We start from the raw sequence: 54,298 nt of genomic DNA on the forward strand, positions 1-54,298 counted from the left end.
GGAGCGCTCGTCGGCCTGCAGCTGGGACCCCTTGCCGGTGAACAGTTCGACGACCCGTCGACACGGGTGCTGGTGTCGATCGTCGTCATCTTCGGGCTCGCCGTCGTGGGGCAGGCGCTGTCCGGGTTCCTCGGATCCCGCGTGCGCAACGTCATCAGCAACCGCCACGCCCAGCGGGCCGACGACGTCGGTGGCGCCTTCGTGTCGATGGTCGCGGTGCTGCTCGTCATCTGGCTCGTGGCGGCGCCGCTGAGCCAGTCGTCGCTGCCGTGGCTGGCCCGTTCGGTCAGCAACTCGGCAATCATCGGCGCGGTCGACAAGGTCATGCCCGACAGCGCGCGTGCGCTTTCCGAGGCGCTGCGCGACACCGTGGACACCCGTGGCTTCCCGCGGGTCTTCGACGGGCTGGTCCCCACCCGCGAACGCGAGGTCGCCAGCCCCGATCCCGCCCTGGCCGGTTCGCCGCTGGTGCAGAAGAGCCGCGCCTCCGTGGTGAAGGTGCTCGGCAACGCGCAGTCCTGCCAGCGGCGCATCGAGGGCACCGGCTTCGTCTATGCCGGCGAACGCGTCATGACCAATGCGCATGTCGTCGCCGGCACCAAGTCCGTGCAGGTCGAGACGGCCAACGGGCGTAAGCCGGGGCGCGTGGTCGTGTACGACCCCGACCGGGACCTGGCCGTGATCTACGTGCAGGGGCTCAATGCGCCGCAGCTGAAGTTCGCGGACAAGGAGGCCAACAGCGGCGCCGACGCGGTCGTCCTCGGGTATCCGCTCGACGGGCCCTACGACGCGCAGGCCGCACGGGTGCGGGAGGTCCGGGAGATCACCGGTCCGGACATCTACGACTCCGGCCGGGTGACCCGCGAGGTTTACACCATCAAGGCGCTGGTCCGCAGCGGCAACTCCGGCGGGCCGCTCATGTCGACCGACGGCTCGGTGCTCGGGGTGATCTTCGCGGCGGCGGCCGACGATCCGCAGACGGGCTTCGCGGTCACGGCCAAGGCGGCGGCGGAGGTGGCCGAACTTGGCCGCACCCGGACGGACAGCGCCGGCACCGGCGAGTGCGCCTGATCCCTTGCCGCCCCGCCTCCGGGCCTCCCACTTCGGGGGCGGGGAGCGCGGGTCAGCGGGAGTGGCGGCCGCGTTGCAGGTACCGGCGCGCATAACCACGCCGGTGCAGCAGCAGGATCGCGACCGCCAGCACCAGCACGACGGCCAGCGTCGCGGTCGGCACCGACGACGAGCCGGACAGGAGTGTGCCCGCGGCGCCGTGTGCCGGGGCGCTCGACGATCCGGGCTTCGACGACGAGGGGTTCTTCTGGCCGGGTGCGGGCTGGTCGGCGGGTGTGCCGGCCTGGGCGGGGTTGCCGGCGTCGGGGTCGTTCGCCGGGGGCGCCGGGGCACCCGCCGAGCCGCCGCGGCTGGTCGCCGGCGACCCGGCCGGGCCGGTGAGCGGGTTGGCGCTGACCAGGGTCACCTCGGCCGTGAGTGCGGCCAGCGGGTCGATCTGCCCGAAGCCGTACCGGTCGTCGCGTCCGTCGGCACCGAGGTCCACGGCGGTGCTGATGAGCCGGTTGATGACGTTCGCGGCGCTGAGGTTGGGATAGCGGGAACGCACCAGCGCCGCCGCGGCCGCCACGAGCGGGGACGCGAAGCTGGTGCCCTGCACCTTCCAGTAACCGCCGGGGCGGGCACCGAGCAGGCTGGCGGCGGGTGCGCTCAACACGGTCTGCGGGCCGGTGAGCGAACCCTGCCAGAGGCGTTCGGGGCCGGGGTTGGTGCCGTTGGTCCAGTCCGCCCAGCCGGTGCCGCCGGTGACCGAGGGTGGTGCGCGCAGGCCGGTGACGGCCAGCACCCCGGGCTGCCGCGCCGGGTACCACACCTGCGGCGGACCGTTGGTCTGGGCGACGTTGCCGGTGCACGCCACGACGATGACGTCGCGGCTGGCCGCGTAGGCGACGGCGTTGGCCAGCACCTCGGACTCGGCGAGCCCACCGAGCGAGAGGTTGACCACGGATGCGCCGTGGTCGACGGCCCAGCGCAGGCCGTGCGCGACGACGGCGGCGTCCTCGTACCTGTTCTGCTCGTCGAGCACCCGCACGGGAAGGATCTTCGCGTCGGGCGCGATCCCGACGACGCCCGCATCGTCACGCTCGCCGGCGATGAGCGCGGCGACGGTGGTGCCGTGGCCGACCGGGTCGGTGCGCGCGTCGCCGCCCTCCTTGACCAGGTCGATACCGGGGAGCACCTGCCCGATGAGGTCGGGGTGGGTGGCGTCGACGCCGGAGTCGAGGACCGCCACGATCACGCCCGAACCGGTGGTGTGGCGCCACGCGGCCTCGGCGTTGAGCGCCCCGAGCTGCCACTGATCGTCGCGCACCCAGTCGGCCCGCGCGATCGTGGGCACGCCGAACGTGCACGAGACGATCACGGCAATCGCCAGGACAGCGCGCAGAGCGGTCCACAGGCGGGTCGGGAGATAGCGCACGGTGCGTCCATTCTGGCCGTTGGGCGCAAGACGGGCGAGAGGGTTCCTGGGTATTTCTGGCGTTTTCTTTCGGCCCGGACGGGCAGGATCTGGGCTACTCCCGGAATGCGAGCTGGATCAGGCGAACGCCCTCACGACGCGTGATCAATCGACCGCGCCCCGGCGGCAGTGGCTCCGGGCGGACGTTACCGATCAAGCTACCTTCATCGCGACTGCCCGAGAGCACCAACCCCGGCCCCGACAGCTCCCGCATGCGCTGGATCACCGGGTCGTAGAGCGCCCGGCCGGCGCCCCCGGTACGCCGGGTCAGCACCAGGTGGAACCCGATGTCCCGGCCCTGCGGCAGGTAGTCCATCAGCGAGTGCAGCGGATTGACCCCGCCCGAGGAGACCAGGTCGTAGTCGTCGACGAGGAGGAACACCTCCGGCGCGTCCCACCACGACCGCGTGCGCAGCTGCTCGGCGGTCACGTCCGGGCCGGGCAGCCGCAGCTGCAGGCGCCCCGCGACGGCGTCCATCAGGTCCTTGGCCTGCTGCGCGGCGCTCCCGTAGCCGATGAGATGTTCGCCGGCGATGCCGCCGAGCAGGCCGCGCCGGTAGTCGATCAGCAGGATGCGCGCCTGGTCGGGGGTGAAGCGGGCCATGATCGTGGCGGCCAGCGCCCGCAGGAACGACGTCTTCCCGCTCTCCGCGTCGCCGAACAGCAGCAGGTGCGGCTCGGTCGCGAAGTCCAGCAGCACCGGCCCGAGGTCGGACTCGTCGATGCCGATCGGCAGCGCCCACGGGCGTTCGTGGAGGGCGGCTGTCGCGATGTCGGCGTACGGCACCACCTCGGGCAGCAGCCGCACGCGTGGGGCCCGCGGACCCGGCCACGCGTCGGCGATCGCCTTGATCAGGTCGGCCGGCTCGCCGGTGCCCAGGCGGGGCACGCCGCCGAGGAAGTGGTGCTTGTCGACGGTGAGCCCGTGCCCCGGGCCGGCGGGCACCTGACGCGCCAGGCGCCGGTCGACCTCGGAGTCGCTGGGGTCGCCGAGGCGCAGCTCCAGCCGGGTGCCGAACTGGTCGCGGATGCTCGGCCGGAAATCGTTCCAGCGCATGGCGGCCGCCACGACGTGAATCCCGTACGCGAGCCCACGGGTGGCGAGGTCGGTGATGGTCAGCTCGAGCTCGTCGTAGTCGGTGCGCAGGGTGCTCCACCCGTCGATCACCAGGAACACGTCCCCGTAGGGATCGTCGCCCGGTGCGGTGGCGCGGCGGCGCCGGTACTCGGCCATCGATTCGATGCGCTGCTCGGCGAACCGGCGTTCGCGCGCGGCGAGCAGCGAAACGATCTCGGCCACGGTGCGGCGCACCGACGTGGTCTCCTGCCGGCCGGCCACCCCGCCGACGTGCGGCAGGTCGGCGAGCCCACCGAGCGCACCGCCGCCGAAGTCGAGGCAGTACACCTGGATCTCGCCGGGCGTGTGCGTGAGGGCGAGCGCGGTGACGAGGGTCCGCAGCAGCGTGGACTTGCCGCTGCGCGCCGAACCGACCACCGCGACGTGCCCGGCCGCGCCCTCGAGGGCGAGCCACATCGGGTCGTGTCGCTGCTCGAGCGGCTTGTCGATCATGCCCACCGGCACCCGGAGCGCGCCGTGCAGGCCGGAGTCGGCGACGGTCAGCCCGCGGGCCGCGTCGACGGCCGGCACACCGAGCAGCGCGTCGAACGCGGGCGCGTCGACCAGCGGCGGCAGCCACACCTGATGCGCCGGAACGCCCTGCCCGGCCAGCCGCCCGACCATGACGTCCAGCAGGGTCGGGCCCTGCTCCCGCTGCTCCCGCACCGGAGCGGGTGCGGGCGGGAGGGAGACGTCGTGCGTCGAGTAGTCGAGCACCGGCGACCGGCGCAGCGCGTCGGGGGCGGCGTGCGGCGGCCGGTAGGCGCCGGAGGCGTACGCCGCGCGGAAGCGCACCAGCGGCTCGGTGCCGAACTTCAGGTAGCCGTGCCCGGGCGAACGCGGCAGCTCGTAGGCGTCCGGCACACCCAGCACGGCGCGCGACTCCAACGCCGAGAACGTGCGCAGTCCGACCCGGTACGACAGGTGCGTGTCGAGCCCGCGCAGCCGCCCCTCCTCCAGCCGCTGCGAGGCGAGCAGCAGGTGCACGCCGAGCGAACGTCCCACCCGTCCGATCTGCACGAACAGGTCGATGAGGTCGGGCTTGGCGCTGAGCAGTTCGCTGAACTCGTCGCAGATGATCAGCAGCGTCGGCAGCGGCGCGAGCGGCGTGCCGGCCGCGCGTGCGGCGTCGTAGTCGCGGATCGACGCGTAGTTGCCCGCCGCGCGCAGCAGCTCCTGGCGGCGCACCAGCTCGCCGTTGATCGCCTCGGTCATGCGGTCGACCAGGTACAGCTCCTCGGCGAGGTTGGTGATCATGGCGGCCACGTGCGGCAGCCGCCCCAGCGGGGCGAACGTCGCACCGCCCTTGAAGTCGACGAGCACGAAGTTGAGCGCCCCGGACGCGTGCGTGGTCGCCAGGGCCAGCACCAGCGTGCGCAGCAGCTCGGACTTGCCCGAACCGGTGGCCCCGATGACCAGCCCGTGCGGCCCCATGCCGTCCTGCGCGGACTCCTTGAGGTCCAGCTCGACCGGCTGCCCGTCGGTGCCGACGCCGATCGGGACCCGCAGCCGCTGGCGCTGGGGCCGGGGCGCGGCGGCCCGCACCACGTCGAAGCCCGCGGGGTCGCGGATGTCGAGCAGCGCGGCGAGGCCGGCGTCGCGGCGCAGCGGCTCGTCGGCGCCGGACGCGGTACCCACCGGGCGTTTGGGCGCCAGCGCGCGGGCCAGCGCCTCGGCCTCCACGCGGCTGAACGCGTCCGGCCGGCCGGCCTCGCCCGACTCGTCGAGCGTGGCGGTGCGCAGGATCCCCGCGCCGGCCGAGAGCACCAGCATCGTGCGGTCGAGCAGCCGTGGCGGCGAACGGTCGAGGTCGATCAGGGTCACCCCGTCGAACGCCCGCTCGCCGGAGAGCTGCTCCGCCCCGGCCGGATCGCCCCCGTCGAGCACCACGACGACGTGCGGGGTGGCCGCGCTCGCCGTTCCCACATAACGGGGTCGGCCGGAGATGAGCGGCGACAGGCGCTCCTCCAGCACCGCGGCGCTGGTGGCGACCAGGCGCACGGGCCCGGCGCCGTCGACGGCGCTCGGGTGCATGGCGTGCGGCAGCCACTTGGTCCACTCCCACTCGGCGCGGCGGTCCGGCGCCGCGCACACGGCGATGACCAGGTCGTCCGGCGAGTGGAAGACGGCGAGCTGGCCGAGCATCGCCCGGGTGAGGTCGCGCGCCGCGTCGCCGCCGCGCACGAAGACCCGCGCGAACGAGCGCACCGACACCGCCACCGGCAGGTCCGGCACCACGGAGTAGGTGTCGAGGAACCGGCGCAGCGCCAGCGCGGTGACCGGCTCCAGATCCTCCAGCTCGGAGGAGACGGGCGGGACGAGCGGCGTCGCCAGGGTCTGCGGCCCGACGCCGACCCGCACCACCCCGAAGTCCCCGTCGGAAACCCGACGCTCCCAGATGCGGTGACTCTCCGCGGCGCACCACAGCTGTCCCGGCTCGGGGTGCCGGTAGTGCAGCGCCTCCCGCTGCCGGCGCGCGGTCTCCCGCACCCGACGCCGCAGAACGGCGAGTTGGCGCAGGTAGTCGCGCCGGGCGGCGATCATCTCGGCCTTCTTGGGCTGGCCGCCGCCGGAGCCCCACGTGGTGGCGAGCATCCCCAGCGTCGACAGGCCGAAGATCGCGCCCACGATCAGCGAGTAGCGGTCGCCGCTGCGGCCGGCGAAGAGCAGCGCGGTCGCGACGGTGCCGAGCAGCATCGGCAGGAACTGCACCAGCTGCCCCCACCGGGACCCGACCGGCTCCGGCACGGGTGGCGGCGCGGGCACCGGGACCTGGCCCTCGGGCAGCTCAGGGGCTGGTCGGCGGTCACCCCGACGCACGACGACAGTGCCCACCGCAGCCTCCCTCCCCATCGACGCGAGCCGGACCGGCGTCGACGCGGCGGCCGGCCGGGCTCCGCACGGCGCGACCGGCGACATCGACGCCGGCCTAAGGAGACTAGACGGCCGGTGTGACACTTCGGCACCCGATGATCACGCTGAGCGTCCATGATCGCGCCAGGCAAGCCGCATGATCACGGCGGGCGGTACACATGATCACGCTCCGCGTGGTACTCCTGGTCGATGCCCGCCGCATCGACCGGCCTCACTCGCGTCACCGTCGCCTCGCCGCAGCGCCGCGTCGACGTCGTGCTGCCGGACGCCGTCCCGCTGGCCGAGTTGCTGCCGGAGCTGCTGCGCCGTGCCGGCGACGGGCTCGCCGACGTCGGTCAGGCGCACGGCGGCTGGCTGCTGCACCGGGCCGATGGCACGCCGCTGGCCCCGACCGGTTCGCTCGCCGACGCGGCGGTCGACGACGGGACCGTGCTGCACCTCGTGCCGGCCCGCCAGCGGTGGCCGGAGCTGGAGTACGACGACGTCGTCGAGGAGATCGCCGCCGGGGCGCGCCGGCTCGGGCCCGTCTGGTCGCCCGACGCCACCCGCGCGGCGGCGCTCGCGATCGCGGGCGTTCTGGCCGTGGCCGCGCTGGTGGCGCCGCTGCGCGAGCCCGCCGCGGGTGACCCGACGGTGCTGCTCGGGGTGGCGGTGGCGATCCTGGGGGCGGCCGTCGTCGCCGCGCGCGCCTACGGGGAGGCCGTCGTCGGGACGGTGCTCGGTGCCTACGGGCTGCCGTTCGCGTTCGTCGGCGGGGTCGCGCTCGTGGGCGCCGGAAGCGGGGCGGCGCGGCTGCTCGGCGGTGCCGCCGGGCTGCTGCTGTGGTCCTGTGCCTCGGCCGTGCTGGTGGCCCGCGGGCTGCGGATCTTCGTGGCGGGTGCGACCGTCGGCGGCCTGTTCGGCGGCGCGGCGCTGCTCGCCCTGGCCGGCCTCGACGCCCGGGCCGCCGCCGTGCTCACCGTGCTCGCGGTCCTCGGCGTCACGATCGCCCCACCGGCAGCGGTCCGCCTCGGTCGCCTCCCGCTGCCGGTCGTCACCCTCCCCGACGACACGCTCGATTCGGTCGAACGCCATACGCGCACCGAAGCCGACCGTGCGCACCTGCGCGCGGCGGTCGCCCGTGGCGACGAGGTGCTGACGGGTCTGCTCACCGGCTGCGTGGTCGCCGCGGCCGGGGCGGCGTGGGCGCTGGTGCCCACCGGCACCGCGGGCCGAATCCTGACCACCGTCGCCGCGCTGGCGCTGCTGATGCGGGCGCGCCTGTTCGTGACGGTGCGCCAGCGCGTGCCGTTGCTCGCGGGCGGGGTGGCGCTGCTGCTGGCCGTGCCGGTGCTGGGCGGTTGGACGCCGGGGCGGGCGACGGCGCCGCTGCTGGCGTTCGGGGTGGTGCTCGTGGCGCTGGCCGGTGCGCGGTACCGCCGACGCACACCCTCGCCGTACCTGGGCCGGGTGGCGGACGTGGTGGACACGGTCTGCCTGGTGTCGGTGATCCCGCTCGCCGGCGCGGTGCTGGAGCTGTACACGTTCATGCGGGGCCTGTCCGGGTGACACCGCCCTGGGGCCACCCGGACGTTCCCACAGAGGATCTAGGGGTGGAGGTGGACGCCCGGCTCGTGGTAGGTGCCGTCGGCGATCCCCTTGCGGTACCGGTCGCGGGAGGCGTTGATCTCGCCCTCGGCCTCCGTGCGGCCGACCCAGGTGGCGCCCTCGACGCTCTTGCCGGGCTCGAGCTCCTTGTACACCTCGAAGAAGTGCTGGATCTCCAGCCGGTCGAACTCGAAGAGGTGGTGGATGTCCCGCAGGTGCTCACGTCGGGGGTCGTCGGCGGGCACGCACAGCACCTTGTCGTCGCCACCCTTCTCGTCGGTCATCCGGAACATGCCGATCGCGCGGCACTTGATGAGGCAGCCCGGGAAGGTCGGCTCCTGCACGAGCACGAGCGCGTCCAACGGGTCGCCGTCCTCACCGAGCGTGCCCTCGATGTAGCCGTAGTCGGCGGGGTACTGGGTCGCCGTGAACAACGTACGGTCGAGCCGGATCCGGCCGGTGGCGTGATCCACCTCGTACTTGTTCCGGTGGCCCTTGGGGATCTCCACCGTGACGTCGAAGTACTCCATATCAAACTGCTCCACTCATGTCAGAACCTCATCGTTACTGACGGCTAGTCTCCCTTACGGCGTGGGGACGAGGGGGAGGCACATGTCACAGGGGCGACAGACGCGCGCGCTCGTGGCGGGAGTGACGGCGTTCGCGCTGTGCTTCGGCGCGGCCGGCGCGATGCTGTGGCAGGGCGACTACCTGGCCGGACGCCTCGCCGGTGATCCGCCGACCGCGTGGCGCCCGGGCAGTGCGCCGGCGGCGCTGGCGGTCCTTCCGGCGGCGCAGGACGGCACATTGCCCGACCCCGCGAAGGTGGCGTCGGCGGTGACGCCCTTGGCCAGCGCGGCCGCCCTCGGCCCGAACGTCACCATGCACGTGATCGACGTCGTTACCGGCCAGGTGCTGGCGGGCAAGGGCTCGGACACGCCGACGACGCCGGCCTCCACCATCAAGATCACGACGGCCGTGGCGGCGCTGAAGACGTTCGGGCCGACGCATCGGTTCACGACGAAGGTGGTCGCCGGCAGCGCACCCGGGCAGGTCGTGCTCGTCGGCGCCGGCGACGCCACCATCGCCGGCGGCGCCACCGGCCGCTACCCGGGCGCGCCGAGCCTGACCGCGCTGGCCGGCCAGGTGAAGAACGCGCTCGGCGGGCAGGCCGTCACCTCGGTGGTGGTCGACGCGACGATCTTCGGCGAGCCGCGGGTCGGCCCGTGGGACAGCGACATCGCCACCAACGGCGTCGTCGCGCCGATCACCGGACTGATGGCCGACGGCGGGCGGGTCAACCCGAAGGACACCGCCGGCTCCACGCGCCGGTACACCGATCCCGATCTGGCCGCCGGTCAGATCTTCGCGAAGGCGCTCGGCGCCACCGGCACCGTCACCCGCGGCACCGCCCCGCAGGGCGCCGCGGAACTGGGCTCCGTGCAGTCCCAGCCGCTCGCGCACCAGGTCGAGTTCATGATCACCGACAGCGACAACGTCATCGCCGAGTCGCTGGCCCGGCACGTGGCGATCAAGCGCGGCCAGCCGGCGACGTTCGAGGGCGGCGGGGTGGCGATCCGCGACGCCGTCGGCGAGCTGGGCCTGCCGGCGGCCGAACTCACCCAGGTCGACGGCAGCGGCCTCGCCCGCGGCGACCGCGTCAGCCCGTCCCTGCTGGCCGAGATCGTGGCCATGGCCGCCAAGCCCGAACATCCGGAGCTGCGCGCCCTCATCACCGGCCTCGCCGTCGCCAAGTACACCGGCACCCTGGCCGAACGCTTCGCCAAGCCCACCATCGACGCCCCCGGCGCGGTGCGCGCCAAGACCGGCACGCTGCGCTCGGTCAGCGGCATCGCCGGAGTGGTCACCACGAAGGACGGGCGGCTGCTGGCGTTCGCGATCCTCGCCGACAACGTCCCGGTCGGTGGGACGGGCCCGGCACAGGACGCGCTCGACAAGATCGCCGTCGCCCTGGCGAACTGCGGCTGCTAAACCTCACAGCCAGCAACCGCGACGCCGGTCGCATGCGGCGACGGCCGGGTAACGTGGGGGCATGGTGCAGTTCGTCGATTGGGACGTCGCCGCGGCAACAGCCGGTGCGCTCGGCAAGTCCGGCCCCCGGGTCACCTACGAGGAGGCCGCCGCTGCCGTCACCGAGCTGCGCGACCTGACCGACGAGGCGGCCCGCCACGTCGCCGAGTACACCGGGCTCACCGCCCCGGCGGCCCCACCCGTGCGGATCGTCGACCGCCGCGACTGGGCCTCCGTCAACATCAACGGGCTGCGCGAGGTCGTCAACCCGCTCGCCGAACGCCTCGCCAACGGCAAGGTCGGCAACAACGTCGGCACCGCCATCGGTTCGCGGATGACCGGTGTGCAGGCCGGCACGGTGCTCGCCTACCTCTCCGGCCGGGTGCTCGGTCAGTACGAGGTGTTCTCCGGCGACCCGGGGCAGCTGCTCCTCGTCGCGCCCAACATCGTCGAGGCCGAACGGAAGCTCGGCGCCGACCCGCGCGACTTCCGGCTCTGGGTGTGCCTGCACGAGGTCACCCACCGGACGCAGTTCACCGCGGTGCCGTGGCTGCGCGCGCACTTCCTCGGCGAGGTCCAGGCGTTCGTGGACGCGTCGCAGCTGGACAAGGACCAGATGTTCGAGCGGGTGCGGCGCGGGGTGGCGACGGTCGCCGACGCCACGCGCAATCCGGACAGCCGCGCGTCCGTGCTGGACCTGGTGCAGACCCCCGCGCAGCGGGCCGTGCTGGACCGGCTGACCGCGCTGATGACGCTGCTCGAGGGGCACGCCGAGTTCGTCATGGACGGGGTGGGGCCGGAGGTCGTGCCGTCCGTCGCGGAGATCCGCGCCAAGTTCAACCGGCGGCGCAGCGAGGGCAACCCTGTGGAGAAGATGGTCCGGCGGCTGATCGGCATCGAGGTCAAGATGCGCCAGTACGCCGAGGGACGTCGGTTCGTGCACAAGGTCGTCGAGCGGGTCGGGATGTCCGCGTTCAACAAGATCTGGTCGTCGCCGCTGACCCTGCCCCGCCTTCCCGAGCTCTCCGACCCGGACCTCTGGGTCGCGCGGGTCGCCCCGGTCGCCGGCTGATCGGTGGCAGGGCTCGCCCCTCCCGTCGCCGCCGTCCGGGTCGCCGTTCGACGAGCACTTCTGGGGGAACGCCCGGAGCGGCGTGTCCTGATCGCGTGCTCCGGGGGAGCGGACTCGCTCGCGCTGGCGGCGGCGGCGGCGTTCGTGGCGCCCCGGTTGGGGCTCCACTGTGGACTGATCACGGTCGACCACCGGCTGCAGGAGGGCTCCGGCGCGCGGGCCGAGAGCGTCGCCGCGTGGGGCCGGGAGGCCGGCCTGGCGCCGTCGATCGGCGTCGCCGTCGACGTGACCGGCCGGCCGGGCGGCCCCGAGGCGGCCGCGCGTGCGGCCCGGTACGAGGCCCTGTGCGCCACCGCGCGCGAGGTGGGCGCGTCGACCGTCCTGTTGGGACACACCCGTGACGACCAGGCCGAGACGGTGCTGCTGGCGCTGGCGCGCGGCGGCGGCCCGCGGGGCCTGGCGGGGATGCCGTCCCGGCGGGAGATCGACGGGATCGCGTTCCTGCGGCCGTTGCTGGACATCCGGCGGGCGGAGACCCGGGCCGCGTGCCTCGCGCTCGGGTTGACGCCCTGGGACGATCCGCACAACGCCGATCCGGCCTTCGCGCGGGCGCGGGTACGGGGTGCGCTGCCGACCCTCGTTCACACACTGGGTCCGAAGGTGATCGACAACCTGGCGCGCGCGGCGGCCCTGATCGCCGCGGACAATGCCGCCCTGGACGCGCTCGCCGCCCGCGCCGCGGAGGCCGCCCGCGATGGCGACGGCCTCTCCGCGGCCACCCTCGCCGCCGAACCGGCCGCCACCCGCACCCGCGTGCTGCGCCTCTACGCGGCCGAACTCGGCGCGAAGGCGCTCTCGCAGCGGCACATCGCGGCGCTCGACGCGCTGGTGTGCCAGTGGCGCGGCCAGGGGCCGGTGGCGCTGCCCGGCGGGATCCGCGTGGCGCGCCGCGACGGTCGCCTGCTGCAGGTTTAGGCTTCCATCGATCGATCGAGGGCAGGGGTGCACACGTGACCTGGGTTCCGCATCTGCGACGCAAGCCGCTGCACGCCCCGCGCGGCGTCGTGGCGACCAGCCAGCCGCTCGCCGCCGCCGCCGGGATGGCCGTGCTGCGCAGGGGCGGCAACGCCGTCGACGCCGCCATCGCGACGGCCGTCACGCTCGCGATCACCCAGCCCGGCTCGAACGACATCGGCAGCGACCTGTTCGCCCTCGTCTGGGACGGCCGCCGGCTGCACGGGCTGAACGCCTCCGGACGTTCGCCGGCCGGGCTGACCCTCGAACGCGCGCAGGCGCACGCGGAGGCGCCGGTGGCCGCGCTCGGCGGGACGCAGGGGACGGCGGCGCGGGCCGTTCCGGCGCGGGGCTGGCTGCCGGTGACCGTGCCCGGTGCCCCCGGCGGCTGGCGCGACCTGCACGAACGCTTCGGCGGGCTGCCGTTCCGCACGCTCTTCGAGGACGCGATCTGGTACGCCGAGCACGGCTGGCCGGTGTCGCCGACGACGGCGTTCCACTGGGGCAGGGCGGGCGTGGGGCTGTCCGGGCCGGAGTTCGCGGAGTGGCTGCGGGTCTTCAAGCCCGGCGGGCGCGCCCCGGCGGCCGGCGAGCACTTCACGAACGCCGACGCGGGCCGCACGCTCAGGCTGATCGCCGAGACCGGCGCGGACTCGTTCTACCGGGGCGAGACGGCCAAGGCGCTGGTGGCGTTCGCCGCGGAGACCGGTGGGCTGCTGACCGCCGAGGATCTCGCCGAGCACACCTCCACCTGGGTGGACCCCGTCTCGACCGGCTACCGCGATCACGAGCTGTGGGAGATCCCGCCGAACGGCCAGGGCGTCGCGGCCTTGCAGGCGCTGGCCGTGCTCGACGGGTTCGCGGGCACGCAGTCGGTGCACACCCAGATCGAGGCGATGAAGCTCGGGTTCGCCGACGCGCACGCGTACGTGGCCGACCCGTCGACGTCGGTCCCCGCCGAGGCACTGCTGGCGCCGGAGTACGTCGCGGCGCGGCGGGCGCTCATCGGCGACAAGGCCGGCGATCCCGGACCGGGCGACCCGGCCAGGGGCGGCACCGTCTACCTGTGCACCGCCGACTCGGACGGCATGATGGTCAGCCTCATCCAGTCCAACTACATGGGCTTCGGCTCGCACGTGGTGGCCCCGGGCACCGGCTTCACCCTGCAGAACCGCGGCGCCGGGTTCAGTCTCGACGCCGGCCACCCTAACGTCGTCGCGCCGCACAAGCGGCCGTACCACACGATCATCCCGGGCTTCCTGACGCGGGGCGGGGCGGCGGTGGGGCCGTTCGGCGTGATGGGCGGCCACATGCAGCCCCAGGGGCACGTCCAGATGGTGCTGTCCACAGTGGACGACGGCCTCGACCCGCAGGCCGCGCTCGACAGGCCCCGCTGGTACTGGCACGCCGGCAAACGGGTCCACGTCGAGCCGGACGTGCCCGCGGAGGTGCAGGACGACCTGCGCGACCGCGGCCACGAGCTGACCGTGACCGACGACCCGCCCTTCTACGGCTTCGGCCAGGCGATCTGGCGCGGCGCGGACGGCGGCCTGGTGGCCGGCACCGAACCGAGGGCCGACGGCGCCGCCCTGGGCTACTGACGCGCCGGATTTCTTACCGCACGCGAGCCCGGCAGCGGAGCGGTCGATCACGCCGAAGGCGGATCGACCCGGAGCGGTGCGCGCGGGAGCGTACGGTCGCGCGCCCGACGGACGCGCGTAAAAACTCTCTCTAGGCGGCTTTTCCTTTGAACGTGGCACGGTAGGAGTTCGGGCTCGTCTTCATGCGGCGGGTGAAGTGGTGGCGCAGGGTGGCGGCGCTGCCCAACCCGGTGCGGAGCGCGATGGCGTCCACGCCGAGGTCGGTGTCCTCGAGTAGGCGGCGGGCGAGCAGTACGCGCTGCGCGATCAGCCAGTCGTGCGGCGTCGCCCCCGTCTCCGCCCGGAACCGGCGCGCGAACGTCCGCGGCGCCATGTGCGCCCGCGCGGCCAGCGACTCCACCGTGTGCGCCTCGTGGAGCGTCTCAAGAACGACCGTCAGCAGGGGCTGCAGGGTCGGCGCCTCGGACGTGCGCGGCATCGGCGTCTCGATGAACTGCGCCTGCCCGCCCTCGCGGTGCGGCGGCACCACCATCCGCCGGGCCAGCGCGGTCGCCACCGACGAACCGTGCTCCTGGCGCACCAGGTGCAGGCACAGGTCGATGCTGGCGGCGGTGCCGGCGCTGGTCAGGATGTTGTCGTCGACCACGTAGAGCACATTGGGGTCGATCTTCGCCGCCGGATGGCGGCTCGCGAGCTCGTCGGTGTGCCGCCAGTGCGTGGTGCAGCACCGGTCGTCGAGCAGTCCCGCGACCCCCAACGCGTACGCCCCCGAGCACACGCTCATCACGTAGGCCCCGCGCGCGGCGGCCCGGCGCAACGCCTCCAGGACCTCCTCCGGCGGGTCCACAGACGTGTCGTAAGGCGGAACGGCCACCAGGTCCGCCTGCTCCAGCCGCTCCAGACCGTGGCTCGGCGTCAGCGCGAACCCGGCCTGCGTCCGCACCGGCGCACCGTCCGGCGAGCAGACCGCGAAGTCGTAGCCGGGCAGGCCGTCGGCGGTCCGGTCGTAGCCGAACACCTCGCACAACACACCCAGCTCGAAGACGGCGACCTCGGGCAGGACCAGGACCGCGACGTTGGCGAGCATGGTTCAGAAGGCTACCGCAAAGGTGGCAGGATGTTGAAGGTGCGTGGCGTTTCTGCCACTGTCGCCGCGGCTCGGGCGGGACCATGCTGGAAGCACAACCGGTGCACCGGCCAGACCACTCGAGACCTAAGGACTGGCCATGGAACTCGCTCTCTTCGTCTTTCTGCTCTGGCTCGTCGTCGCCTCGGCGGCCGGCTGGACCTCCGACACGCGCGACAGCGCCGACTGGCACGAGACCCACGAAGGTCTCCGGGTAAGCCGTCGGTGACCGTCCGGCGGCACCTCTTACCCGCCGTCGCGGCCGGTTCGACCGGCTGCGACGGCGGATTGTGAAATACGCCGGAACATCAGACCCCGCCCCTCCTTCGCCGGGATCATGCGGCACCCTTGTCGCATGGCCGAAGGCTCGTGGTACGCCGACGACATCGACCGCATGATCGTGACCGAGGAGGACATCCGCACCAGGACCGACGAGCTGGCCAAACAGGTGGCCGCCGACTTCGCCGATTCGGAGTCGGTGCTCCTGGTGGGAGTGCTCAAGGGCGCCATCATGTTCATGGCGGACTTCGCCCGCGCGCTCGGCCGGTACGGCCCGCCGGTCGAGGTGGAGTTCATGGCCGTCTCCTCCTACGGGCAGGGCACCACGTCTTCCGGTGTCGTGCGCATCCTCAAGGACCTCGACCGCGACATCGCGGGACGCAGCGTGATCGTCGTCGAGGACATCGTCGACTCCGGGCTCACCCTGTCGTGGCTTCTCAAGTACCTCGCCAGTCGGTCGGCCAAGTCGGTCGACGTGGTGACGCTGCTGCGCAAGCCCGACGCCGTGCGGGTACAGGTCCCGGTGCGCTACGTCGGGTTCGACATTCCCTCGGAATTCGTCGTCGGATACGGGCTCGACTACGCGGAGCGCTATCGGGAACTGCCCGGAGTGGGCGTGCTGAAGCCGTCGGTCTACGGGCGTTCCTGACGAATTAGGCCCATTTGCCGCCTGCGAGGGCTGTGAATCCCCCAAGGTGTTAACGGGCGATCCACGACACCTCCAAGCACGGTGTACCGTCAAATAACCGGATGCCGAGGGCGGCATCCGTCCCCGTTCCGGCACCCGGCCAGGCGGGGGTGACGGTCTTACCGATCGGGAGGGGCCGGGCGCACGGCGCCCGACGACGATATGGAACGTACGCGTTTGCTCCGCCGGCCGCTGGTGTGGATCATCCTGGTGATCGCCGGCGCGATAGCCCTGAGTTACCTGATCTCGGGCGGTCCGAGCTACACCAAGTGGGACACCTCTTCGGTGCTCAGCAACCTGCGCTCGGGCCAAGCCAAGATGGTGGTGCTCGAGGACAAGGAGCAGACGCTCAACCTCGAGCTCAAGCAAGCCGTCGAGGTCAAGGGCACCAAGACCACCCGGGTGCAGGCATCGATCCCCGCCGAGTCCATGGACGAGCTGCAGGCCGAGCTGGACAAGCTCGTCGCCGAAGGCAAGATCACGAAGTACGACACGAAGGTCACCAAGGACAGCATCTTCGTCAGCCTGCTGGTCAACCTGCTGCCGATCGCGGTGCTGGTGATCCTGCTGCTGCTGTTCATGTCGCAGATGCAGGGCGGTGGCTCCCGGGTCCTCAACTTCGGCAAGTCCAAGGCGAAGCTCATCTCGAAGGACACGCCGAAGACGACGTTCGCCGACGTGGCCGGCTCCGACGAGGCCGTCGAGGAGCTGCACGAGATCAAGGACTTCCTGCAGGCGCCGGCCAAGTACCAGGCGCTCGGGGCGAAGATCCCCAAGGGCGTGCTGCTCTACGGGCCGCCCGGTACCGGTAAGACGCTGCTCGCACGGGCCGTCGCCGGTGAGGCCGGGGTGCCGTTCTACTCGATCTCCGGCTCGGACTTCGTCGAGATGTTCGTCGGTGTCGGTGCCTCCCGCGTGCGGGACCTCTTCGAGCAGGCCAAGGCGAACGCCCCCGCGATCGTGTTCGTGGACGAGATCGACGCCGTCGGCCGGCATCGTGGCGCCGGCCTCGGTGGCGGGCACGACGAGCGGGAGCAGACGCTCAACCAGCTGCTTGTCGAGATGGACGGGTTCGACACCAAGGGCGGCGTCATTCTCATCGCCGCCACCAACCGGCCCGACATCCTCGACCCCGCGCTGCTGCGCCCCGGGCGCTTCGACCGGCAGATCGCCGTCGACCGGCCCGACATGGAGGGCCGCAAGGCGATCCTGCGGGTGCACGCCAAGGGCAAGCCGTTCGCGCCGGACGTCGACCTCGACTCGGTAGCCCGCCGCACGCCCGGCTTCACCGGTGCCGACCTGGCCAACGTCATCAACGAGTCGGCCCTGCTGACCGCCCGGCACAACAAGAAGGCGATCATCAACGACAACCTCGAAGAGGCCATCGACCGGGTGATCGCGGGGCCGGAACGCAAGACGCGGGCGATGAGCGACCACGAGAAGAAGATCACCGCGTTCCACGAGGCCGGGCACGCGCTCGTCGCCTGGGCGCTGCCGCACTCGGCGCCGGTGCACAAGGTGACGATCCTTCCGCGTGGCCGTTCGCTCGGGCACACGCTCGTGCTGCCGACCGAGGACAAGTACACGCAGACCCGCGCCGAGATGATCGACACCCTGGCGTACGCCCTGGGTGGCCGCGCCGCCGAGGAGCTCGTCTTCCACGAGCCCACCACCGGTGCCGGTAACGACATCGAGAAGGCCACCGGGTTGGCCCGCGCCATGATCACCGAGTACGGCATGAGCAGCAAGCTCGGTGCCGTCAAGTACGGCCAGACCAACGGCGAGCCGTTCCTGGGGCGCACCATGGGCCACGAACGGGACTACTCGGAGAAGGTCGCCGCCGAGATCGACGGCGAGGTGCGTGCCCTGATCGAGCTGGCGCACGACGAGGCGTGGGAGATCCTGGTCGAGTACCGGGACGTCCTCGACAACATCGTCGAGGAGCTGTTCGAGAAGGAAACCATCAGCCAGGCCGACATGGCCCGCATCTGCGAGCGCGTCGAGAAGCGCCCGCCGATGGCGCCGTACAGCACCAACGGTCGCCGTCGCCGGCCGGCCGTCGGCGCCAACGGCAGCGACGCCGCGGCCCTGCCCCCGCCGCCCCCGCACGACGAGCAGTCGTCGGTCAGCGTGGGCAAGGCGGGCGACACCAGCACCGAAGGCGTCCACTGAACACCTGAACATCACCAGCGTCGGCCCCGTCCCACTTCGGACGGGGCCGACGCCGTTTTCGCAGCAGCCGTTGTACCGTCGGGAGCCGTGACCACGGCAAACGGCAGTCCGAACGGCGACGGCTCCACCAGGGGCCGGTACAGCGCCACCGAACCGGACCCCGAGGACCTCGACTACCTCGCCGCCCGGCTCATCAACGGACGGCACCAGGGCGGCCCGGTCGAACGCGCCGTGGACCTGCCCCGTATCGAGGCCGCTGTGCGGGAGATCCTGCACGCCGTGGGCGAGAACCCCGACCGCGACGGCCTCAAGGACACCCCGGCCCGGGTCGCCCGCGCCTACGCGGAACTGCTCGCCGGCCTGCGGGTCGACCCCGGTCAGGTGCTGACCACGACGTTCGAGGCGGACCACGACGAACTCGTCCTCGTGCGGGACATCGAGGTCACCAGCCTTTGCGAACACCATCTGCTCCCCTTCCACGGGGTCGCGCACATCGGCTACGTGCCCGGGCCGGACGGGCGGATCACCGGCCTGTCGAAGCTCGCGCGGCTCGTCGAGGTCTTCGCCCGACGGCCGCAGGTGCAGGAACGGCTCACCGCTCAGATCGCCGACCTGCTCATGGAACGGCTGAACCCCCGCGGCGCGATCGTGGTGCTGGAGTGCGAGCACATGTGCATGGCCATGCGAGGGGTCCAGAAGGGCGGCTCGCGGACGATCACGTCGGCGGTGCGGGGAATGCTGCGGGACGACGCGAAGTCGCGTGCCGAGGCGATGACGTTGATCCTGCGGGGCTGAGGGCTCTTTCCTCGCCCCTGCGCCTTCGTGGTGTCGTTCGCGCCGCACGCCGTCGGGCGTGTCTCGTGGATCAGGCGAGTCTGCGACGCCCGAGGCGGCGTCCGGGCCCCTGCGGAGCGGAATGATCCGACGACACGTCCTGGACGCTGCTCGGCGTCTACGGGTGTCCTGTGGGCGTCTCAGGCGGCGGCCGGCGGGTAGGTGCGGCCGGTCGGTGGCGGGTGGCCGGGTGCTGCGGGCGGGTGGAGGCCCGGCGTCGTGTGGCCGGTCCTCCCCGGATCATCCGCGGCGGTGGGCCGGGCGGTGGGCAAGTGGTCGGTCGGCGGCATGAGGGCGGGCGCCGGGCGGTTGCCGGTCCAGGGCGCGGCGTCGGGTGTCCGGGCGTGAGCCGCGGTCGCGGGTCGCCGGCCGGTCGGCGGCGTGTGGTCGGGGCCGGACGGGTGTCCGGTCCACGGCTCGTCGTCCCGTGTCCACGGATCATCTGCGGCTGCGGGTCGCTGGCCGGTCGGCCGCGCGCCGCCGGAGGCCCACGGATCGCCGTCCCTCGGCGCGGCACTCGACGTCCACGAACGCTCCACCGCTGCCGGCCCGCCTTCCGCCCGTCGTGGGCGACGGCTCGTGACCGGTGGTCGGACCGGCCAGACGCCCCGCGCCACCGGTGCGGGCGCCTGAAGCCGCCGCCGCAGGGCCCGGCCGGCCCAGGCCCGGACGACCAGCGCCACGATCGCCACGCCCAACAGCGCGCCGAGCCACCACGGGCGTGGCAGCTCCGAGAGCGCCGCCGGCCGACCCTCGACCACCCGCACGGCACGCTCGCAGGTCACGGACCGGGACCGCGGCTCGGCCGGCAGCCGCAGGCCACCGGCCGGCCCGGTGAACCGGTCGAACCACCGCCGCCAGCGCGGACCGACCAGGACGGATCGGCCGTCGACCGTACATCGGGTGCCGCGCGGCTCCCCGTACACGATCGTCGGCTCACCACCGGCGGTGCCGTAGATATGGCCGCGTCGCACCGTCGCGCCCCGGCTCAGCCACTCGTCGAGACCGAGCAGCACGACGAACGCGACAACGGCCAGGCCGGCCAGCCCGCCGGCGAGCCGGCACAACAGCCTGTATCGCATGGGAACCTCCACAGCAGACGCGGGACGTCCTTGCGGAACCATCTCCGCACGCCACCCGACGCCCCCGCCAGAGGCATCGCTTAGCTGTGGATAACTTCGCGCCAAACGGACAAAGCGCTGTGGAAAACCGGAATCAGTTGGTGATCGCGTCCTGGATCGCCCACACGATGGCGAGGAGCGCGGGCGTCGCGGCGAGCAGGCTGATGACGAAGCCCGTCAACGGTGTGCGCGGCGGGCGCTGGCCGTCCGGACGGCGGTCGGTGAACCCGATCGTCGCCCACGCGCACCCGAACGCCACCACCGCGAACAACAGCCCGCACGGACCGCTCGCGACGACCGACAGTTTGCCGTCCCGACTGGCCAGCAGGGTCAACATCGGCACCTGCAGCAGCCCGAACAGCACCGCGAAACCGAAGTACACCAGCGTGTTGTAGACACGCGGCGAACGCTTCATGCGTTCGTCGATGTCGGCCAGCTCGGTGTCGGCGCGTTGGAGCGCGGCCCGGGCCTCGCCGATCATGGACAGTGCGGCCTCGGGCAGGCGCGGGCTGGCGGCCGGCGCCAGGGTCTCCGCGGGCGCCGGTGGAGCGCTCGGCGGCACCATCACCACCGGGAACGCCCCCGAGCTGGAGTACGCCGGATGCGGCACGCCGGACACGGGCGGCCCCCAGGGGCGCACCACCGTCCCGCGCGGCTGGCCGGGGGGCACGGGGCGCATCTGGCCGGTCGCCGACGGGTCGGCGCCGACCGGCCGCATCTGACCCGTCTGCGGACCACCCTGGAACGGACCGTGCGGGCCGCTCGTCGGCCGCAGTTGTCCGGTGGGCGGACCACCCTGGAAAGGGCCGTGCGGGCCGCTGGTCGGGTGTACCGGGCCGCCGGGGCCGCTCGTGGGATACGGGGCACCGGTCGTCGGCGCTCCGGGCGGGTGCGGGCGTCCACCGCTCACCGGCGGTGCCATCGGCGGACCGCCCGAGGACGGCGCGCCCGCATCGTCGACCGGGGTGGGCGAGCCGGGAGTTCCGTATGAAGGGCGGGAGACGTCCGGGACGGTCCCGGTGGAGGCCGCGTCCGGCGGACCGAAGGGAGCCGGTCGACGGATCCCGCCGGTGTTCTCCGACGTGTCCGGAGGACGGACCCGCCGCGTCGACGCCGCGTGCGCCAGTCGTCCCAGCGCGGCGTCCGCGGCCGCTTGCTCCTGCCCCAGAGGCTTCAGTGGAACCGGTTGACCGTCGCGCACCAGCTCACCGATCCGGGCCTGTTGGCCACCGATCTGCCCGCGTAGCGTGCCCAACTCGGCGCGCACCCGCTTGGCCAGCGCCGTCTGCTCCGCCACCACCTTCGCCGCATCACGCCGAACGGTGTCCAGGCGCCGCGCGGCCGCCACGTAACCGGTCCACTGCTGCTGCGGAGCCGTCCACGAGGAGCGCTCTCCCGGCAACGGCCGGTCCGCCGCCGCCAGATGATCACGCACTCGGCTGATGAGCTCGGCCGACGGGTCCGGATCGAGGTACACCGGGGAGTTCAGCCGCGCGGGGCCCACGCCGCTGCCGGCATACGTGGCCGCCGGTGGATCGCCCACCCACGCGTGCGGATTGCGCAACGAGATCTGGGTACTGTCGGCCAGCGGCGGTTGCGTCGTCTCGGCGGTCAACGGCGGAGGCGGCCAGCCAGCGACGATCAGGTGCAGCCGGCGGCTCGCGCCGTTACGGGCAAGATGCGCGATGTGCGACATGTCGGTGCCGTCGGTCAGCTCCGGCAGCGACGCGATCACCAGCACCAGGTAGGCATCCTCCTCGGGCGCCCGCATCCACGCATCGGCATCCGCGAGAACCGTCCTCAGCCCCACATGATCGGTGACCGGCGCCGGAATGACGTCCGGGATACCGTTGAACGCCGCCGTCGTCTCGCCGTCGCACGCCGCGTCGACCACCCGGATGTGCACCGAACCGGCCGGCGCCGAGGCGATCAGCCGCAAAATGAGGCTCCGCAGCAGGCCCGCCACCCGCGCGTCGCGCGCATCCGCGTCGATCGCCAGATGCCCGACACCCAGCAGCGGCGCCAATACTGGGAACCGCGCATCATCCAGCGGATGTGCCGTCCCCAGCCGCACATAGGGCGCCGGCCCCACATCCCCGATCGGGAACGCCGGCGGCACCGCATCCAGCGACGCGCTCAACCAGCCCGGTGCCAGCTCCGCCACGGTGGCACGCAGACGGGCCGCCAGCTCACGCTGCTCGGCATACTGTTCGGCAGGGGCGATGGCCGGCGAATACTTCTCCACCGCCTGCTGAACGGCCACCGCAGCGGCCGACGCCTGGCGATGCAACGCAGCAGCGCGCTCGACCCGCGTGCGCAGCCGTGCCACCGGTTCCTCCCTGCCGAGTCGTTGCCCGGAACGGTAACGTAACTCCGCCGTCCGACGCCGCCCACGTTGGGGCAGGCATCTTCGATGCGGCTGCAGGGCTGCGGCTTGATGTGTCTCGGCGTGGATGTGGATAGGGTTTGGGGATGGGCGCGTCTGGGGCGGGGAACGGGGGAGCGGGGGGAGAGGCGGAGTCGCGGCTCGAATTGGAGACCAGCGATCCGCGTAAGCCGACAGGGTCCAGCTCGTTCAGGTCGCGACGACAGATTCCACTTTCGGCGATCATTCTAATCTTAACGACTGTCGTACTGCTGGGGGCGGCTGTCGGCTATTTCTGGTACGACAAAGCTACGAAGGTCCATCGCGAAAATCCCGGCGAAGTGCTCCAACAATACCTGAATGTGCGGTTCAATAACCCTGTTCCCGGTCGGGTTGAGCTCTTTGTTTGCGAAGACCCGAGATTAACGGAATTGGAATCTGTGCTAGACGAACTTAAGGCGCGTGAGAAGGGTTCCGAGGTCGAAATCGAGGTCGGTATCGAAAAGTTCACGACCGAATCTGGCAAAAACGTATCAACCGCAAATGCCGAACTGTATATCAGTTACAGTACCGCTTCAAATGTTTATCGCGAGTCTCTGAACTGGCGGTTTACGTTCATTGAGCAGAACGGCTGGCGGCTCTGTGAAGCGCACAAGGAATGATCACTCCACCCAAAGCGTCTGGGAGGTCAGTCTCCTGGCCGCTGGGATCTTTCCGCTCCAAGCCCATCGGTACCAATCAGCTTCCCGAGCAGTCAGTACGAATGTTTCGTAGCCGACGGAAAATATCTCACTGATAGCTCGCAGATCTCGTTCTTCCTTTCCATTTTCGGGTGGTACATGGACAATGCGCCTGCCGGCAATTCGCCGCTCATTGCCAACCGGAATGGCCAGAGGAGCGTCAGGGCCGCTGGGGTCCGAGTCGGAGAAATATCCGACCAACTCGATCCAAACTCTCTCGATCGGAACAAGAGGAGCGAAAACCTCCAACTGTTCCTCTTCGGCCCGATACCAGTCATGTTCCGTCAACATAGGGACGTAGGTGCGCCCACGTTGCGTGATCGGACTGTCGGCACGCATATCGCCCCGCCAGCCGAGTGCACGGCTGCCGACCATGGCGCGCATGCCTCGTGGGTCGGGAACCGCTGAACAGGGGCAATATACGGTTGGTTTCGGATGCCGGTCGTCTGCTGGCTCGATGGATTCCCACTTCATGGTTTTCCGTCACCGAGCGGTGCACCCATTTCCCGCATAAAACGCCCCGGTTCAATGGCCCCCGCACTACTGCGGTCCCCATCGCGATGAACCTCAAAATGAAGGTGGGGACCTGATGAGTTCCCTGTCGAACCCACCTGGCCCAGCAATTGGCCGGCGGTCACGGTCTGCCCGATTGAAACCTTTGGAGGCGCGCCCATGTGGCAATAGCGCGTTATGATCCCGCCGGCGTGCAGAATGTCGACATACCAGCCGCAGCCTTTGATACTGGGCGATCCATCTCGACCGCAGCCCCAAGGTCTGCCGTCTGAAGTTCGAGCATCACACCGCATCTGGATTACGCGGCCAGCGGATGCCGCATGAATCTCAGCCCCGCGTGGCGCCCCTATATCCACCCCATGGTGTGTCGGTCGAGATGCCGTCCGAAAGCCTGACACGATTTCTCCCAGAACGGGAGAGGTCCATCCAGAAGCAGAGATCTCAGCACCTAGTACGCATCGCATGTCGACAGAATTCCCGGCAGCGCGAGCTCCGCCGTCAGTGATGGTGTTGACGATAGTCGTAGCGACATTCTCATGTCGCGCGTATGCATTTGGATACGCGCTGCGCTGCACCCGTTGTGCCGCTGTTGTTAGTGGTGCGCCCTCCCACCCGGGTACAGTCATCAGCTTTTCGTAGAATTTTCTCGACGAGTATCGCGGGTCCATGATCTGGGCAGGAGTTCCCCATCCCTGACTCGGCCGTTGTTGGAAAAGTCCGAGTGAGTCGTGATCGTTAGCCTCTCCGAGATGGCCAACATTGTTCAGGTACGACTCTTGTATGGCTGTCGCGACAGCGATGACCCACCCCCTGGGGGGTACCCGCATCTCTTGGCCTATGCTAACAATGATGGCTGCATTGCGCATCTGTTCGTCACCGAAGGTGCCGACGCGCGGAAATGCTTTGTTTAGGTCGACCGACGTCTGAAGTCCGCAATTGTTCGTCGATACGTCATCGTTCTTGCTGAACAGGCCCGTAAACATGAACAACGACGCACCGCCCCCGCAGCAAATTAGCGCAAGCGCGCCAGCTATCGCGATTGCGAGCGCTACCCGCCCCCGACGCAAATTGCGGCTCATTGCTTGATCCACTCTACGGCGTCAACGAGCCAGCGCCCATTCGCGGCAAGTAAGGTTAGGTGGAGGGATCCAGATGATAACGGCACGGTGATCTCGGTTAGACCCGCATTACGTGCCTTGATGGCAAGATTTCCGCGAACCTCGGTTGCCGGAACGGAAGCCGGATCTGCTTCGCGTAACAGATCGATCAGGTTCGCGGTCGAAAACGGGCGAATGCCCTGGAGCCAGGCGGCACTTGTCAAATCTCGCTTGAGCCATGCGTTGGTGAAGCTCATCGCTACAGCCTCGGGAACCGCGGCTCCGGGGCTAACTGATGCGGCAGGAGGACTCTCCTCGGTAGCGACCCCGTCGTCCCCCAACTCGTCTGAGGACGGTCCGATCGGCATTGACGGGGCGGGCCGCACAGTAACCGGCGAGGAGTCGCTAGGTCCATTTACGGCTCTGGCCAGACTGACCACGGCAACTACAACGACAAGAAGCATCAGCGCAATGCCATACCGTGTGCCGAGAATCCGGAGTAGAGATCGCGCCAACGTGGATACTCCTTCCTATCGCCGCATCGACTCGGTTTCGGGTCGAGGTGTGGGCATGGCCGCCTCACGTGAACTCGGCCGGTAAATAGCGTAGTTTGTTGGGCCGTCGTCGTTCGGGGTCGTCCATTGGGCCTGACCGGTTGTGGCCCGGACGGGCGCTCGCAGCTGTGCGTTTTTCTCAGGCCCGGCAGGATCAGCGACTGGGCGGACTGCTGTGTCTTCGGTCCTTGTCTCTGGCCTGAGTCGTGTCTCAATCGCTAGGCGAGCCCGTGCAAGTGCGGCCAGCTCGGTCGTGCGACCATCTTGTTCTGCGTCGTCTCCGGCGCGTCGCTGTTGATCCCGGAAGAACAGCATGCTAAGCGTTCTTGATGGATCCTTGCCGCTAAGTTGGGTGACTCGGCGGTAGGGTCGCAGCAAAAGCCAACCGACAACGCCGGTCAACAAGATTAGTACGACCTGCAGCCAACCAGGCAGATCGGTTCCCAGCACCAGAGTTACCGCGAAGAGGTAAACAGCCGAGCCTGCGCCGAAGATTACAATATTGAATACGGCCGCGATCACCATGTTGACGAGACGGCGTATTCCGGCGCTCGCCGGTCGTAGAATTCCCACAGTGCCAAGGATCGGTGCGGCGATGACCGCCCAGCGGAAGATTACAAAGCCCAACAAGACGAGAATGGATGCCGTTAGGTCAAAGAAGGCGAAGAATAGTGCCGCAAGGATCGCAATAAACCCGGCACCGATTCGATCCATGCCGCGCTTGCCTTGGAGATGTTCGTATGCATCAGGGTCTTCCGCCTTAATCTGCGCGGCGACTCTCATCCACTGATCGCGTTTCTGTTGAATATAGACGTTTCGCAGCGCATTGTCGGCGGAGGGATCGTTGTTGATGTTGTCCGCCTCGGTCCAGGAGTATGCCTTAGCACTGTAGAGGATGGGGCCGTATTTCCTGGCGGTTTCGGTGTCGGCTGAACCGAGCATTCCTCTAAGCCAGTTGCGATAAACCATGCCATCGACCACGGTGCCGCTGGCGCGAACGGCCGGAGGGCGATTGTCCTTACAGGCCGCCGGATTGAGTGCTACGCACGGGTCCATATCCTGAGCCGGTGGGCCTACGGCGCTGTGGACCACGTTCAAGCTGCTTACCAGCACGCTATCGGCTGAATTCGCCGACCAAGTGGGCCATGACGCCACGGCAGTAACTCCGACCATGACAACAATTGCCCAACCGACGGTTGTCATTGTCGCGTTCATGTCGGATTGGCGGGACCGCCAGAGAAGGTAAAGTCCAAGGATCGCGAGCGTGATCGCGCCGAATACGGTGAATACCTTGCGGTAGGCGGCCTTAGTGGCTTGATCTACCAGCGGGTCGGCCCATCCCCACATTGATTTCGGCGCCCAGGCGCGCTCTCGGATCGCGTTGGAGGCTCCGACGATTGAGGTCGCGACCAGCATCTCGCCATTTGCTACCGTGTTTTGGAACACGTAGTCCGGATGCATGGTGGTGGGGACGCAATCAATGTCGTACGTCGTGTAGTTGTATCCTGCATATGCATACTGCTCGTATCTACTGGTAACGCCGTCCTTTTGATCGCCCTCGGGTTTGGTGGCGAACCATCCGGCCATGCCAGAATCGGGGGTATTGGGAGTCGGCGCGTTCAAGCACTCTGTCGGATCGTCGACCTTGGTTAGTCCGTCAACGCACCTCGTCCAGTTGGCTGGGTTTTGCCATTCCTCCACAGAACACGGATTAGCCGGCGCCTGCACCGGCCCCCCAGGCCCCCGCTCCGGCACCCCCACATCCGCCGAAGCCGGCAACGTCCCCCCGAACAGCGTCATCGTCGCCGCCACAAAAACAACCATGGCTGACGCTGCGAGCCGTTTCATCAGGTCTCCTCAGGATCCCGCGGTCCGACGAGCACAGGGTCGATGGTCGACGCCGGTGTGGTGTCCAGGTACGTCAAGAGGTCCGGCACATACGAGACGTCGACACGGGTCTTCTGCACCCGTCCGTCGACGTCACGCATGATGAACTCACGGAATCCGAGGCGGGTCGACGAGGACGAGTCCACCTGCGAGAGCGATGCGAGTGTCTGTTCGTAGCCCACGTCGGTGGGCACGCGCAGCAGTCGCAGTGCTTCCGCGGCGATCTCCGAGTCCTCGGCGATTCGGCCGACGAATACTGTCGAGACCAGGTTCTGGACGTCGAGCCCGAGGATGTCGCGAGGATTTTGGGATGCGACGAGGGCGGCGAGGTTCCATTTTCGGGAGTCGCGGGCGAGTCGGACCAGGAACGAGCGTCCGGAGCGCCAGCCTTCCATGAAGTGTGCTTCGTCGAGGCCCACGAGCTTGCGCCGGTACATGTCGCCGCCGTAGCAGCGGCGGACGGCGAGCCGGTGGGCGGTGTGCAGCATCGGCAGGGCCAGGGCTTCTTCCGCCGACCAGTATTCGCGTTCGATTTTGAGGTCGGGCAGGCGGAGGCCGGCCATGGTGATGACGGTCAGGGCCGCGTCGGAGCCGAGCGATCCGGTCGGCGGTTTGCCGAAGAACAGCATCGCGAGCGGCATTTCGGCGGCGTCGAGCAGGAGGTTGCCGAGTTCGGAGGCGTCGGGATCGCCCATCTCCCGCAGGATTTTGACGACGTCGTCGAGGGTGGAGGTCTCCTCGGCGGGGATCTGCCGGGCGGCGTGCCGGAGCAGGGTCGCCGTGGAGGCCTCGCGGGCGACCTGCGGCGGCACGAGCATCATGCAGATGTCCTGAACGAGCATGCGGCGTTCGGCGCGGGCGTTCGACAGGGCGATGTCGAACTCCCGGTCGCCCTCGACCCCCTGCGCGAAGTGGGCCCGCTGCGGGGTCGGGATGAGCGCGTACGGCGCCAGGGTGCCCTGCTCCGAGCCGGTCAGGTTGAGAACGTGCGCGTACGGCCTGACCTCGGGCATCTGGCACAGGCGGGCCAGCGGGCCGGACGGGTCGAGGAGCGTCACCTGGACGCCTCGCCGGGCGGCGAGGTAGCCGAGGGCGCCCATGAGCGTGGACTTTCCACCGCCGGGCTCGGCGACGAAGACGGCCAGTCCGGAGCGTTCCCGGACCTCCATCGGGAAGTGCAGGTCGAGGAAGACGGGCCGGCGGGACGTACCCGCCGTTCGACCGATCAAATCTCCGCGGCGGTCGCCGACGGTCGACGCGGCCTGGGGCAGCGCGGCGGCGAAGAGCTTGACCGGCATGCGCCGCAGGTATCCGGTGTTGGCCAGCGGCTCCCCGGGGATGAACTCGCGGGCCAGCCAGTCCTGGTTCTTCGGGTGCTGCAGCGAGACCCGCATTTCGCGCGAGTAGAGCTGGGTGAGGCGGCGGGCGCGCTCGAGGCATTCCTCGCGGGTGCGGCCGCTGACGGCGATCCGGTGCCAGCCGTGGGCCCGCGACGAGTCGACGGGCAGGCCGGTCGTCATGTCGTCGCCGATGGTCAGCGCGCGCTTGGCGAGCCGTTCCAGCTCGGGGGGCGCGTCGATGCCGTGTTCGGCGTAGTCCTGCTGCTGCGAACGGATCAAGCGGAGCCGGTGCTCCAGATTCCGGAACGAGTCGCCCGGCCCCAGAATGTCCACTCTGGACGAGATCTCCATCGCCCATGGCAGGCGCTCGTGGAAGTGCAGCCACGGCTCGTGACGTTCGGGGATCTCGAGTGGCTCCATGCGGCCGACGGCGAGGATGGCGACGTGTCGTTCCTCGTCGGTGAGCCGGTTGACGAGCTTCACCGTGGAGCCGTAGGGCGTGCGGTAGCGCTCGATCTGCTCGGTCAGCGCGAGGAGATCGCCGCGTTCCCACCCACCGTGTTCGACGTCGGTGGTGTCGCTCGGCGGCGACATGCCCAGCGCCACCGAGCGGTAGAGCAGGAACTCCAGCTCACGAGCGGTCACCCGGCGCCCGCGCATGCCGAACGCGCCCAGCACCTCGTCGAACTGTTCGACGGTGCGTGACATCCGCCGGCGTTCGGCGTCGCCGACGCCCTTGTTGAAGAGCCGCCCGATCCGTTCGGCGAACGTGTCGCCGAGGGTCCGCCGCGCGAACTGGATCCCGAGGAACGTCTGCCCCTCGGCGTGGTTGAGCGCGATGAGGTGCTGCTGCGCGGCGACCAGGTGATCGCCCCAGGACGGCGCACCCTCCACAGTGGGCAGTGGGTACGGCGTGCTCCGGTCCACCATCCGCGCCCACTGGTCCGCGGGGAAGGGCCGCGTCGTCCGGCGCAGGTGCAGGCGGAATCCGGCAAGCCCGGCGTACTGCTCCGAGATCGCCATCAGCAGCGCCTCGCGGTCCGCGTCCGGGCGGAAGGCCCACCGCACCTCGGGCAGCGTGTACCAGGCCGTCACCGCGTTCGGGGTGAAGGTCAGGTGCCCGGCGATCTCGGTGATCGCCAGTTCGACCGAGGGGTCGCGGTCGCGGTTCTTCGGCTTCGGCGTCTTGTCGAGTCGCGCTCGCTTCGGCGGCTTGCGGTCGCGTTCCTTCGGCGTTTTTGCGGGGGAACGTCGTGAGCTCGGCACGACCTGCCCCGGCTCCCGGGGGGCGACCTCGGTGCCGTAGCGCGGATAGCCCGCGGGCTGGCTCGCCGGGCGGCTGTGCGCCGGATAGGCCGGCTCGGCCACCGGATACTGGTGAGCGGCCTGGTCGTAGGGAGCATCCACCGGCGGCCGTGCCGGATACCCGCCCATTGGAGCGGACGGCGGACCCACCGGAGCCGCCGGAGCGACCGCGCTCGGCGGGACACTCCCCGGCACGGGCCCGTACTGCTGCACCGGAGCGGCGTATCCAGCCTGCGCATCGGCCGGGTATCCGGCCTGCGATTCGGCCGTTGGATAGGGAGCCTGCACCTCGGCACCCGGATAAGCTGCCGCCCCGTAGCCCTCGGCGGCGAACGGCTCCGCCGGCGGAGCGACTTCCGGCGGCCACTCGGCCGCCGGACGCTCAGACCGCACCGGTCCGCTGCCGGCCGACACGTCGGGCGCCTGCGGCTGCCAATCCTCGACCCCGCCGAACGCCCGCCGCGCGCCCTGAGCCGAAACCGGCTGGTCAGCGGCCTGCTGCTCGGGTTGAGCCGGCGCCACGGTCCGACGCCGCACGGTCCTGCGCTCCGCCGCCGCGGCCGCCTTGCCGCGCCGCCCGGCACGTTCCGTCCGCGAACCCGATCCCGCCGCCCCCTGGGCAACGCCGTCGTCGTCCACGTCGGGCTGACTCGACCGGGTGCCAGACGTGCCGGCGAGTAGTGGGCCGGAGTCAGGATCCCTCTCCGGGGGCGCGACCGTGGCTCCCGGGCGCGCCGCTCCCGAAACGGCGTTCACGGCCGGCTCGGCCTCGGAAGGCGGCACCGTTTCCACCGCGCCGCCGCCCTGGCTCGCGCTGTGGTCGGCGGGGACCGATCCCGCGATGTCGAGGTCGCCCGCGACCCGGTCGCCGTTCCTCCGCTCACTGTCGACGCTCGGCGCCTGCTGCGAAGGCTCCGACACCTCCGGTGCGGCCGGTGCGCGCGGGCTCTCGACGACGGCCGGCTCCCGCACAGCGTCCACAGTGGAGTTCTCCACCGCGGCGGCCGCTACGTCCTCCCTCCGCTGCCCGGCGACGGGAGGCGCCGCGGCGTTCCCGTTGGTGCGCGGCGCTTGCGAACCGTTGCCGGCCGACGCCCGTTCCGGAACGGGAAGCGGTGGCGTCGCAACTGTGCCGGCCGGCTCGTCGTGCAGCGGCGGCAGTTGCAGCGGATCGATGGTCGGCATCTCGGTCCGGGCGGCCGGTGCCTGTCGTGGGTGTCCGTTGCTCCGGCGGGCCGGCGGCGCACCCGGCTCCCCGCGTGTGAACAGCCCGAGGAACGGCGAGTCGACCTCGGCCGGCGCGGACATGCCCTGCGGCTGCGCACCCGGCCCGTGGAAGATCGCCACCCGGCCGCCGTCCGCGACCGCCTGGAGCCCGCCGTCGTAGTCGGTGGGCTCGTCCTCGTAGCCCGACTCCGGCTCGTCCCAGGTGGACTCTCCGGATCCCGCCACGCTGCCTTGGTGTCCGCCCGGTTGGGACGGTCCCGCGCGGGGAGGGGTGCGGGTCATATGAGCTCCTCACGTATGCGAATTCGGGTGGCGACCAAGCGCGATTCACGCTGCTCGGCCCGGGGTTCGCGGGTGCGGCGCCAGTCGGTCAGAGCTGTGCGGATAACCATCCGGGCCGGTCGGTCCGGATCGACGTAACGGAAAATGAGGGACGTGGTGACGATCGCCAGAGCAATCTCCCACGCGGGAAATAATTCCACTTTGAACGTGAAAAGGTAATGAATGAATACGTACAGCGGCACCAGCAGCATGAACAGGCCGTACTGCGCGTAGGACAGCTGCACGGGCAGCGTGTAACCCGGCGGGCCGAGGTAGACCAGCCTCGCGCGGTAGATGTCGTCGTCGGTGCGGAGCCGCATCGTGCCTACTTGAACATCAGGTCGATGAGCGTCTCTCCGACGAAGAACAGCGTGGCAGCGCCGGCGATGAAGCCCAGCCCGATGATCGCGATGGCGGAACTGGTCAGCACCTTGGACACCTCGCCCTTGCTGGCCCGGCCGATGAAGATCACGCCGAGCACCGCCAGCAGGATCGGAGCGATCTTGCTCGCGAAGAACGTGAGGATGCCGTCGGTGTCGATCTCGTTCGGCGCGTCGGGATCTGGCGCCGTGAGTCCGTCAACGATGCTGCTGTAGCTCAGCACCGCCTGGCCGATCTCCAGGAGCTTCATCTCTGCGTCTAACCTCCCCGGTCGCGAACGGGTGCACCGTCGCGCCTCTAGCCTCGCCGATCGGACGACCGGGATGGGTTAACCGACCCCTGTGTCGTCCCCGGCCCGGCCGCTATCCAGGGTTTTGGGCAAAGATGTGTGGTTTGTCGGGTTTAACCCTCCGAATAGCAGCCACGTGCAGAGCGTACGTCGGGGCTCTCCGTTCGAACAACCTGCCGACTACGGCCGCGTGAGGCTGGCACGTCCCAGTTTGTCCCACGCCTGGTCGGGTGGCCAGTTAAATGATCCACACGGGTCGGCGGGTACCTTCGTCGGGTGGAGGAACTCCTGGCCGTGTCGCGCCCGGTCGTCGTCGGCGTGCTGAATGTCACCCCCGACAGCTTCTCGGACGGGGGCCGCTACACCGGCGTTGACCAGGCGGTTGCGCACGCTTTGGAGATGCGCCGCGACGGGGCCGCCTTGATCGACATCGGCGGCGAGTCGACCCGCCCCGGCGCCGAACGGGTGGACGCGGATGTGGAGTGTGCCCGCGTGCTGCCGGTGATCCGCGAGCTGGCGGCTGAAGGCGTTCCCCTGTCAATAGATACGACGCGGGCGACGGTGGCGGCGGTGGCGGTCGAGGCGGGGGCGGTCGTCATCAACGACGTGTCCGGCGGCCTGGCGGATCCGGACATGGCCCGGGTCGCCGCGGACGCCGGGTGTCCTTGGATCTTGATGCACTGGCGCGCCCACTCGAAGCGGATGCGCGATCTCGCGGTGTACACGGACGTGGTGAAAGAGGTGTGCGCGGAACTCGGCGCCCGGGTCGACGCCGCGCTGGCGGCGGGCGTGTCCGCGGATCGGATCGTGCTGGATCCCGGGCTCGGGTTCGCGAAGACGGCCGAGCACAACTGGCGACTGGCCGCGCGCCTCGACCAGATCCTCGCGCTCGGATTCCCCGTGCTGGTCGGCTCGAGCCGCAAGTCTTACCTCGGCGCGCTCCTGGCCGGCCCGGACGGCCCGCGGCCGGTGGAGGAGCGCGAGGCCGCGACCGTGGCGACCACCGTCCTCGCCGTCGCCGCCGGCGCGTGGGGGGTGCGCGTCCACGAGGTCCGCGCCAACGTCGACGCGATCAAGGTGTGGCAAGCCACCCGGGACCACCGATGACCGACCTGATCTCGCTTCGTGGGCTGCGGGCCCGCGGTTTCCACGGCGTTTTCGATTTTGAACGGGAACAGGGCCAGGACTTCGTCGTCGACGTGCAGCTGGAGCTGGATCTCCGGCCCGCGGCGCGCACCGACGACGTCGTGGAGACCGTGCACTACGGCGAACTCGCCGGCCAGCTCGTCGCGGTGATCTCCGGCCCGCCGGTGCGCCTCATCGAGACGCTCGCGCAGCGGCTGGCCGACACCTGCCTCGCGGACGCACGCGTGCGCGCCACCACGGTCACGGTGCACAAGCCGCAGGCGCCGATCCCGCACGAGTTCGGCGACGTGGCGGTCACGATCCGCCGCGAACGCCCATGAGCCGGGCGGTGCTGTCCCTCGGCAGCAATCTGGGCGACCGCGTCGACCACCTGCGCACCGCGATCCGCGCACTCGGCGACGCGGTCCTGGTCGTGTCCGGCGTGTACGAGACGCCCCCGTGGGGAGACGCCGACCAGCCGCACTACCTCAACGCCGTGGCCCTGGCGCACGGCAGCGCGAACTGGCTGGACACCGTCCGTTCGCTCGAGTCGGCCGCCGGCCGCGTGCGTGATCCGGAGCGCCGGTTCGGCCCGCGCACCCTGGACGTAGACGTGATCGCAGCCTGGAACGACGCCGACGAACCGGTGATCAGCGACGACCCCGAACTGACGCTGCCGCATCCCCGCGCTCACCTCCGCGCATTCGTGCTGCGCCCCTGGCTGGACATTCAGCCGTACGCGCAGTTGCCTGGACACGGGTTCGTGTACGACCTCGTACGCACCGCACCCGTCTTGGACGACCTCGGCGCGCTCCGCGCGTGTGACGACATTTCCCTGGAGACTTGAACCATGTCCCTCCCCGACGACCGGAACCCGCGGCCGAGCGTCCAGCCGACCCGACCGTCCACCCTCGTCGTCGCCGGGCTCGGCGCGGCAGCTCTGTCCTGGCTCTTGATCAGCCGCCTGTACAACGAGTTTCCCGACATCCCCTGGCTGCCCGCCCTGACCCTGCTCGGCCTGGCGGCGCTGGAGTTCGCGGCGGCCGCCAACACCAAGGCCCGCATCGACCGCCGCAAGGGCCTGCCTCCCGTCGATCCGCTGCTCGTGGCCAAGTACGTGGTGTTGGCGAAGGCCTCCGCGCTGGCGGGTGCCCTCTTCGCCGGCGTCTACGGCGGCTTCAGCGTGTGGCTGCTGACCGAGATCGGTCGCCTCGAAGCGGCCGAGGCCGACCTGCCGCCCGGGCTGACCGGCCTCGTGGGAGCGGTGGCACTGACCATCGGCGCCCTACTCCTCGAACGCGCCTGCCGCGTGCCCCCACCCCCGTCCGCCGGCGACCCGACAAAGCCCGGCCACGCCGACGAACGCGAAGACGACCAGGAGCAGGCCGAAAACTGAGCTCACCCGCCGGGTGGCCCCCGTCCCGCCCGCCTCGAACGCCGCACCGACAGCGCGGTGATGCCCACGATGCCGACGGCCCCCACGACGAACAGTCCCAGCAGGACGACGGCGACCGGATCCGGTCCGGAGCCGTCGGAGTTTCCTGCCGGCGGTTGCGCGGCGTCCGGAGTCGGCACCGCCGAGGCCGGAACGTCCGCCGTCAGCGCACCGACGAGATTGACGACGCCGTAGCCGTATTCGTCGTCCCGGCCCGGAGCGCCTTTGTCGACAGCCGTTGCGGTCAGGCGACGAACGACCTCGGACGCCTTGAGATCGGGGAACTTCGAGCGCACCAGCGCGGCAGCACCGGCGATGATCGCGGTCGCATCACTCGTCCCGGTGCCGGAGCTGTAGCCGTTGTTGAGGCTGGTGCTGACGATGTCAACGGCCGGCGCGGCCAGGACCACTTCGGGACCGGTGGCTGAGACGCTCGCATGATTGCCGTCCTTGTCGATACCTGCGGCGGCGACCACACCGGGATGCCGCGCGGGATGGACAATGTTGCCGTTCTCTGGCCGGTTACCGGCCGCTGCCACGATAACGACGTCGGCCGCCAGCGCTCTTTCGATGGCAGGCGGAAGATCGGTGCCGACGCTTTCGGAGCCAAAGGCCAGGCAGAGAACACGCGCACCATGTTCTACGGCCCAGTCCACCCCGTCAGCGCTTTGCCAATTGTCGATGCCGGAATCGACAGGGAGGATCTTTGCCCTCGGTGCAATTCCGAGCGCGCCCTTGTCGCCCGGCCTGCCGCGCGCAGCGATGAGGCCCGCCATCTTGGTGCCATGTCCGTCACCGTCAACGGAACCGTCGCCACCGACGAAGTTGGTGCCAGGCAAGACGGCGCTCGCCAGGTCCGGGTGTTTGATGTCGACTCCCGAGTCAACGACACCAACCGTTACTCCTTCTCCTTGGCTGATTCGGTGCGCCGCCGCAACGTCCAGAAAGCCGAGGTGCCACTGCCGGTCCCGGGTTTCGTCTGCGCGCGCCGGTGACTGAAGCACGATCTGGGCGAACAGGACCGACAAAGTGGCCAGAGTGAAAAGCTGACGCACCTTCTGCTGCATCACCGATCGATTCCGATGACTCCAGGCCCCGGATCGTGATACGGCTCGGGGCGGGATTCAATAACTGGCGGAACTCCCTCAGCCACCGGCCAGAGGCGATACGCCTCCGGATCACCAGGTCGTTCGGGGCCGTGGCGCCGCCGCTGGGCCCTACCTACGCCGGTGCCCGTGGGACCGCCTGGGTTCGTCGTACGAGGCGGGCTTTGCGCAGCATGGTTGCCGGTCCTAACCGGACCGTTTGCAGTTGCCGGGCCAATCGGTGATCGGGTCTCGCCGATCACCCCTCCGACCGGACTGACGCGTCGCGCGCCGGACGTATGAGGGCCACCAGCCCGACCGCTGGGTACTCCGGAAGCGGGTACGGAACTGTGCGACGTGGCCGGCGGGTTTCGCACCGAGCCGATGACTCCGCCAGGCGGATTGATCCGTGTTGGCCCGGCGGCCGGTGGGATCCACCCCGGTACAGGAGTCGGCGCACTGATTCGGTTGCCCGGCGTTCCGCCGCCGGAAGACGGCATCGGCGTAACCGGCGTCTCTGCGCCGGTCTCGGGACCGCCAGCGAGGTCTGCCGGCGGATCGTCAGGTGTGGCTATGAGATGAGGGTGCTGCGCTCCGAGGGAGACATCCACCTCGTGCGGCGCGGGGACGACCGCCGTCGGAAACCCTGACGAGTTGTGCTGGGGCGCGGCGGGCGCGGTTGTATCAGCCCCGCCCTCTTGGTGGAAGGTATTTACGGCCGGGGAGGCTTCGAGTTTGGGACTCGGCTGGGGGACGGTCATTTGGCGGGAGGCTTCGAACACCTCCTGATCCGCCTGTGCCATCCGTTGCCGGCCCCGTGTGTTGAGTTCCTCCCGCCACGTCGTTCCACCGCTGTGCTCGGCGTAATTGACCAAATTCTTGTTGCGATTGGCCTGCTCTTCCTCGTATTCCTCGTACTTGGCATTGAGTGCAGCCATGTCGGTCTTGAGATGGGCCAGGCTCTGTAGCAGCAAGCCCAGAGCGCGGTGGTTGGTCGCCGCGTCATCCTCAGCCTTGTTGAGCTGATCAATGAGTCGGTCCATGTAGGCGACGAAGGCGGCGGCGGCTGGGCTCTTGTCCGGGGGCCACCTCTCCGCCAGTTCGTCGCGCGCCATGCGGAGCTGCTCCTCATGGAAGTTGAGCAGCTCCAACGTCTTGTACCAGGCCGTGACCTGCTGCCACGACTCCGGATCCGCACCGACCTTGGCGACCGCGTACATCCCCGGGACCTCGATCCCGGCCCAGTCCTGAGCGCTCACACCGCATCACCCCGCTGCTTCTGCACGGTGCGCATCGCGGCGTTGAGCTCCTGCGCCACCTCGTCGACGGTCGCGGCCGAGAACGCGTCGCTGTCGCGGTACTTCTCGGCCACGAAACGGGCCGCGGCGACCAGTGCCTGGGAGGCCTCGGCGAACCCGCGTAACTGATCGATCGCGCCGCGCAGGCAGTCGGTGTGGCGGTCCCGGGCGGCCTTGACCTCCGCGCTGCGGTTGGCGAAGCCGAAGCGGGCGCCCAACTCGTAGGAGGGCACGATCCGCGCCGCATACGGAATGTAGTTGGCGGTCACCTGGCCCTCGATGGTGCCGGCGAACCCGTCGATGCTCGTGGCATCGACCTCGATCACTGTGGCGTCGTCGAACGGTCCGCTCGGGTCATCGATCTTCGGCATTCCGGTCCCCCCGGCTCGGCCCCCGCCGAACAAAACACCGCGAGCGTAAACCGCCGCCCCGCCCCCTGTAACCACCAAGTTGCCGCCTGTGGATAACCATGGATCCGGGTGGATGGGGAAAGGTGTGCCGGAGATCCCGTAAAGGCGTTCCTAAGGCGCCCTTTAACCTGCTGGAACCGGGTGCGAATCTGTTGTCCACAGGGACTTACCGACCCGGGCGAAGCGAAGGTACGGTGCGCTCAGCCGACGACACGTTGGGAGGCGGGCGTGTCCTACGAAAGCACCAGGTTCCGTGGTGGATCCACGTATACCGACGAGCCTGGGTACCGTCAGTCCAGTTTCCGGGAGAGTCAGGCCTACCTGGACGACCGGCAGGACGACGCGGGTTCCGACAGTTCGTTCGGCGCGCACAGCAACGGGTCGGCGTACCACACCGGCACGTTCACGGTCGACAGCTACAACTCGGAAAGCTACGGCTCCGAGTCGAACTACTCCGAGCAGCCGGTTGCTGAGCGTGATGACGAGCCGGCCGAGCCGGAGCCGGTGTCCGATCGGCTGGGGATCCACTTCGGCTGGGAGGCGCTGCTCGCGCTCGCGGTCGGCGGGGTGGCGTTCCTGCTGCACAAGGCCGACGCGGGGGTGCTGAAGGGGCCCGATTTGCCGCAGATGTACCTGACGGCGGCGGTGTTGGGGCTCGTGGCGGTGGGCATGGCGCTGAGCGTGCGCGCCGCGGTGCCCAACCTGGCGGTCGGGTCGCTCGCCTTCGGCAGTGCGATGTTCTTCGCGGCCAACTCCGAGCGTGGGCTGTTGCCGACCGCCGCGGTCACCGCGCTGCTGGTCGTCGGGGCCGGTCTGGTGATGGCCGTCGTGGTGGTCGTTCTGCACGTGCCGTCGTGGGCGGCCAGCCTCGCCGTCGGTTTAGCCGTGATCGCCTGGATGCAGTCGCAGGACACCGCGAAGGTGGTCGCCGGTGCGTACGAGCCGGACGGCCAGGCCGTCGTGTGGTTCGGCGGGTTCGCGGTGCTCTCGGTCGTGGGCGGCGTGATCTGCATGATTCCGGGGATGCGCCGGTCGTTCGGGCGGTTCCGGCCGGAGGGTGACCCCGCCGCGCGGGGGAGCGGGGGGATGACCGCCGGACTCGCGCTGGTCGGTTCGTCCGTGCTCGCGGCCGTGGCCGGGGTTCTGCTGGCACTGACCAACCGCGAGGTGCACCCGTCGGAAAACGGCATCGGGCTCACCGCCCTCGCCCTGGGCGCCGTACTGCTCGGCGGCGTGTCGGTCTACGGCCGGCGCGGCGGCCTGTTCGGGACGCTGCTCGGCGTGGTCGGGATCTCGCTGCTCATGCGCTATGCCGACGCGGAGGCCTGGAAGGTCGACACCGTGGCGTTCGCCGCCGGTGCGATCGTCATCGGGCTCGTCGCGAGCCGGCTCGTCGAGACGTTCGGCCGTCGTCGTGCGCACTCGGAGACCGTTTCCTCGGGAACGTCTTCGTCGGGCGCATCGTGGGACGACCGCTGGTCCACCCGCTGACGTATGACTGTGCGGGTGTGCCGGCTGCGATCGGTCAGCGGGGTGCGGACCGTGATCCGCAATGGCGTGCCGGCGCCGCTCGGCGACGTTACGCTGCCTCGCATGAGCGGAACTATCGCCGAGCTCGACGGACTGTCCACAGAGGAACTGCGCAAGCGCGCGTTCGCCAAGGCCCGCCAGCACGGCGACGTCAAATTCTTCTGGAACCTGCTGCGGCACCTGCCGCACGCGGACGACGCCGAGTCGCTGGACGGTTCCCTGGGGGCCGTCGGCGCCTCCATCGACGACGCGGTCGCGTTGTGGCGTGAAATGACCGGGCATGGGTACGGGGAGTCGGAGCCGCTGCTGCGGGCCGCGTTCATCGACTACCTGACGCAATGAGCCAGTAACGCATTTACCTGCGTTTAGGATTTTGCCGTGCCGGTCATATCCCCGGCATGGCATTCAACCGTGGGCGTTACCGGACCGCGGCGTCCACCGCGACGCTCGTCGCGTTCATCCTCGTGCTGATTTTCGGCAGTCCGTGGTATCGGGACTGGGTAGACGACACCGACCGGGGACTCTTTCTGACGACCCTGGCCTGGCCGGCGTGGACCTTCGATGACGACCTTCCGTTGCGCGACCTCCTGGCCGCCAACCTGAAGGCGATCCTGCTCATCGCGTTCACGTACGGGTTCGTGTCATTGATGGCGGGTTCGCAGCTCTCCCGTGCCCGCGGCGGCATTTCCGCCTTCCTGGTCGGGTGGGCGGCCTACATGTTCGCGGCGGCGCTGGCCGCTTTTCTGACGTGGTTCATCGCGGCGAGCGCGCCGGCCGACGACTCCGTGGTGGCCGCCACGGGAGGCACGGCCTACGGGCTCATCGTCGGGTGGATCGTCGGCCTCGCCTCGATGGCGGGCCGCAGGCCTTAAGACGCGGCGGGTTGCGGCGCTGGTGGGAGATCTTCCGCCAGCGCCGCGACGATGTCCGCTGCCGCCAGTTCCCCCAGAAGCTCTGAATCGTCGCGGACGGCGACCCGGTCGCGCCCCTCGCGCAGCATGGCGGCCAGGGCGTCCTGGAGGGTCGCGTCGGCGGCCACGACCGGCGCGTCCCCGTCCACGGCCGGGGTCAGCCTGGACCGGGGGATCGGCGTGACGGCCAGGCGCTTGATGCCCCGGTCCCCACCCACGAACTCCCGCACGAAGTCGTTGGCCGGCGCGGCGAGCAGCTCCGCCGGCGTGGCGAACTGCTCCAGCTTGCCGCCCTCGGACAGCACGGCGATGCGGTCCCCGAGCCGGACGGCCTCGTCGATGTCGTGCGTGACCAGGACGACCGTCTTGCGCACGGTGCGTTGCAGCCGCCGGAACTCGTCCTGCAACCGCGTGCGCACGATCGGGTCCACCGCCGAGAACGGCTCGTCCATCAGCAGCACGGCCGGATCGGCGGCGAGCGCCCGGGCCACCCCCACGCGCTGCCGCTGCCCGCCGGAGAGTTCGTGCGGGTACCGGTCCCCGTAACGGGCGGCGTCGAGGCCGACGAGCGTGAGCAGTTCGTCCGAACGTTCCCGGATCCGCGCGGCGGGCCAGCCGAGCAGCCGCGGCACGGTGCCCACGTTGGTGCGCACGTTCTGGTGCGGGAAGAGGCCGACGTGCTGGATCACGTACCCGATGCCGCGCCGCAGCCGGTCCGGATCGCTCTTGGTGACGTCCTCGCCGTCGATGAGCACGGCGCCCGAGGTCGGCTCGATCAGCCGGTTGATCATGCGGAGAACGGTCGACTTGCCGCAGCCCGAGGGGCCGATGAGAACGGTCGTCTCGCCGGCGGCCAGTTCGAGGCTCAGCTCGCCCACGGCCACCGTGCCGTCCGGGTACTGCTTGCGCACGCGCTGGAGAGCGATGGGTGCAGCTTTCCGGGTACCGTCCACGGATGTCCCTTCTCGACGGGCCGCGGGTGCTGGCCGCTCCCGCGGCGGAGAACCCCTGGTTGTCCTGGCGCTACGTGCGCGACAACGCTGAGAGTATTCGGACCGCGCTGATCGAGCATGTACTGCTGACCGCCGAATCTGTGCTCATCGCGGCCGTGATCGGTGTGACTCTCGCCATCCTTGCCTATCAGGTACGTAGGTTGTCCACCCCGATTCTGGTGTCGACCGGCGTGCTGTACACCGTTCCGTCGCTGGGGCTGCTTGCGATCCTGGGACCGATCATGCCGTCGCGGCGTTCGGCGGTGGTGCTGGCGCTCGTCACGTACGCGCTGCTGGTGATCGTGCGCAGCACGCTGACCGCGCTGCTGCAGGTGCCGGGCGAGGTGCGGGAGGCGGCGACGGCGATGGGCTACGGGCGGTTCGCACGGCTGTGGCGGGTCGAACTGCCGCTCGCCCTGCCGGGGCTGCTGACCGGGATCCGGCTCGCCACCGTGTCCACGGTCGCCCTGGTCACCGTCGGCGCCATCGTGGGCAAGGGCGCCCTGGGCAGCCTGCTGATGGACGGCTTCACCAACAACTTCTACAAGGCGCAGATCCTCACCGCGGCGGTGCTGTGCGTGGCGTTGGCGCTGGTGCTGGACCTGGTGCTGCTGCTGGTCGGCCGGGTGCTCACCCCGTGGACCCGCAGGCGGTCGGCATGAACGCCATCGGCCCGACGAACCCCTGGACCCGCCGGAGGGCCGCATGAACGCGTTCGACCAGTTCGTCACGTGGATCAACGACCCGCTCAACTGGACCAACCCGGGCGGCATCCTCGAACGCCTCGGCGAGCACCTGTTCATCATGTTCGCCGCGCTGCCGCTCGCGCTCGTCGTGGCGTGGCCGCTGGGCGTCTCGCTCGGCCGCAGCAGCCGTGGCGGCACGGCGGTCGTGGTGCTGTCCAACCTCACCCAGGCCGTGCCGGTGATGGCGCTGCTGGTGATCCTTCCGCTGACCGCCCTGGGCTTCGGCAAGGCGACGGTGATCGTGGCGCTGGCCGTGTTCGCCGTTCCCCCGCTGCTGGCGACCGCTTACACCGGGCTGCGCGAGATCGACCCCGAGGTCCGCGACGCCGCGAAGGGGGTCGGCATGTCCGGCTGGACGCGGCTGTGGCGGGTCGAACTGCCCCTCGCCGTCCCCTATCTCGCCTCCGGCCTGCGCACGGCCGCCGTGCAGGTGGCGGCGACGGCGGCGCTGGCGTCGTTCGTCAACGGCGGCGGGCTCGGCCAGATCATCGCGGCCGGCTTCGGGCTCGGGCTGGCGACCGGCGGCGGTCAGGTGCTGGCCGGCGGGATCCTCGTCGTCGGGCTGGCGCTGCTGGTGGAGGGCCTCGGTGCGTTGCTGCAGCGCCTGGTCACCCCCAAGGGGTTGCGTTTGTCCAAGCTGTGACCCTCGTCCGGTTGCCGATACCCGATCAGCGAGGTTGGGTATTTGGTGCGGGCGCGCAGAGTTGCCCGTCGGACACGCGGTCCTCCCACGGGGACCGGGACACGGAAGGCGGGCGCCGTCGCCATGCAGAGATTTTCCAGAACGTTAGTGACCGGCCTGGCGCTCGGTGTCGCCGCGCTCGGCCTCGTGGCGTGCGGCGAGGAGGGCTCCTCCGGCACCACCAAGCCCGACGCCGCCAGCGGTGCCGGATGCGCGCCGGTCGCCGGTGAGAAGTTCGTCGCGCTGACCGACGACAAGAAGCTGCAGAACGCCGACAACATCCTCCCGGCGGTCAACAGCAAGGCGTCCAGCCCCGAGCTGCTCGCCGCCCTGGACAAGGTCTCCGCGGCGCTCGACACGCCGAAGATGATCGCGCTCAACAAGGCCGTCAACGTCGACCGCAAGACCGCCGAGGTGGCCGCCAAGGAGTTCGCCGCCACGGCCAACATCACGGCCGGCATCACGAGGGGCGCGGGCGGCAGCATCACCGTCGGCGCCGCGAACTTCAGCGAGAGCCAGGTGCTGGGCAACCTGTACAAGATCGCGCTGGAGGCCGCCGGCTACACGGTCAAGGTGGAGCAAATCGGCAACCGGGAGCTCTACGAGCCGGACCTCGAGGCCGGCAAGGTGCAGGTGCTGCCGGAGTACGCGGCGACGCTGGCGGAGTTCCTCAACGCGAAGGTCAACGGTGAAGCGGCCAAGAACGCGCCGATCGCCTCCCCGGACGTCGACAAGACGGCTGCCGCGCTCACCGAGATCGGCAAGAAGGTGGGCCTCACCTTCGGCAAGCCGTCCCAGGCGGTCACGGCCAACGCCTTCGCCGTCACGACGGCGTTCGCCGAGAAGTACGGCGTGAAGACGCTGTCGGAGTTCGCGAGCAAGTGCTCCGGGACGGCCACGGTGCTCGGCGGTCCGCCGGAGTGCCCGCAGCGGCCGTTCTGCCAGCTGGGTCTGGAGAAGACGTACGGGCTGAAGGTCGGCCGGTTCGCCAGCCTCGACGCCGGCGGCACCCAGACCAAGAACGCCCTCAAGACCGGCAGCATCTCCATCGGCCTGGTCTTCTCCACCGACGAGTCGCTCGCCTGATCAAATCGTTGCCCCTCGGTCGGCGTGGCGTGCGATAGCGCGCACTCGGTATGGTCTACATCCATGTCGGCCGAGGGCACGGAACGTAGCAACGGACCGGCGCCTGCCCTGCTGTGGGGCGGCGTCGGGACGGCACCCGTCGGTGGCCTCCTGCTGGTGGCCGGCGGGGACGGATTTCTCCTGCGTGTGGGCGCTTTCTTCCTCATGGTGGCCGTCATTCTGGTCGCCGTGGGAGCGCTCCTCGCCCGCCGCCGGGCCGGTGACCGAGGCGGCATGGAGGGTTACGTAGAGGAAGAGATCGAAGCTCTCCGTGACGATCTCCGGGCCGATATCGCGCACGCGGCCAAGGCCACCCACCGTTCGCTCGCCGAACGGGTCTCCGCGCTCACCGACACCGTCGAGGCGCTGCGCGGCCAGATCGAGGTGCTGCGTGCGCACGTCGAGCGCAGCCACCTGAACGCCCCACCGGCCCCGCAGGCGCCGGCCCCGGCCCCCGTGCAGGCGAGCGCCGGTGTGGTGCATCACACGGAGACGGTCCACGTGACCCGGCAGACCTATGTGGACGACGGCGGCACCGTGTACGGGGCGGCCAAGCCGGTCGCCGTTCCGCAGCAGCGACGCGAGCCCGACCCGTACCAGGACCAGCCGGAACCGGCCCGGCGCAGCGCACCGGTCGGTCGCACCGAGCAGCGCATGGGCGAACGCCGCGCCAGCGCACGGGTCGACGAGCACGGCAGCGAGATGCACGTCAACGAGCGGCGCGCCGAGGTGCGGGTCGACCCGACGGCGGCCGAGATGCACGTAGAGGACCGGTGGGCGTCGTCGACGCACCGGCCGCCGCCCCCCGGCGAGGGGCCGACCGGCCGGCGCCGCCGCGGCGATGACGACGAGCCGAGCGGGCGTTGGGCCCAGGGCGGCGCTCCCGCACCGGGCCCCCCGTCCCGGCAGCCCGACGGCGAATGGGCCGGTGCCGCCCCGGTTTCCGCTCCGGGCGGCCGCCGCGCCGAGGGCGAGTGGGCCGGTGCGGCTCCCGTCTCCGGCGCCGGCCGTCGTGGTGACGCCGAGTGGTCCGGCGCCGCGCCCGTTTCCGGTGCCGGTCGCCGTGAGGGGGAACGCCCGCGCGGCTTCGACGGCGAACGCACGGGCGGCCGGCGCGCGGCACCCGAGCCCCGCGTGTACGACGGCGGCTTCGACGCGGAACGCACGACCGGCCGACGCGCGCGTGCGCCCGAACCGGGTGGCGGCTTCTTCGCCGACGAGCACACCGGCGGCTTCTTCGAGGACGAGCCCGAACGCACCGGCCGCGCCCGGGTGGCACCACCGCCGGAACCGGCACCGGGCCGGGCCGCCCTGCCCGCCAACCCGTCCGGCGAGCCGGTCCCCGACTGGGCCACCGAACGCGGCACCGACGAGCGGGCCCGTACGCCGGTGGAGCAGCCGCGCCGCGGCGGCACGGAGTACGGCGGACGCCCGGGCGGCGGCGAGTACGGCGGCCGTCCGGCCGGTAGTGCGCGTCCGCCGGTCGAGTACGGCCCGCCCGTCAGTGGTCCTTCGGGTGGCGGTGAGTACGGCGGTCGTCCCGCCGGAAGCGCGCGTCCGCCGGGTGAGTACGGCCCGCCGGTCAGTGGTCCTTCTGGCGGCGGCGAGTACGGCGGCCGTCCGGCCGGAAGCGCGCGTCCGCCGGGTGAGTACGGCCGTCCGCCGGCCGGCAACGAGTACGGCGGCCAGCCGGGCTACGGGCCGGGTGAGTACGGCGGCGGCCGGTCGCGGGACGCCGACGACTACGACCAGCCCCCGCCGCGCGGCCGCCGCGCCGCCGACGACTGGGAGTAAGCCGCCTGCTGGTCGGCCACCGCTTCGCGCGGAGCCCTTCGGGGCGGCTGGCGTGGAAGTAGGGCGCCGACGCACCGAAGCGGCCGATCACCCGCGGCGTGGGCCGCAACGGCGGCGGGCCCGAGCCGCAGGCGGATTCGACCGCATCCGCGCCGGCCCGAACCTCGCCGCGCTACTTGTCGATGTCGCCCACCACGAAGAACATCGACCCCAGGATCGCGATCAGATCCGGCACCAGGCACCCCGGGATCAACGTCGCCAACGCCTGGACGTTCGCGTAGGACGCGGTGCGCAGCTTGAGCCGCCACGGCGTCTTGTCGCCCCGGGACACCAGGTAGTACCCGTTGATGCCGAGCGGGTTCTCGGTCCACGCGTAGGTGTGCCCCTCGGGCGCCTTGAGCACCTTGGGCAGCCGCACGTTGACCGGCCCCTGCAGGGTGTCGACCTGGTGCAGGCACTGCTCGGCGAGGTCCAGCGAGACGTACACCTGCTCCAGCAGGACGTCGAACCGTGCGTGGCAGTCGCCGGTCGTTCGCGTCACGACGGGCACGTCGAGCGACCCGTAGGCGAGGTACGGCTCGTCGCGGCGCAGGTCCAGGTCGAGCCCGGAGGCGCGGGCGACGGGACCCGACGCCCCGTAGCCGGCGGCGTCGGCGGCCGACAGCACACCGACCCCGACGGTGCGGGCGAGGAAGATCTCGTTGCGCCGGATCAGGTTGTCGAGGTCGGGGAGGCGCCGGCGCACCTCGCCGATGGCGGCGCGGGCCCGCGTGGTCCAGCCGGCCGGCACCTCCTCCTTGAGCCCACCGACCCGGTTGAACATGTAGTGCATCCGCCCGCCGGACGCCTCCTCGAGGACGGCCTGGATGGTCTCCCGTTCCCGGAACGCGTAGAACATCGGCGTGATCGCACCGATCTCCAACGGGTACGAGCCGAGGAACATCAGGTGGTTGAGCACCCGGTTCAACTCGGCGAGCGCGGTGCGCAGCCAGACGGCCCGCTCGGGGACCTCCAGCCCCATGAGCCGCTCGACGGCGAGCACCACACCCAGCTCGTTGTTGAACGCGCTGAGCCAGTCGTGCCGGTTGGCCAGCACGATGATCTGCCGGTAGTCGCGGGCCTCGAAGAGCTTCTCGGCGCCCCGGTGCATGTAGCCGACGATGGGTTCGCAGGAGATGACGCGCTCGCCGTCGAGCACCAGCCGCAGCCGCAGAACGCCGTGCGTGGACGGGTGCTGCGGCCCGATGTTGAGCACCATGTCGGCGGTGTCGAGCCCGGCACCGGTCCCGACGACAACCTCGCGACTCATGTCGCCCGCGCACGCGTCGGGGCGGTGCCGGTGGCACCACCTTCCCTCGTCGCGCCAACCGCTTCGCGGCCGGCACTCCTCAGTCCAGGCGGTGCCGCACCGCCCCCACGCGCGCTCATAGGTCTTGGAGGATACGCAGGGCCCGGGAGACGCGCTGCATGGTCTCCGTGTCGGCGACCTCGACCCGTTCGGTGAACCAGCGTTTGAGCGGGGACGAGAGCCGGTCCGGCATGACGACGTACTCGCCCAGCGGCACCGACAGTGGTGAGTCGCGCAGCTCGTGCCGGTCGGTGACCTCCGCGACGATGAGGACCGGCACCTCGGTCTCGTTGAAGATGTCGGAGCTGATGATCAGTCCGAGGCGTTCCCGGGCCCCGTTGATCAGCCAGACCTCACCGCGCCGCACGGCTCGCCAGGTAATCCTCTTCGTCGGCCAGGGCGCGCGCCTCGTCGTCGAGCCCGGCCCGCCGGACGGCGGCGGCGTGGGCCGTGAAGATCTCGCGTAATGCGCGCTCACGTGCGGCTTTGTCGATCCACGCCGACAGCGACACGCCTTCGCGCTCGGCCATCTGGCGCGCGTCGGCGATCGTCTGATCGGAGAAGGAGAGGGTCACCTTGGCGGTCATGCCAACGAGAGTACCTCAGGTATGACCGCCAATCCTACCGGCTGGATTACCCACCAGTGTCCGCCGAGGCCGTCCGGGTCGGTGAGTTCGGCCGCGGCGCTCGCCAGCGCCAGCGCCTGCACGTACCCGATCGGATCCTCGCGCGCCTGACCCAGCGGCGGCCGCCGCCCGTGCACGCCCAGCGCGCGCAGCACCGCCCGCTGCGTGAGCAGGACCGGTTCGCTGCCGGCGACCGCGCTGCCCGCGTCGGCGACGGAATCCATCGCGACGTAGGCGCTCACGTCGCAGCTGCCGTCGGGGACCGGTGGGACGCGGCGGCCGTTCAGGTGGCCGGCCAGTGTGCCGAAGACGGGGCGGTTGTCGCGCAGGTGGCCGTAGTCGACCGCCACCGCCAGGCCGCGCTTGACCGTGCCGACCGCCTCGGCCCAGGCTTCGTCGCGCGGGAGCCCGACCTCCACCCGGGTGCCGGGTACGCCGGTCGGCGGCCACCAGGCCTGCAGCCACCGTTCGTCGCGGCGGGTCACCCTGTTGCCCGAACGCCCGTTGACGTGCAGATACCGCGGCGGATCCCCGCTGGCGACGTCGAGCGGCACGTTGTCCAGCCACTCCGTCGCCGTGAGCAGTCCGACGGTCGCCTCCGGCGCCCGGTCGGTCCATTCGATCTCTTCCGGCAGGTCCGCCGGGCGCGACGCGAGTTCGACCGCGACAGGCCGCACCCGCTCTCTCAGTTTCGGTGGAACATCCAGAGCGACGGCCGGCCCGGACTCCAGCGCGGCCAGCACGGCCCTGAGCAGTTCGCCCCGTCCGGCACCGATGTCGACGAGGTCGATGCGGTCCGGGTGCTCCAGCGCGGTGTCGACCCGGATCAGCAGTTGGCAGATCGCCCGCGCGAACAGCGGCGACGCGTGCACACTGGTGCGGAAGTGCCCGGCCGGGCCGGGGCCGGGGCGGACGAAGAAGCCGTCGGCGTCATACAGCGCCTGCCGCATAGCCTCCCGCCACCGCACGTACCCCAGTGTTACGCATCAGGGGACGAGCCGGTGGGTCCTCGCCAGTTGACAGACCGCGAGCAGGCGCACCAGCGGCCAACTCGGGTCGGCCCAGTCCTCGACGGTCAGCTTCGCCGGCAGGTGGAACCCGCGCTGACCGGCCGTGTCGCAGACCCCGTCGGCGTACGCGGCGAGATCGGTCGCGGTGACCGTGTCGTCGGCACCGGCGAGCGCGTCCCGCACCGCGGCCGAGTGCTGGTCCACCTTCGACAGCAGCCCGGCGTCGGCGCGTGCGGCGCGGAAGCCTGACGTCCCCACCCGCCGGTCCCACTGGATCAGAGCCAGTTCGGCGGCGTTGACCACGATCCGGGGAGGGACGTGTTCGTCCGCGATGTCCATGGCGCCGACCGTACAAATCACGGCATGCCGATGGGGCGATCCGGACGGCCGGAGATATTTGGCTGTTCAGCCCCTGTACATGTCGATCGACGGCCACCCGATGTACAGGTGGCCGTCGATCATCGGATGTCCTACCCGGTGTACCGGCGTAGCCCCGAACCGGTCGTCGGCCGATCCGCGCGCACGTCCTGGTACGCCGTCTCGGCATCGGTCACCCCGGTGCGGTACGCCGCTCGGCTGTCGTCCCAGTCGAACTGGTAATGCCGATAGAGACGGGCCACCTCGTCGGTCGTCAGCGGTTCGTCCGGCTCGACGTCGACGTTCGGGGCGTCCTTGACGGTCTCCTTGTCGTAGGGCACCTGGAGGCCTTCGGTCGTCCACTGGGCGCCGTACAGGGGAACCAGCGACTCCCGCAGCCCGAACCAGCCGGTCTGCACCGTCGCCCAGGCGGGTTGCCCGGCCGGATCGGTGTACAGCTGGCCCAACCGGCCGATCTTCTCACCCTGCCGGTCGAGGACATCGGCGCCACGGAGATCGGAAACGCGATCCACGAGCTTCTCCTTCCGTCGTCGCAGAAGGCGTACCCGCTCAGAGGAAGGACATGCCCTCGCCGCGGTACGTCGGCCACTCGGCGGTCACCGCGTCGCCCTCGACGACGTGCAGCGCCGGCAGGTGTTCACACAGTTCACCAGCCTTGGCGTGGCGGAACCAGACCCGGTCACCGATTCGCAACCGGCTCGCTCCCGGGCCGGTCAACGGCGTCTGCACCTCGCCGGCGCCCTCCAGCGGGATCAGCTCCAACCCGGCCGGCAGCACCGGCGACGGCTGCCTGGTCGGGCTCGCCTCGCCGGAGGCGACCCAGCCGCCGCCCAGCACGGTCGCGATGCCGGGCGTGGGCCGGCGCACCACCGACAGCCCGAAGAACGCCGACGGGTGCGGCTGCCACGCCCGGTACCCGTCGAAGAGCGTGGGCCCGTACAGGCCCGAGCCGGCCGCGATCTCCGTCACCGAGGAATCCGTCGTGGTGGCCGCGACGCTCCCGGTACCCCCGCCGTTGACGAACTCCAGCTCGGCGTGCTCACGAACGGCGGCGACGGCGCGCTGACGACGTTCCCACAGATCTTTTTGGGAGCGCGACTGCATCAACCGGATGGCGACGGCGCGCAAGGGACGACCCGGTGGGGCGTCGCCCAATCCGGCGATCTGGGCCTCGTACGACATCATCCCCACGAGCCGGAACCCGGGCCGCTTGACGATCTCCGCGGCCAGCGCACCGGCCTGCGCGGCCCCGTGCACCGGCGAACGTCGCACCCCCACGTGCACCTGCTTCGACGGCCGCCACGAGGCGTCCAGCTCCAGGCACACCCGGATGGTGGGCCGCCGCGTGGGCCCGACGACGCTGTCCACCAGGTCCAACTGCGCGGGGTCGTCGATCATGAGGGTGACGGTCGCCGCGGCCCGCTCGTCGGCGGCGAGTGTCGCGATCGCGACCCGGTCGGCCGTCGGATAACCGACCACCGCGTCGTCGGTGACACCGGAGCCGGTCAGCCACAGCGCCTCGGGCAGCGTGTACGCCAGGATCCCCCGCCAACCCGGCCGGGCCAGCACCCGCCGCAGCGCCTCGCGGTTGCGCACGGATTTGCTCGCCAGGCGCAGCGGTTTGCCGGCGGCACGCGCGACCAGAACGTCCGCGTTCGCGTCGAAACTGGCGAGGTCGACGATGCCGACCGGGGACGGCAGGGCGGCCGTCGCGCGCTCGAACCGGTCGTAGAGGGCGTCCGCGGGCGTCACCGCTGCACCGTATCGGACCCGCGGCTCGCCCGCTCAGGCCCGGAAACCGCACTTGGTTAGAGTTAGCAGCGCGTCGGATCCTACGGTCCGGCGTTGAACGACGGGGAGGTCAGCCACCGTGACGAGGGACGGCACGTCCGACGCCCGGGGCGGCGACCACGGCGATCGCGCTGATCAGGGTGATCACGCGGAACGTCTCGCGGCGAGCCCCGAGCAGCAGTGGAGATCCGCCGCGGACGCGGCCGGGGAGATCCTGCCGCCGCCCGGCGGGGAGCCGGTGCACCCGCCGGTCGATGAGGGCTGGCCGGACCTCGGGCGGCTTTCGGCCGTCGATCCGCTGACGATCTCGCGGCTCGCGTCCGGGCCGGAGTCCGCTGCGTCGCCGGAGGCCAGTGCCTCGTCGGCCTCCTCGACCTCCGGCGCTTCTTCGACTTCGCCGGAATCGGCCGCGTCCGCCACCTCGGCGGCCTCGTCCGCCTCGGCGGCCTCCTCCACCTCGGCAGGCTCCTCGACCTCGGCGGCCTCGGTGAGGTCGTCGGGTGAGGCGGTGGGGACCGACGATGCCGCCGGGTCTGCCGGTGGGGCATCCAGGGCCGGAAAAGCGCGGCGGGCGAGGAAGGCCACGGCACCCACGGCTCCTGCGGCGCCCGGGGAGTCCGGGCGGGCGTCGGACGGCCCGGCGTCGGCCGAATCGGCGGCCGCTGCGGAATCCGAAGGGGCGGATGGCACGGCCGGGTCGGTGCCGTCGGGCGACGCCACGGCGGTGAGTCCGCCGGCGGCGGCCGGGCGGCGGCCGCGTCCCAGCCGGGCGCGGCGTGGCCGATCGGCCGGTGCTGCGGCGTCCACCCCGGCCGAGCCCACTTCGTTTGAGGCGACTTCATCCGAGTCCGCTGGGTTGGAGCCTGACCCCTTCGAGGCCGCCTCGCCGGGCGTAACCTCGGCGGGTGCGGCGTCCGGGCGGTCTCCGGCCGAGGTGGCGCCGCCTGCGGCTGGGCCGGCTTCTCCGGTTGAGCCTGCCTCCTTGGCTGAGCCTGCTTCTTCGGCTGATACGGCGCCGAGTGATGCGACGGCCGTGATTCCGGCGGTGGTGTCCGAGTCGGCCGGGTCTGAAGGTGCGGGAGCACCGGCTGATGCGACCGCCGTGATTCCGGCCGTGACCTCTGAGTGGCCGTCGGCTGAGGGGGTAACGGCCCCGGCCGATGCGACCTCGGTGATCCCGGCCGTGACCGCCGAGTCGGCAGAGTCCGATGGCGCGGCGCCGCCGGCCGATGCGACCACCGTGATTCCGGCCGTGACGACTGAGCGGCCGTCGGCCGAGGGAGTGACGGCGCCGGCGGATGCGACCACTGTGCTTCCGGCCGTGGCCGATGGCGCGCCGCCGCCGGCGGACGCGACCGCCGTGATTCCGGCCGTGACGGCTGAGCGGCCGTCGGCTGGGCCCGCGGCCCCGGCGGACGCGACCGCCGAGATTCCGGCCGTGACTTCCGCGCGGCCGCCGGCCGATGCGACCGCCGTCATCCCGGCGGTGGGGGGCGAGCGTCGCCCGGCGACCTCCCCGGCCGACGAGACCGTGATCATCCCCACGCCGCCCGCCGTCAACGCGGACGGCTTTCCGGTCTATCCGGACCCGCACCGTTCATCGGCGGAGCCGGAGCCGGCCCAACGGCCCACCGGCGCCCCGCCGGCGCAGGACCCGACGACGGTCATCCCGACCGGCCGCCCACCGGCGCCCGACGCCACCATGATCGTTCCCTCCGGGCCGCTGCCGCCGGCCGAGCCCACGGTGATCCTTCCGATCGGTTCGCCGACGGCCGGTGACGCCACCGTCGTGGTGCCCGTCCCGGAAGCGGAGCGGGAGCCGCGCGAGGCCGATGAGCGGGCCGCTTACCAGGGGCCCGAGCGCCGGCGGCCGGCCCAGGCGAAGAAGCAGCAGGTCGACCTCTCCGGCATCGCCGAGCTGAAGGCGATCATGCGGATCCGGGCGTTCCGGCGGCTGTGGGCCGTGCTCAGTCTCTCCGCGCTCGGCGACTGGCTCGGCCTGCTGGCGACGTCGACGTTCGCGGCGGCCCAGGTGGACAACTCGCTGGCGAAAGGTGCCGCGTTCGGCACCGTCATCGCCGTGCGCCTGCTGCCGGCGCTGATCCTCGGGCCGATGGCGGGCGTGCTCGCGGACCGCTTCGACCGGCGCTTCACGATGGCGGTCTGCGACGTCATCCGCTTCGTCTTCTTCCTGTCGATCCCGCTGGCGACGCTGTTCACGGACAATCCCGCGCTGGTCATCGGCTGGGCGGCGGTGGCGACGTTCGTCATCGAGGCCGTGGCGATGCTGTGGACGCCGGCCAAGGAAGCGGCCGTCCCCAACCTGGTGCCACGCGCCCGGTTGGAGGCGACCAACCAGCTCAGCCTCGCCACGACGTACGGCGTGACCCCGGTCGCCGCGGCGCTGCTGCTCGCCGGCCTCAACTCGTTGCTCGGGCAGTGGGACGTGCCGGAGTGGGCCGAGGCCACCGACGTCGCGCTCTACTTCAACGCGCTGACGTTCCTGGCGAACGCCCTCATCGTCTTCTTCCTCATCCCGGAGATCAGCGGCCGGGCCGCCGCGACGGGACCCGGCGAGCGCAAACCGGGGATGCTGCGCGAGTTCCTGGAGGGCTGGAAGTTCGTCGGGCAGACCCCGCTGGTGCGCGGCCTCGTGCTCGGCATCCTGGGGGCGTTCGCCGGCGGCGGTGTCGTGGTCGGCACGGCCAACCTCTACGCGCGCGAACTGTACGGCGGCGACGCGGCGTTCTTCCTGCTGTTCGCGACGCTGTTCATCGGGCTGGCGGGCGGCATCGTGGCGGGGCCGCGGCTGGTCGGCGCGCTGTCGCGGCGGCGCTGGTTCGGGCTGTCGATCATCCTGGCGGCGGGCTCCGTGATCGTGCTCGCGCTCGCGCCGCAGCTGGCGTTCGCGGTGACGGCGACGCTGTTCGTGGGCGCCGGTGCCGGGATGGCGTTCCTGTCCGGGACGACGCTGCTCGGTGGCGAGGTCGACGACGAGGTGCGCGGGCGGGCGTTCGCCGTGGTGCAGACGGGCGTGCGGGTGGTGCTGATGTTCACCATCGCGCTCTCCAGCACGTTGGTCGGTGCGGGCGGGCGGCCGACGTTCGACCTGGGGCCGTTCACGGTCGAACTGTCGACGACCCGCATCCTGCTGATCGTCGCCGGCGTCTGCGGCGTCATGGCCGGCGCCGGTGCGCTGAAGCAGATGGACGACAAGCACGGCGTGCCGCTGCTGGCCGACCTGTGGGCCTCCGTGCGCGGACGCCCGCTGGTGAAGGCCGAGCCGAAGCCGGTGCGCGGGCTGTTCCTGGTCTTCGAGGGCGGCGACGGCGCAGGCAAGTCGACGCAGGTGAACCTGCTGGCGGACGCGCTGCGGCGGGCCGGCCGGGACGTCGTGGTGACCCGCGAACCGGGCGCCACGACGGCGGGTGCGCAGATCCGGCGGCTGCTGCTGGAGGGCGAGGCGGTCGCGCCGCGCGCGGAGGCGCTGCTGTACGCGGCGGACCGCGCGCACCACGTCACCACGGTGGTGCGGCCGGCGCTGGATCGCGGCGCGGTGGTGATCAGTGACCGGTACGTCGACTCGTCGCTGGCGTACCAGGGGGCCGGCCGGACGCTTCCGGTGCAGGAGGTGGCCTGGTTGTCGGACTGGGCCACGGGTGGGCTCAAGCCGGACCTGGTCGTCCTGCTGGATCTCGACCCGGCGGTCGGGCTGCGGCGGGCGCTGTCCCGCTCGGGTGGCGCGGATCTGCTGGAGAGCGAGTCGCTGGCGTTCCACGAACGGGTCCGCTACCAGTTCCTCGACCTGGCCGCCAACGACTCGGGCCGCTACCTGGTGCTGGATGCCGAGCGCGAGCCGGAGCACGTCGCCTCCGTCGTGCTCGAACGGGTCGTCGAGCTGCTGCCGGCTCCGGACCGGTTCCAGCGAAGGAGCGATGACAGGGTGACCA

At 70.8% G+C, this 54,298-nt stretch carries 47 protein-coding genes and 1 pseudogene; 23 read left to right on the forward strand and 25 right to left on the reverse strand.

The features are described from left to right. The coding region (locus Val02_RS43315) for a MarP family serine protease (protein WP_203905195.1) at positions 1–1,071 on the forward strand (1,071 nt) is incomplete at its 5' end. A gap of 52 nt (positions 1,072–1,123) precedes the next feature. Here Val02_RS43315 and Val02_RS43320 read toward each other — a convergent pair. Further along, complete coding sequence (locus Val02_RS43320) at positions 1,124–2,431, reverse strand: S8 family serine peptidase (protein ID WP_239153784.1); 1,308 nt, start codon at positions 2,429–2,431, stop codon at positions 1,124–1,126. A gap of 151 nt (positions 2,432–2,582) precedes the next feature. Then, positions 2,583–6,479, reverse strand: a complete 3,897-nt coding sequence (gene eccCa, locus Val02_RS43325; protein ID WP_203905196.1) for a type VII secretion protein EccCa — start codon at positions 6,477–6,479, stop codon at positions 2,583–2,585. Between the two features lie 228 nt (positions 6,480–6,707). On the opposite strand from eccCa, the gene eccD reads away from it, so the two are divergent. Next, a complete protein-coding gene (gene eccD, locus Val02_RS43330; protein ID WP_203905197.1) occupies positions 6,708–8,066 on the forward strand; it encodes a type VII secretion integral membrane protein EccD in 1,359 nt (452 codons plus the stop codon). A 38-nt stretch (positions 8,067–8,104) separates the two neighbouring features. On the opposite strand, the gene Val02_RS43335 is transcribed toward eccD, so the two are convergent. Further along, positions 8,105–8,635: an inorganic diphosphatase gene (locus Val02_RS43335; RefSeq protein WP_203905236.1), complete on the reverse strand. Its 531-nt coding sequence runs from the start codon at positions 8,633–8,635 to the stop codon at positions 8,105–8,107. Positions 8,636–8,717: 82 nt separating this feature from the next. On the opposite strand from Val02_RS43335, the gene dacB reads away from it, so the two are divergent. The 4 genes from dacB to Val02_RS43355 all read left to right on the forward strand — a co-directional run bounded on the left by dacB (position 8,718) and on the right by Val02_RS43355 (position 13,823). Next, on the forward strand, positions 8,718–10,097 hold the full coding sequence (gene dacB / locus Val02_RS43340; protein ID WP_203905198.1) for a D-alanyl-D-alanine carboxypeptidase/D-alanyl-D-alanine endopeptidase: 1,380 nt from the start codon (positions 8,718–8,720) through the stop codon (positions 10,095–10,097). Positions 10,098–10,158: 61 nt separating this feature from the next. Beyond that, on the forward strand, positions 10,159–11,208 hold the full coding sequence (locus Val02_RS43345) for an Rv3626c family coenzyme F420 biosynthesis-associated protein (protein ID WP_203905199.1): 1,050 nt from the start codon (positions 10,159–10,161) through the stop codon (positions 11,206–11,208). Between the two features lie 3 nt (positions 11,209–11,211). After that, positions 11,212–12,183 (forward strand): tRNA lysidine(34) synthetase TilS, encoded by a 972-nt coding sequence (tilS, locus tag Val02_RS43350; RefSeq protein ID WP_203905200.1) that lies wholly within the window; start codon positions 11,212–11,214, stop codon positions 12,181–12,183. A gap of 35 nt (positions 12,184–12,218) precedes the next feature. Then, positions 12,219–13,823, forward strand: coding sequence for a gamma-glutamyltransferase family protein (locus tag Val02_RS43355; protein WP_239153781.1), 1,605 nt, complete (start codon positions 12,219–12,221; stop codon positions 13,821–13,823). 130 nt (positions 13,824–13,953) lie between these two features. On the opposite strand, the gene Val02_RS43360 is transcribed toward Val02_RS43355, so the two are convergent. Then, the gene (locus Val02_RS43360) at positions 13,954–14,910 is read right to left on the reverse strand and encodes a GlxA family transcriptional regulator (RefSeq protein WP_203905201.1); all 957 of its coding nucleotides are present in this window, start codon (positions 14,908–14,910) and stop codon (positions 13,954–13,956) included. Positions 14,911–15,049: 139 nt separating this feature from the next. Between Val02_RS43360 and Val02_RS48485 the strand changes: the two genes are divergently transcribed. The 4 genes and pseudogenes from Val02_RS48485 (at position 15,050) to folE (ending at position 18,883) form a co-directional block, all read left to right on the forward strand. Further along, positions 15,050–15,178: a hypothetical protein gene (locus Val02_RS48485; RefSeq protein WP_275415676.1), complete on the forward strand. Its 129-nt coding sequence runs from the start codon at positions 15,050–15,052 to the stop codon at positions 15,176–15,178. A 126-nt stretch (positions 15,179–15,304) separates the two neighbouring features. Further along, positions 15,305–15,877, forward strand: coding sequence for a hypoxanthine phosphoribosyltransferase (gene hpt, locus Val02_RS43365; protein WP_203905202.1), 573 nt, complete (start codon positions 15,305–15,307; stop codon positions 15,875–15,877). A gap of 201 nt (positions 15,878–16,078) precedes the next feature. After that, positions 16,079–17,965: pseudogene (ftsH, locus tag Val02_RS43370) on the forward strand (ATP-dependent zinc metalloprotease FtsH); the annotation flags it as partial. A gap of 210 nt (positions 17,966–18,175) precedes the next feature. Beyond that, on the forward strand, positions 18,176–18,883 hold the full coding sequence (folE, locus tag Val02_RS43375) for a GTP cyclohydrolase I FolE (RefSeq protein ID WP_203905204.1): 708 nt from the start codon (positions 18,176–18,178) through the stop codon (positions 18,881–18,883). Positions 18,884–19,062: 179 nt separating this feature from the next. Here folE and Val02_RS43380 read toward each other — a convergent pair whose 3' ends face one another. After that, positions 19,063–20,004, reverse strand: coding sequence for a hypothetical protein (locus tag Val02_RS43380; protein WP_203905205.1), 942 nt, complete (start codon positions 20,002–20,004; stop codon positions 19,063–19,065). Positions 20,005–20,137: 133 nt separating this feature from the next. Continuing rightward, positions 20,138–22,372: a YML083C domain-containing protein gene (locus Val02_RS43385; RefSeq protein ID WP_203905206.1), complete on the reverse strand. Its 2,235-nt coding sequence runs from the start codon at positions 22,370–22,372 to the stop codon at positions 20,138–20,140. 143 nt (positions 22,373–22,515) lie between these two features. Between Val02_RS43385 and Val02_RS43390 the strand changes: the two genes are divergently transcribed. Then, positions 22,516–23,070, forward strand: coding sequence for a hypothetical protein (locus Val02_RS43390; RefSeq protein WP_203905207.1), 555 nt, complete (start codon positions 22,516–22,518; stop codon positions 23,068–23,070). Here the strand turns inward: Val02_RS43390 and Val02_RS43395 are convergent, their stop codons facing one another. The 7 genes from Val02_RS43395 to Val02_RS43425 all read right to left on the reverse strand — a co-directional run bounded on the left by Val02_RS43395 (position 23,071) and on the right by Val02_RS43425 (position 32,023). Then, positions 23,071–23,532 carry a hypothetical protein gene (locus tag Val02_RS43395; protein WP_203905208.1) on the reverse strand — a complete coding sequence of 154 codons (462 nt, stop codon included), beginning with the start codon at positions 23,530–23,532 and terminating at the stop codon, positions 23,071–23,073. Between the two features lie 86 nt (positions 23,533–23,618). Continuing rightward, the gene (locus tag Val02_RS43400; protein WP_203905209.1) at positions 23,619–24,740 is read right to left on the reverse strand and encodes a M23 family metallopeptidase; all 1,122 of its coding nucleotides are present in this window, start codon (positions 24,738–24,740) and stop codon (positions 23,619–23,621) included. Then, entirely contained in the window at positions 24,737–25,015 is a 279-nt protein-coding gene (locus Val02_RS43405) for a hypothetical protein (protein WP_203905210.1), read from the reverse strand. The genes Val02_RS43400 and Val02_RS43405 overlap by 4 nt, the downstream gene beginning before the upstream one ends. 273 nt (positions 25,016–25,288) lie before the next feature. Then, the gene (locus Val02_RS43410; protein ID WP_203905211.1) at positions 25,289–27,160 is read right to left on the reverse strand and encodes an MFS transporter; all 1,872 of its coding nucleotides are present in this window, start codon (positions 27,158–27,160) and stop codon (positions 25,289–25,291) included. After that, entirely contained in the window at positions 27,160–31,296 is a 4,137-nt protein-coding gene (locus Val02_RS43415; protein ID WP_444546010.1) for an ATP-binding protein, read from the reverse strand. The genes Val02_RS43410 and Val02_RS43415 overlap by 1 nt, the downstream gene beginning before the upstream one ends. 53 nt (positions 31,297–31,349) lie before the next feature. Continuing rightward, on the reverse strand, positions 31,350–31,712 hold the full coding sequence (locus Val02_RS43420) for a hypothetical protein (protein WP_203905212.1): 363 nt from the start codon (positions 31,710–31,712) through the stop codon (positions 31,350–31,352). A gap of 5 nt (positions 31,713–31,717) precedes the next feature. Beyond that, positions 31,718–32,023, reverse strand: coding sequence for a hypothetical protein (locus Val02_RS43425; RefSeq protein ID WP_239153782.1), 306 nt, complete (start codon positions 32,021–32,023; stop codon positions 31,718–31,720). Positions 32,024–32,338: 315 nt separating this feature from the next. On the opposite strand from Val02_RS43425, the gene folP reads away from it, so the two are divergent. The 4 genes from folP to Val02_RS43445 are packed head-to-tail and all read left to right on the forward strand — an operon-like array spanning position 32,339 to position 34,583. Further along, positions 32,339–33,169: a dihydropteroate synthase gene (folP, locus tag Val02_RS43430; RefSeq protein WP_203905213.1), complete on the forward strand. Its 831-nt coding sequence runs from the start codon at positions 32,339–32,341 to the stop codon at positions 33,167–33,169. Next, positions 33,166–33,528, forward strand: a complete 363-nt coding sequence (gene folB, locus Val02_RS43435; RefSeq protein ID WP_203905214.1) for a dihydroneopterin aldolase — start codon at positions 33,166–33,168, stop codon at positions 33,526–33,528. The genes folP and folB overlap by 4 nt, the downstream gene beginning before the upstream one ends. Then, positions 33,525–34,034 carry a 2-amino-4-hydroxy-6-hydroxymethyldihydropteridine diphosphokinase gene (gene folK / locus Val02_RS43440; RefSeq protein WP_203905215.1) on the forward strand — a complete coding sequence of 170 codons (510 nt, stop codon included), beginning with the start codon at positions 33,525–33,527 and terminating at the stop codon, positions 34,032–34,034. Before folB ends, folK begins: the two co-directional genes overlap by 4 nt. Before the next feature lie 3 nt (positions 34,035–34,037). After that, a complete protein-coding gene (locus Val02_RS43445) occupies positions 34,038–34,583 on the forward strand; it encodes a DUF3180 domain-containing protein (protein WP_203905216.1) in 546 nt (181 codons plus the stop codon). 2 nt (positions 34,584–34,585) lie between these two features. Here the strand turns inward: Val02_RS43445 and Val02_RS43450 are convergent, their stop codons facing one another. Genes Val02_RS43450 through Val02_RS43460 form a run of 3 tightly spaced genes read right to left on the reverse strand, consistent with a single transcriptional unit; the run spans position 34,586 to position 37,376 of the window. Beyond that, positions 34,586–35,689 carry a S8 family serine peptidase gene (locus Val02_RS43450; protein ID WP_203905217.1) on the reverse strand — a complete coding sequence of 368 codons (1,104 nt, stop codon included), beginning with the start codon at positions 35,687–35,689 and terminating at the stop codon, positions 34,586–34,588. Further along, positions 35,689–36,927 (reverse strand): hypothetical protein, encoded by a 1,239-nt coding sequence (locus Val02_RS43455; RefSeq protein WP_203905218.1) that lies wholly within the window; start codon positions 36,925–36,927, stop codon positions 35,689–35,691. Before Val02_RS43455 ends, Val02_RS43450 begins: the two co-directional genes overlap by 1 nt. A gap of 35 nt (positions 36,928–36,962) precedes the next feature. After that, positions 36,963–37,376, reverse strand: coding sequence for a hypothetical protein (locus Val02_RS43460; RefSeq protein WP_203905219.1), 414 nt, complete (start codon positions 37,374–37,376; stop codon positions 36,963–36,965). Positions 37,377–37,643: 267 nt separating this feature from the next. Here Val02_RS43460 and Val02_RS43465 point away from each other — a divergent pair, with 267 nt between their 5' ends. The 3 genes from Val02_RS43465 to Val02_RS43475 all read left to right on the forward strand — a co-directional run bounded on the left by Val02_RS43465 (position 37,644) and on the right by Val02_RS43475 (position 39,817). After that, complete coding sequence (locus Val02_RS43465; protein ID WP_203905220.1) at positions 37,644–38,906, forward strand: ABC transporter permease; 1,263 nt, start codon at positions 37,644–37,646, stop codon at positions 38,904–38,906. Positions 38,907–39,008: 102 nt separating this feature from the next. After that, on the forward strand, positions 39,009–39,287 hold the full coding sequence (locus Val02_RS43470) for a hypothetical protein (RefSeq protein WP_203905221.1): 279 nt from the start codon (positions 39,009–39,011) through the stop codon (positions 39,285–39,287). A gap of 56 nt (positions 39,288–39,343) precedes the next feature. Beyond that, positions 39,344–39,817 carry a hypothetical protein gene (locus tag Val02_RS43475; RefSeq protein WP_203905222.1) on the forward strand — a complete coding sequence of 158 codons (474 nt, stop codon included), beginning with the start codon at positions 39,344–39,346 and terminating at the stop codon, positions 39,815–39,817. Here Val02_RS43475 and Val02_RS43480 read toward each other — a convergent pair. After that, positions 39,814–40,809, reverse strand: a complete 996-nt coding sequence (locus tag Val02_RS43480) for an ABC transporter ATP-binding protein (RefSeq protein WP_203905223.1) — start codon at positions 40,807–40,809, stop codon at positions 39,814–39,816. The two genes, Val02_RS43475 and Val02_RS43480, sit on opposite strands and share 4 nt — an antisense overlap. A gap of 2 nt (positions 40,810–40,811) precedes the next feature. Between Val02_RS43480 and Val02_RS43485 the strand changes: the two genes are divergently transcribed. The 4 genes from Val02_RS43485 (at position 40,812) to Val02_RS43500 (ending at position 45,195) form a co-directional block, all read left to right on the forward strand. After that, complete coding sequence (locus tag Val02_RS43485; RefSeq protein ID WP_203905224.1) at positions 40,812–41,510, forward strand: ABC transporter permease; 699 nt, start codon at positions 40,812–40,814, stop codon at positions 41,508–41,510. Positions 41,511–41,553: 43 nt separating this feature from the next. Beyond that, the gene (locus tag Val02_RS43490; protein WP_203905225.1) at positions 41,554–42,237 is read left to right on the forward strand and encodes an ABC transporter permease; all 684 of its coding nucleotides are present in this window, start codon (positions 41,554–41,556) and stop codon (positions 42,235–42,237) included. Between the two features lie 147 nt (positions 42,238–42,384). Beyond that, positions 42,385–43,362, forward strand: a complete 978-nt coding sequence (locus Val02_RS43495; RefSeq protein WP_239153783.1) for a glycine betaine ABC transporter substrate-binding protein — start codon at positions 42,385–42,387, stop codon at positions 43,360–43,362. Positions 43,363–43,425: 63 nt separating this feature from the next. Then, positions 43,426–45,195 (forward strand): hypothetical protein, encoded by a 1,770-nt coding sequence (locus Val02_RS43500; protein ID WP_203905227.1) that lies wholly within the window; start codon positions 43,426–43,428, stop codon positions 45,193–45,195. A 172-nt stretch (positions 45,196–45,367) separates the two neighbouring features. Here Val02_RS43500 and Val02_RS43505 read toward each other — a convergent pair whose 3' ends face one another. From Val02_RS43505 to Val02_RS43540, 8 genes are all read right to left on the reverse strand, one after another. Next, positions 45,368–46,504 carry an NADH-quinone oxidoreductase subunit D gene (locus tag Val02_RS43505; protein ID WP_203905228.1) on the reverse strand — a complete coding sequence of 379 codons (1,137 nt, stop codon included), beginning with the start codon at positions 46,502–46,504 and terminating at the stop codon, positions 45,368–45,370. A gap of 115 nt (positions 46,505–46,619) precedes the next feature. Further along, positions 46,620–46,925 carry a type II toxin-antitoxin system PemK/MazF family toxin gene (locus Val02_RS43510; RefSeq protein ID WP_203905240.1) on the reverse strand — a complete coding sequence of 102 codons (306 nt, stop codon included), beginning with the start codon at positions 46,923–46,925 and terminating at the stop codon, positions 46,620–46,622. After that, a complete protein-coding gene (locus Val02_RS43515) occupies positions 46,897–47,130 on the reverse strand; it encodes a DUF6364 family protein (protein WP_203905229.1) in 234 nt (77 codons plus the stop codon). Before Val02_RS43515 ends, Val02_RS43510 begins: the two co-directional genes overlap by 29 nt. Continuing rightward, positions 47,127–48,119 carry an SAM-dependent methyltransferase gene (locus Val02_RS43520; RefSeq protein ID WP_203905230.1) on the reverse strand — a complete coding sequence of 331 codons (993 nt, stop codon included), beginning with the start codon at positions 48,117–48,119 and terminating at the stop codon, positions 47,127–47,129. The genes Val02_RS43515 and Val02_RS43520 overlap by 4 nt, the downstream gene beginning before the upstream one ends. A 36-nt stretch (positions 48,120–48,155) precedes the next feature. Next, a complete protein-coding gene (locus Val02_RS43525; protein WP_203905231.1) occupies positions 48,156–48,518 on the reverse strand; it encodes a DUF6401 family natural product biosynthesis protein in 363 nt (120 codons plus the stop codon). A 131-nt stretch (positions 48,519–48,649) separates the two neighbouring features. After that, positions 48,650–49,069 carry a PRC-barrel domain-containing protein gene (locus Val02_RS43530; RefSeq protein ID WP_203905232.1) on the reverse strand — a complete coding sequence of 140 codons (420 nt, stop codon included), beginning with the start codon at positions 49,067–49,069 and terminating at the stop codon, positions 48,650–48,652. Between the two features lie 37 nt (positions 49,070–49,106). Continuing rightward, positions 49,107–50,309 carry an amino acid deaminase/aldolase gene (locus tag Val02_RS43535; RefSeq protein WP_203905233.1) on the reverse strand — a complete coding sequence of 401 codons (1,203 nt, stop codon included), beginning with the start codon at positions 50,307–50,309 and terminating at the stop codon, positions 49,107–49,109. A 183-nt stretch (positions 50,310–50,492) separates the two neighbouring features. Further along, positions 50,493–51,656, reverse strand: a complete 1,164-nt coding sequence (locus Val02_RS43540; RefSeq protein ID WP_203905234.1) for a hypothetical protein — start codon at positions 51,654–51,656, stop codon at positions 50,493–50,495. A gap of 622 nt (positions 51,657–52,278) precedes the next feature. Between Val02_RS43540 and tmk the strand changes: the two genes are divergently transcribed. Next, a partial coding sequence (gene tmk, locus Val02_RS43545; protein WP_203905241.1) for a dTMP kinase occupies positions 52,279–54,298 on the forward strand: 2,020 nt, incomplete at its 3' end.

The sequence above is a fragment of the Virgisporangium aliadipatigenens genome (genome assembly GCF_016863615.1).
Lineage (GTDB): Bacteria > Actinomycetota > Actinomycetes > Mycobacteriales > Micromonosporaceae > Virgisporangium > Virgisporangium aliadipatigenens.

What these genes read in the sequence shown, in the direction of transcription:
- Val02_RS43520 (WP_203905230.1), bottom strand. Translation starts at nt 48,119, where the DNA reads ATGCGGCAGGCGCTGTATGACGCCGACGGCTTCTTCGTCCGCCCCGGC.
- folB (WP_203905214.1), top strand. Translation starts at nt 33,166, where the DNA reads ATGACCGACCTGATCTCGCTTCGTGGGCTGCGGGCCCGCGGTTTCCAC.
- Val02_RS43425 (WP_239153782.1), bottom strand. Translation starts at nt 32,023, where the DNA reads ATGAAGCTCCTGGAGATCGGCCAGGCGGTGCTGAGCTACAGCAGCATC.
- Val02_RS43395 (WP_203905208.1), bottom strand. Translation starts at nt 23,532, where the DNA reads ATGCGCGCCATGGTCGGCAGCCGTGCACTCGGCTGGCGGGGCGATATG.
- Val02_RS43515 (WP_203905229.1), bottom strand. Translation starts at nt 47,130, where the DNA reads ATGACCGCCAAGGTGACCCTCTCCTTCTCCGATCAGACGATCGCCGAC.
- Val02_RS43475 (WP_203905222.1), top strand. Translation starts at nt 39,344, where the DNA reads ATGGCATTCAACCGTGGGCGTTACCGGACCGCGGCGTCCACCGCGACG.
- Val02_RS43460 (WP_203905219.1), bottom strand. Translation starts at nt 37,376, where the DNA reads ATGCCGAAGATCGATGACCCGAGCGGACCGTTCGACGACGCCACAGTG.
- Val02_RS48485 (WP_275415676.1), top strand. Translation starts at nt 15,050, where the DNA reads ATGGAACTCGCTCTCTTCGTCTTTCTGCTCTGGCTCGTCGTCGCCTCG.
- dacB (WP_203905198.1), top strand. Translation starts at nt 8,718, where the DNA reads ATGTCACAGGGGCGACAGACGCGCGCGCTCGTGGCGGGAGTGACGGCG.
- eccD (WP_203905197.1), top strand. Translation starts at nt 6,708, where the DNA reads ATGCCCGCCGCATCGACCGGCCTCACTCGCGTCACCGTCGCCTCGCCG.
- Val02_RS43485 (WP_203905224.1), top strand. Translation starts at nt 40,812, where the DNA reads ATGTCCCTTCTCGACGGGCCGCGGGTGCTGGCCGCTCCCGCGGCGGAG.
- Val02_RS43455 (WP_203905218.1), bottom strand. Translation starts at nt 36,927, where the DNA reads ATGTACGCGGTCGCCAAGGTCGGTGCGGATCCGGAGTCGTGGCAGCAG.
- Val02_RS43500 (WP_203905227.1), top strand. Translation starts at nt 43,426, where the DNA reads ATGTCGGCCGAGGGCACGGAACGTAGCAACGGACCGGCGCCTGCCCTG.
- Val02_RS43505 (WP_203905228.1), bottom strand. Translation starts at nt 46,504, where the DNA reads ATGAGTCGCGAGGTTGTCGTCGGGACCGGTGCCGGGCTCGACACCGCC.
- Val02_RS43420 (WP_203905212.1), bottom strand. Translation starts at nt 31,712, where the DNA reads ATGCGGCTCCGCACCGACGACGACATCTACCGCGCGAGGCTGGTCTAC.
- Val02_RS43345 (WP_203905199.1), top strand. Translation starts at nt 10,159, where the DNA reads ATGGTGCAGTTCGTCGATTGGGACGTCGCCGCGGCAACAGCCGGTGCG.
- Val02_RS43360 (WP_203905201.1), bottom strand. Translation starts at nt 14,910, where the DNA reads ATGCTCGCCAACGTCGCGGTCCTGGTCCTGCCCGAGGTCGCCGTCTTC.
- Val02_RS43405 (WP_203905210.1), bottom strand. Translation starts at nt 25,015, where the DNA reads ATGAGCTTCACCAACGCATGGCTCAAGCGAGATTTGACAAGTGCCGCC.
- folK (WP_203905215.1), top strand. Translation starts at nt 33,525, where the DNA reads ATGAGCCGGGCGGTGCTGTCCCTCGGCAGCAATCTGGGCGACCGCGTC.
- Val02_RS43390 (WP_203905207.1), top strand. Translation starts at nt 22,516, where the DNA reads ATGGGCGCGTCTGGGGCGGGGAACGGGGGAGCGGGGGGAGAGGCGGAG.
- Val02_RS43410 (WP_203905211.1), bottom strand. Translation starts at nt 27,160, where the DNA reads ATGAAACGGCTCGCAGCGTCAGCCATGGTTGTTTTTGTGGCGGCGACG.
- Val02_RS43525 (WP_203905231.1), bottom strand. Translation starts at nt 48,518, where the DNA reads ATGGACATCGCGGACGAACACGTCCCTCCCCGGATCGTGGTCAACGCC.
- Val02_RS43490 (WP_203905225.1), top strand. Translation starts at nt 41,554, where the DNA reads ATGAACGCGTTCGACCAGTTCGTCACGTGGATCAACGACCCGCTCAAC.
- Val02_RS43445 (WP_203905216.1), top strand. Translation starts at nt 34,038, where the DNA reads ATGTCCCTCCCCGACGACCGGAACCCGCGGCCGAGCGTCCAGCCGACC.
- Val02_RS43450 (WP_203905217.1), bottom strand. Translation starts at nt 35,689, where the DNA reads ATGCAGCAGAAGGTGCGTCAGCTTTTCACTCTGGCCACTTTGTCGGTC.
- Val02_RS43400 (WP_203905209.1), bottom strand. Translation starts at nt 24,740, where the DNA reads ATGAGCCGCAATTTGCGTCGGGGGCGGGTAGCGCTCGCAATCGCGATA.
- Val02_RS43470 (WP_203905221.1), top strand. Translation starts at nt 39,009, where the DNA reads ATGAGCGGAACTATCGCCGAGCTCGACGGACTGTCCACAGAGGAACTG.
- hpt (WP_203905202.1), top strand. Translation starts at nt 15,305, where the DNA reads ATGGCCGAAGGCTCGTGGTACGCCGACGACATCGACCGCATGATCGTG.
- Val02_RS43380 (WP_203905205.1), bottom strand. Translation starts at nt 20,004, where the DNA reads ATGCGATACAGGCTGTTGTGCCGGCTCGCCGGCGGGCTGGCCGGCCTG.
- Val02_RS43335 (WP_203905236.1), bottom strand. Translation starts at nt 8,635, where the DNA reads ATGGAGTACTTCGACGTCACGGTGGAGATCCCCAAGGGCCACCGGAAC.